At 62.7% G+C, this 57,433-nt stretch carries 51 protein-coding genes, 4 tRNA genes and 2 pseudogenes (1 of these 57 cut by a window edge); 24 read left to right on the top strand and 33 right to left on the bottom strand.

Annotated elements, in window-relative coordinates; all coding sequences use genetic code 11:
* On the bottom strand, positions 1-31 hold the start of the coding sequence (locus GC088_RS00285; RefSeq protein WP_323959930.1) for a flotillin family protein. 1,457 nt of this gene lie to the left of the window's left edge; 31 of the gene's 1,488 nt are visible here — the first part of the coding sequence; its start codon is at positions 29-31; its stop codon lies off the left edge, out of view.
* A 102-nt stretch (positions 32-133) separates the two neighbouring features.
* A complete protein-coding gene (locus tag GC088_RS00280; protein WP_323959929.1) occupies positions 134-1,831 on the bottom strand; it encodes a BCCT family transporter in 1,698 nt (565 codons plus the stop codon).
* A 53-nt stretch (positions 1,832-1,884) separates the two neighbouring features.
* Here GC088_RS00280 and GC088_RS00275 point away from each other — a divergent pair, with 53 nt between their 5' ends.
* Positions 1,885-2,499, top strand: coding sequence for a cob(I)yrinic acid a,c-diamide adenosyltransferase (locus GC088_RS00275; protein WP_323959928.1), 615 nt, complete (start codon positions 1,885-1,887; stop codon positions 2,497-2,499).
* Between the two features lie 30 nt (positions 2,500-2,529).
* Here GC088_RS00275 and GC088_RS00270 read toward each other — a convergent pair whose 3' ends face one another.
* The 3 genes from GC088_RS00270 to GC088_RS00260 all read right to left on the bottom strand — a co-directional run bounded on the left by GC088_RS00270 (position 2,530) and on the right by GC088_RS00260 (position 7,992).
* Positions 2,530-4,923, bottom strand: a complete 2,394-nt coding sequence (locus GC088_RS00270) for a phosphoketolase family protein (protein ID WP_416377478.1) — start codon at positions 4,921-4,923, stop codon at positions 2,530-2,532.
* Positions 4,924-4,993: 70 nt separating this feature from the next.
* Complete coding sequence (locus GC088_RS00265) at positions 4,994-7,471, bottom strand: ATP-dependent DNA ligase (protein WP_323959926.1); 2,478 nt, start codon at positions 7,469-7,471, stop codon at positions 4,994-4,996.
* A 41-nt stretch (positions 7,472-7,512) separates the two neighbouring features.
* The gene (locus tag GC088_RS00260; protein WP_323959925.1) at positions 7,513-7,992 is read right to left on the bottom strand and encodes an SRPBCC domain-containing protein; all 480 of its coding nucleotides are present in this window, start codon (positions 7,990-7,992) and stop codon (positions 7,513-7,515) included.
* Between the two features lie 46 nt (positions 7,993-8,038).
* On the opposite strand from GC088_RS00260, the gene GC088_RS00255 reads away from it, so the two are divergent.
* Entirely contained in the window at positions 8,039-8,881 is an 843-nt protein-coding gene (locus GC088_RS00255) for a non-homologous end joining protein Ku (protein WP_323959924.1), read from the top strand.
* Between the two features lie 39 nt (positions 8,882-8,920).
* Here the strand turns inward: GC088_RS00255 and GC088_RS00250 are convergent, their stop codons facing one another.
* Both GC088_RS00250 and GC088_RS00245 read right to left on the bottom strand, forming a co-directional pair.
* Positions 8,921-9,529 carry a flavodoxin family protein gene (locus GC088_RS00250; RefSeq protein WP_323959923.1) on the bottom strand — a complete coding sequence of 203 codons (609 nt, stop codon included), beginning with the start codon at positions 9,527-9,529 and terminating at the stop codon, positions 8,921-8,923.
* 39 nt (positions 9,530-9,568) lie between these two features.
* The gene (locus tag GC088_RS00245; RefSeq protein WP_323959922.1) at positions 9,569-9,820 is read right to left on the bottom strand and encodes a DUF2630 family protein; all 252 of its coding nucleotides are present in this window, start codon (positions 9,818-9,820) and stop codon (positions 9,569-9,571) included.
* Between the two features lie 141 nt (positions 9,821-9,961).
* On the opposite strand from GC088_RS00245, the gene GC088_RS00240 reads away from it, so the two are divergent.
* Both GC088_RS00240 and GC088_RS00235 read left to right on the top strand, forming a co-directional pair.
* A tRNA-Val gene (locus GC088_RS00240) sits at positions 9,962-10,035 on the top strand.
* Positions 10,036-10,209: 174 nt separating this feature from the next.
* Positions 10,210-10,650 carry an Hsp20/alpha crystallin family protein gene (locus GC088_RS00235; protein WP_323959921.1) on the top strand — a complete coding sequence of 147 codons (441 nt, stop codon included), beginning with the start codon at positions 10,210-10,212 and terminating at the stop codon, positions 10,648-10,650.
* Between the two features lie 101 nt (positions 10,651-10,751).
* Here the strand turns inward: GC088_RS00235 and GC088_RS00230 are convergent, their stop codons facing one another.
* Positions 10,752-11,204 carry a DUF4383 domain-containing protein gene (locus GC088_RS00230; protein ID WP_323959920.1) on the bottom strand — a complete coding sequence of 151 codons (453 nt, stop codon included), beginning with the start codon at positions 11,202-11,204 and terminating at the stop codon, positions 10,752-10,754.
* Positions 11,205-11,461: 257 nt separating this feature from the next.
* Here GC088_RS00230 and GC088_RS00225 point away from each other — a divergent pair, with 257 nt between their 5' ends.
* A complete protein-coding gene (locus GC088_RS00225) occupies positions 11,462-11,665 on the top strand; it encodes a hypothetical protein (protein WP_323959919.1) in 204 nt (67 codons plus the stop codon).
* On the opposite strand, the gene GC088_RS00220 is transcribed toward GC088_RS00225, so the two are convergent.
* Positions 11,666-12,235 carry a cysteine hydrolase family protein gene (locus tag GC088_RS00220; protein ID WP_323959918.1) on the bottom strand — a complete coding sequence of 190 codons (570 nt, stop codon included), beginning with the start codon at positions 12,233-12,235 and terminating at the stop codon, positions 11,666-11,668. It lies immediately after the preceding gene.
* A gap of 204 nt (positions 12,236-12,439) precedes the next feature.
* On the opposite strand from GC088_RS00220, the gene GC088_RS00215 reads away from it, so the two are divergent.
* Both GC088_RS00215 and pstS read left to right on the top strand, forming a co-directional pair.
* Positions 12,440-13,924 carry an FAD-dependent oxidoreductase gene (locus GC088_RS00215; protein ID WP_323959917.1) on the top strand — a complete coding sequence of 495 codons (1,485 nt, stop codon included), beginning with the start codon at positions 12,440-12,442 and terminating at the stop codon, positions 13,922-13,924.
* A gap of 57 nt (positions 13,925-13,981) precedes the next feature.
* Positions 13,982-15,091 (top strand): phosphate ABC transporter substrate-binding protein PstS, encoded by a 1,110-nt coding sequence (gene pstS / locus GC088_RS00210; protein ID WP_323959916.1) that lies wholly within the window; start codon positions 13,982-13,984, stop codon positions 15,089-15,091.
* 199 nt (positions 15,092-15,290) lie between these two features.
* On the opposite strand, the pseudogene GC088_RS00205 reads toward pstS, so the two are convergent.
* The 4 genes and pseudogenes from GC088_RS00205 to GC088_RS00190 form a co-directional block, all read right to left on the bottom strand.
* Positions 15,291-15,740, bottom strand: a pseudogene (locus GC088_RS00205) (SRPBCC family protein); the annotation flags it as partial.
* 173 nt (positions 15,741-15,913) lie between these two features.
* Complete coding sequence (locus GC088_RS00200) at positions 15,914-16,930, bottom strand: cation diffusion facilitator family transporter (protein WP_323959915.1); 1,017 nt, start codon at positions 16,928-16,930, stop codon at positions 15,914-15,916.
* Entirely contained in the window at positions 16,927-17,406 is a 480-nt protein-coding gene (locus GC088_RS00195) for a transporter substrate-binding domain-containing protein (protein WP_323959914.1), read from the bottom strand. The genes GC088_RS00200 and GC088_RS00195 overlap by 4 nt, the downstream gene beginning before the upstream one ends.
* Positions 17,407-17,450: 44 nt before the next feature.
* Positions 17,451-18,263: an enoyl-CoA hydratase/isomerase family protein gene (locus GC088_RS00190; protein ID WP_323959913.1), complete on the bottom strand. Its 813-nt coding sequence runs from the start codon at positions 18,261-18,263 to the stop codon at positions 17,451-17,453.
* A 78-nt stretch (positions 18,264-18,341) separates the two neighbouring features.
* Here GC088_RS00190 and GC088_RS00185 point away from each other — a divergent pair, with 78 nt between their 5' ends.
* Entirely contained in the window at positions 18,342-18,860 is a 519-nt protein-coding gene (locus tag GC088_RS00185) for a DUF4262 domain-containing protein (RefSeq protein WP_323959912.1), read from the top strand.
* Here GC088_RS00185 and GC088_RS00180 read toward each other — a convergent pair.
* Entirely contained in the window at positions 18,857-19,723 is an 867-nt protein-coding gene (locus GC088_RS00180) for a CPBP family intramembrane glutamic endopeptidase (protein ID WP_323959911.1), read from the bottom strand. The genes GC088_RS00185 and GC088_RS00180 overlap by 4 nt on opposite strands.
* 103 nt (positions 19,724-19,826) lie before the next feature.
* Here GC088_RS00180 and GC088_RS00175 point away from each other — a divergent pair, with 103 nt between their 5' ends.
* Positions 19,827-21,203 (top strand): GH1 family beta-glucosidase, encoded by a 1,377-nt coding sequence (locus GC088_RS00175; RefSeq protein WP_323959910.1) that lies wholly within the window; start codon positions 19,827-19,829, stop codon positions 21,201-21,203.
* Between the two features lie 2 nt (positions 21,204-21,205).
* Here GC088_RS00175 and GC088_RS00170 read toward each other — a convergent pair whose 3' ends face one another.
* Positions 21,206-21,937 (bottom strand): LysR family transcriptional regulator substrate-binding protein, encoded by a 732-nt coding sequence (locus tag GC088_RS00170; RefSeq protein ID WP_323959909.1) that lies wholly within the window; start codon positions 21,935-21,937, stop codon positions 21,206-21,208.
* A gap of 52 nt (positions 21,938-21,989) precedes the next feature.
* On the opposite strand from GC088_RS00170, the gene GC088_RS00165 reads away from it, so the two are divergent.
* Positions 21,990-22,370, top strand: a complete 381-nt coding sequence (locus tag GC088_RS00165; RefSeq protein ID WP_323959908.1) for a DUF5997 family protein — start codon at positions 21,990-21,992, stop codon at positions 22,368-22,370.
* Positions 22,371-22,374: 4 nt separating this feature from the next.
* Here GC088_RS00165 and GC088_RS00160 read toward each other — a convergent pair whose 3' ends face one another.
* Entirely contained in the window at positions 22,375-23,076 is a 702-nt protein-coding gene (locus tag GC088_RS00160) for an SOS response-associated peptidase (RefSeq protein ID WP_323959907.1), read from the bottom strand.
* A gap of 81 nt (positions 23,077-23,157) precedes the next feature.
* On the opposite strand from GC088_RS00160, the gene GC088_RS00155 reads away from it, so the two are divergent.
* Genes GC088_RS00155 through GC088_RS00145 form a run of 3 tightly spaced genes read left to right on the top strand, consistent with a single transcriptional unit; the run spans position 23,158 to position 28,963 of the window.
* Entirely contained in the window at positions 23,158-23,916 is a 759-nt protein-coding gene (locus tag GC088_RS00155; RefSeq protein WP_323959906.1) for a DnaE2-dependent mutagenesis accessory factor ImuA', read from the top strand.
* Positions 23,913-25,523, top strand: coding sequence for a DNA polymerase Y family protein (locus GC088_RS00150; RefSeq protein WP_323959905.1), 1,611 nt, complete (start codon positions 23,913-23,915; stop codon positions 25,521-25,523). The genes GC088_RS00155 and GC088_RS00150 overlap by 4 nt, the downstream gene beginning before the upstream one ends.
* Before the next feature lie 32 nt (positions 25,524-25,555).
* Complete coding sequence (locus tag GC088_RS00145) at positions 25,556-28,963, top strand: error-prone DNA polymerase (protein ID WP_323959904.1); 3,408 nt, start codon at positions 25,556-25,558, stop codon at positions 28,961-28,963.
* A 116-nt stretch (positions 28,964-29,079) separates the two neighbouring features.
* Here GC088_RS00145 and GC088_RS00140 read toward each other — a convergent pair.
* Positions 29,080-29,162, bottom strand: a tRNA-Leu gene (locus tag GC088_RS00140).
* A gap of 256 nt (positions 29,163-29,418) precedes the next feature.
* On the opposite strand from GC088_RS00140, the gene GC088_RS00135 reads away from it, so the two are divergent.
* From GC088_RS00135 to pknB, 7 genes are all read left to right on the top strand, one after another.
* Positions 29,419-30,144 carry an FHA domain-containing protein gene (locus GC088_RS00135; RefSeq protein WP_323959903.1) on the top strand — a complete coding sequence of 242 codons (726 nt, stop codon included), beginning with the start codon at positions 29,419-29,421 and terminating at the stop codon, positions 30,142-30,144.
* Between the two features lie 2 nt (positions 30,145-30,146).
* Positions 30,147-30,623 (top strand): FHA domain-containing protein FhaB/FipA, encoded by a 477-nt coding sequence (locus tag GC088_RS00130; protein WP_323959902.1) that lies wholly within the window; start codon positions 30,147-30,149, stop codon positions 30,621-30,623.
* A 3-nt stretch (positions 30,624-30,626) separates the two neighbouring features.
* Positions 30,627-32,168, top strand: coding sequence for a protein phosphatase 2C domain-containing protein (locus GC088_RS00125; RefSeq protein WP_323959901.1), 1,542 nt, complete (start codon positions 30,627-30,629; stop codon positions 32,166-32,168).
* On the top strand, positions 32,165-33,577 hold the full coding sequence (locus GC088_RS00120) for an FtsW/RodA/SpoVE family cell cycle protein (protein WP_323959900.1): 1,413 nt from the start codon (positions 32,165-32,167) through the stop codon (positions 33,575-33,577). Before GC088_RS00125 ends, GC088_RS00120 begins: the two co-directional genes overlap by 4 nt.
* Positions 33,574-35,016 carry a peptidoglycan D,D-transpeptidase FtsI family protein gene (locus GC088_RS00115; protein WP_323959899.1) on the top strand — a complete coding sequence of 481 codons (1,443 nt, stop codon included), beginning with the start codon at positions 33,574-33,576 and terminating at the stop codon, positions 35,014-35,016. Before GC088_RS00120 ends, GC088_RS00115 begins: the two co-directional genes overlap by 4 nt.
* Positions 35,013-36,794, top strand: coding sequence for a protein kinase domain-containing protein (locus GC088_RS00110; RefSeq protein WP_323959898.1), 1,782 nt, complete (start codon positions 35,013-35,015; stop codon positions 36,792-36,794). The genes GC088_RS00115 and GC088_RS00110 overlap by 4 nt, the downstream gene beginning before the upstream one ends.
* A gap of 81 nt (positions 36,795-36,875) precedes the next feature.
* Entirely contained in the window at positions 36,876-38,783 is a 1,908-nt protein-coding gene (pknB, locus tag GC088_RS00105; RefSeq protein WP_416377547.1) for a Stk1 family PASTA domain-containing Ser/Thr kinase, read from the top strand.
* On the opposite strand, the gene GC088_RS00100 is transcribed toward pknB, so the two are convergent.
* The 3 genes from GC088_RS00100 to GC088_RS00090 are packed head-to-tail and all read right to left on the bottom strand — an operon-like array spanning position 38,772 to position 40,301.
* Positions 38,772-39,425 carry an anthranilate synthase component II gene (locus GC088_RS00100; protein ID WP_323959896.1) on the bottom strand — a complete coding sequence of 218 codons (654 nt, stop codon included), beginning with the start codon at positions 39,423-39,425 and terminating at the stop codon, positions 38,772-38,774. The genes pknB and GC088_RS00100 overlap by 12 nt on opposite strands.
* Before the next feature lies 1 nt (position 39,426).
* Positions 39,427-39,588: a hypothetical protein gene (locus GC088_RS00095; protein WP_323959895.1), complete on the bottom strand. Its 162-nt coding sequence runs from the start codon at positions 39,586-39,588 to the stop codon at positions 39,427-39,429.
* Positions 39,588-40,301 carry a class E sortase gene (locus tag GC088_RS00090; protein ID WP_323962116.1) on the bottom strand — a complete coding sequence of 238 codons (714 nt, stop codon included), beginning with the start codon at positions 40,299-40,301 and terminating at the stop codon, positions 39,588-39,590. The genes GC088_RS00095 and GC088_RS00090 overlap by 1 nt, the downstream gene beginning before the upstream one ends.
* A 267-nt stretch (positions 40,302-40,568) precedes the next feature.
* Between GC088_RS00090 and GC088_RS00085 the strand changes: the two genes are divergently transcribed.
* Both GC088_RS00085 and GC088_RS00080 read left to right on the top strand, forming a co-directional pair.
* Positions 40,569-40,814, top strand: a complete 246-nt coding sequence (locus GC088_RS00085) for a cell division protein CrgA (protein WP_323959894.1) — start codon at positions 40,569-40,571, stop codon at positions 40,812-40,814.
* A gap of 126 nt (positions 40,815-40,940) precedes the next feature.
* Positions 40,941-42,197, top strand: a complete 1,257-nt coding sequence (locus GC088_RS00080) for an MFS transporter (protein WP_323959893.1) — start codon at positions 40,941-40,943, stop codon at positions 42,195-42,197.
* A 173-nt stretch (positions 42,198-42,370) separates the two neighbouring features.
* Here GC088_RS00080 and GC088_RS00075 read toward each other — a convergent pair whose 3' ends face one another.
* Together GC088_RS00075 and GC088_RS00070 are read right to left on the bottom strand one after the other, a co-directional pair.
* Positions 42,371-42,976, bottom strand: coding sequence for a rhomboid family intramembrane serine protease (locus GC088_RS00075; RefSeq protein ID WP_323959892.1), 606 nt, complete (start codon positions 42,974-42,976; stop codon positions 42,371-42,373).
* A gap of 267 nt (positions 42,977-43,243) precedes the next feature.
* Positions 43,244-43,786, bottom strand: a complete 543-nt coding sequence (locus GC088_RS00070; protein ID WP_323959891.1) for a peptidylprolyl isomerase — start codon at positions 43,784-43,786, stop codon at positions 43,244-43,246.
* A 151-nt stretch (positions 43,787-43,937) separates the two neighbouring features.
* On the opposite strand from GC088_RS00070, the gene GC088_RS00065 reads away from it, so the two are divergent.
* Positions 43,938-44,720, top strand: a complete 783-nt coding sequence (locus GC088_RS00065; RefSeq protein WP_323959890.1) for a hypothetical protein — start codon at positions 43,938-43,940, stop codon at positions 44,718-44,720.
* Between the two features lie 110 nt (positions 44,721-44,830).
* Entirely contained in the window at positions 44,831-45,667 is an 837-nt protein-coding gene (locus GC088_RS00060) for a glycosyltransferase family 2 protein (protein ID WP_323959889.1), read from the top strand.
* A gap of 97 nt (positions 45,668-45,764) precedes the next feature.
* Here GC088_RS00060 and GC088_RS00055 read toward each other — a convergent pair.
* The 11 genes and pseudogenes from GC088_RS00055 to dnaA form a co-directional block, all read right to left on the bottom strand.
* Positions 45,765-45,837: transfer RNA gene (locus GC088_RS00055), tRNA-Ala, on the bottom strand.
* 41 nt (positions 45,838-45,878) lie between these two features.
* Complete coding sequence (locus GC088_RS00050) at positions 45,879-45,995, bottom strand: DLW-39 family protein (RefSeq protein WP_323959888.1); 117 nt, start codon at positions 45,993-45,995, stop codon at positions 45,879-45,881.
* Positions 45,996-46,037: 42 nt separating this feature from the next.
* Positions 46,038-46,111: transfer RNA gene (locus tag GC088_RS00045), tRNA-Ile, on the bottom strand.
* A 74-nt stretch (positions 46,112-46,185) separates the two neighbouring features.
* A complete protein-coding gene (locus GC088_RS00040) occupies positions 46,186-46,716 on the bottom strand; it encodes a DUF3566 domain-containing protein (protein WP_323959887.1) in 531 nt (176 codons plus the stop codon).
* Complete coding sequence (gyrA, locus tag GC088_RS00035; protein ID WP_323959886.1) at positions 46,713-49,352, bottom strand: DNA gyrase subunit A; 2,640 nt, start codon at positions 49,350-49,352, stop codon at positions 46,713-46,715. Before gyrA ends, GC088_RS00040 begins: the two co-directional genes overlap by 4 nt.
* Positions 49,353-49,434: 82 nt before the next feature.
* Positions 49,435-51,489, bottom strand: a complete 2,055-nt coding sequence (gene gyrB, locus GC088_RS00030) for a DNA topoisomerase (ATP-hydrolyzing) subunit B (protein ID WP_416377477.1) — start codon at positions 51,487-51,489, stop codon at positions 49,435-49,437.
* Positions 51,490-51,737: 248 nt separating this feature from the next.
* Entirely contained in the window at positions 51,738-52,325 is a 588-nt protein-coding gene (locus GC088_RS00025) for a DciA family protein (RefSeq protein ID WP_416377476.1), read from the bottom strand.
* Positions 52,309-53,487: a DNA replication/repair protein RecF gene (recF, locus tag GC088_RS00020; RefSeq protein ID WP_323959885.1), complete on the bottom strand. Its 1,179-nt coding sequence runs from the start codon at positions 53,485-53,487 to the stop codon at positions 52,309-52,311. Before recF ends, GC088_RS00025 begins: the two co-directional genes overlap by 17 nt.
* A gap of 10 nt (positions 53,488-53,497) precedes the next feature.
* Positions 53,498-54,391, bottom strand: coding sequence for a phosphogluconate dehydrogenase (NAD(+)-dependent, decarboxylating) (gnd, locus tag GC088_RS00015; RefSeq protein ID WP_323959884.1), 894 nt, complete (start codon positions 54,389-54,391; stop codon positions 53,498-53,500).
* Between the two features lie 38 nt (positions 54,392-54,429).
* Positions 54,430-55,554: a DNA polymerase III subunit beta gene (dnaN, locus tag GC088_RS00010; RefSeq protein WP_323959883.1), complete on the bottom strand. Its 1,125-nt coding sequence runs from the start codon at positions 55,552-55,554 to the stop codon at positions 54,430-54,432.
* A gap of 463 nt (positions 55,555-56,017) precedes the next feature.
* Positions 56,018-57,411, bottom strand: a pseudogene (gene dnaA / locus GC088_RS00005) (chromosomal replication initiator protein DnaA); the annotation flags it as partial.
* Positions 57,412-57,433 lie beyond the last annotated feature (22 nt).

Below are 57,433 nucleotides of genomic sequence, written 5' to 3'. Positions count from 1 at the left end.
CCCCGAGCGTGATCAGCAGACCGATATCCACATTTCCCCCATAGCTAAGACTCAAATGAGACTGGTGATTGGCGGCAATTGGCCGCCAATCACCGACGCTACACGAGATCAGAAGAGTTGCACCCGATGGGAGCTATTTGCCGGCGTCGTCTCCGGTGGTTCCCTCCGGGCTGATGCGTTCAATGGAGCCGGTGTCGGTCTCCTTGAAGGGCACCGTGGCGGGAACGGTCGCAGCTCCGCGCACGGGGCCCAGGCTGCGCAGCCGCAGCGGATCCCTTCGGAGGTCCGCATACAGTGCGACGCATAGGCCGATGATGATCAGCACGAACGGGCTGGACGCGAGGATGGTGAAGGTCTGCAGCGCCTCTAGGCCGCCCACGAACAGCAGGACCGCGGCCACCGCTCCCGTCAGCACTGCCCACAACAGGACCAGAGGCTTCCAGGGTTCCTTGCGCCCGTAGCTGGACAGCGTGCCAAGGACCAGCGCACCCGCGTCCGCGCCGCTGATGAAGAACACCGCGGTGAGCACCATGACCACCAGCGCAGCCCCGATGAAGAACGGGTACTCCTGCAGGGTGGCGAAGAACCCGGCCGCTTCGTTGCCGGTTCCGGCGATGTCCACACCGCCAAGCTGCAGGTTGAGGCCGGCTCCGCCGAAGACAGAGAACCACAGCACGCTGACGCCGGTAGGAACCAGCAGCACGCCGAGCACGAACTCGCGCACGGTCCGGCCGCGGGAGATCTTGGCAATGAACGTCCCGACGAAGGGCGTCCAGGAGATCCACCAGGCCCAGTAGAAAATCGTCCAGCTGGCCAGCCACTCTGTACCGCCGAACACGGCGGAGTGGAAGCTCATCGGAACCAGGTTCGACAGGTAGGAGCCGATTCCCGACGGGATGAGATCGAGCATGAAGACGGTGGGGCCGACGATGAAGACAAACAGCAGCAGTACGGCGGCAAGAACCATGTTCGTGTTGCTCAGCCATTTGATGCCCTTGGAGACACCGCTCGCGGCTGAGAACAGCACGCCCACCGTGAGGACGCAGATGATGATGATCGGCAGCGCGGCGCCCGGATCGTCGTCGAACTCGCCGGTAGTCAGCAGAGCGTATCCGGCCGCGATCTGCAATGCGCCTAGGCCGAGGGAGGTCGCCGAGCCAAACTTGGTGCAGATGATGGCGAGAATGTCGATCGGCTTGCCCCAGCCGCGGTCCCGGATGCGCTCTGCCCCGAAGAGTGACTCGAAGGGCGAGCTCATGAGGTTTCCGCGGCCCATGCGGTAGGTGGAATACGCCAGCGCCAGACCGACGACGGCGTAAATGGCCCACGGGTGCAGGCCCCAGTGGAAGAATGTGTAGGCCATCGCCTGTCGTGCTGCGTCGGGGCTTCCGGGCTCTGCCTCCACATACGGGGGCGGAGAAGCCAGGTGGGTAACCGGCTCGTAGACGCCGAAGAACATGAGGCCGATGCCCATGCCGGCGCTGAACATCATGGCAACCCAGGACAGGGTGGAGAACTCGGTGCCTTCGCCCTCCTGTGACAGCGGGATGTTTCCATACCTGCCGAAAGCCAGGACCAGAGAGAACACCACAAATCCGCTGGCGCCCAGGATGAAGAGCCAGCCGAAGTTTCCTGTGACCCAACCCAGGGCTGCTCCTGCAGCCGCGCTCACCGCCTCGGTGAAGACAACACCGAGGATGCACACCGTAAGGATGATGCCGAACGCGACGAAAAATACAACCTTATCAACCGATGCCCAGCCGGCGGCTGAGCTGTCAGCAGTGTCGCCGATTCTCTCCTCGATCGAATCGCCTTTGGACTCAGCGGACATGTCGACTCCTCACACAGCGGGCTCTGAACACGACGATCAGTATACTGAGGGCCATGACGGAGAGCCCTGAGACCGGAAACCGTACGTCCAGCTATACCGGAGAGGGAGACACCGGCACCACGGTTTTCGGCGGGCACGGCTTGTGCTCCAAGCACGACGTGCGGGTTGTGGCCCATGCCGAATGCGATGAGGCCAATGCCGCTGTCAGCGTCGCTATCGCCACCGGCGGTCTTCCCACCGACGTGACCGCCATGCTCGTAAGCGTGCAGAACGATTTGTTCGACGCAGAAGCGGATCTGCTCACTCCCCTGAATCATCTCGAGCCCGCGTCGGCGCGGGTCGTACCCGCGCACGTCGAGCGTCTCGAACGAGCGTATGAGCACTTCGCCGCGGAAGCCGACGACCTCAGCGGCATGGTCCTCCCGGGAGGAACGCTGTCTGCGGCCCTTCTGTACCAGGCGCGGGGGGTTGTGCGCCGTGCGGAGCGGGCGGTGTGGGCTGCCGTGGAGGAGTACCCGGATACGGTCAACCCACAGGTTGGCATCTACCTCAACAGGCTCTCTTCCCTGCTGTTTGTGCTTGCGCGCAACGCCAACGTGGAGCACGGGGACATCACCTGGGTTCCCGAATTCTCCGTACGGGATCCGGAACCTGACGAGAACGCCTAAGCCGCAGTTCTCCCCTTTCAGTTCGCGTCGTCAGTCCGCGTCGTCGGGTCCCGCTTCCTCGAGCAGCCACCCCGTCACTGTCTCAATGTCTTTGCCTGCGTCCCGCGTGAATTGCCAGGCTTTCTGCCGCTCATCCTGAAAATGCTGTCGCAGCCCGGCCTGAGTGGACTGCAGCGAGGGCACCCGGTCGATCACGTCCATCGCAAGCTGGTACCGGTCGATCTGGTTCAGCATAGCCATGTCGAAAGGCGTAGTCGTGGTGCCCTCTTCCTTGTAGCCGCGCACGTGGATGTTGTCGTGGTTGGTTCGGCGGTACGTCAGGCGGTGAATGAGCCATGGGTAGCCGTGGTAGGCGAAGACAACCGGCCGGTCGCGGGTGAAGAGAGTGTCAAAATCGCGTGCGCTCAGCCCATGCGGGTGCTCCGAGCTGTCCTGGAGCCGCATCAGGTCCACCACATTGACCACCCGGATTTTCAGGGACGGCAGTGCACGCCGCAGCAGTTGCGCGGCCGCAACCACCTCGACGGTGGGCACATCGCCTGCGCAGCCGAGCACGACGTCAGGATCCGCTCCACCGCGTGGGTCCTCGCTTCCAGCGAAAGCCCAGACACCGATTCCCCGTTCGACGTGGAGGCGGGCTTCCTCGGGCGGCAGCCACGTCATTGTCGGCTGCTTCCCGGTAACAATGACGTTCACCCGGTCCCGTGTTTGCAGGCAGCGCCCGGTGACGGCGAGCATGGTGTTGGCATCGGGCGGCAGGTAGACCCGGATGACGTCCGCCTTCTTGTTCACCACGTGGTCGATGAAGCCAGGATCCTGATGCGAAAAGCCGTTGTGGTCCTGCTGCCAGACGTGGCTCGAGAGCATGTAGTTAAGTGAAGCCACCGGCTGCCGCCATGGCAGCTCCTGATGCACCTTGAGCCACTTCGCGTGCTGGTTGAACATCGAATCCACGATGTGCACGAATGCCTCGTAACAGTTGAAAACGCCGTGCCGTCCGGTCAGAAGATAGCCTTCCAGCCAGCCCTGGCAGAGATGTTCGCTCAGCACCTCAAGGACGCGGCCGGACCGCGCGAGGTGTTCGTCGACGTCGTCAATTCGTTGCTGCCAGGCCTTGTCCGTGGCGTCATAAACATCCTGCAGCCGATTGGACGCGGTCTCATCCGGTCCGAACAAGCGGAAGTTTTCGGGGTTGAGGCGGATAACCTCCCGCAGGTAGCCGCCCACGGCGAGCATCGGGCTCGCCTTCTGCCCGCCCGGCCGTTCGACGTCGATGGCGTGGTCCGTGTAGGCGGGTAGCCGGAGGTCCCGCAGCAGCCGGCCACCGTTTGCATAGGGCGTGGCACTCATCCTCAGGTCACCGGCCGGTGCCTGCCCGGTGACGTCGCTGACAGGTGCGCCGTCCTCGGAGAAAAGGTCCTCCGGCCGATAGGAGCGCATCCATTCCTCGAGTTGGCGGAGGTGGTCGTCGTCGTCATGCATCCCCGACAGCGGCACCTGATGCGCCCTCCAGGTTCCCTCAACCGGCTTCCCGTCGACGGCGGCGGGTCCGGTCCAACCCTTCGGCGAGCGCAGCACGATCATGGGCCACGCCATGGGATTGTCAGTGTTTTCCTGCCCTGCGTTTTCCTGCCCCGAGCGGGCTGCCTGCTGGATCGCCGCGATCCCCTCGAGGCAGGCCTCGAGGGCCGCGGCAAAGTCCCGGTGTGCCTGCTCAGTGGCTTTCGGGTCGGTGACGGTGACGAAATGCGGGTGGTAGCCGTAGCCACGCATCAGGTACTCGAGCTGCTGCTCAGGCATCCGCGAGAGCACCGTGGGGTTGGCGATCTTGTAGCCGTTCAGGTGCAGGATGGGCAGCACAGCGCCGTCGTTCACGGGATCCAGGAAGCTGTTGGAGTGCCAGCTGGCGGCCAGCGGACCCGTCTCGGCCTCACCGTCGCCGATGACACAGGCCGCGATGAGGTCCGGATTGTCGAAGACCGCACCGTAAGCGTGGGCCAGGGAGTAGCCCAACTCGCCGCCCTCACTGATGGAGCCCGGCGTCTCCGGTGCAGCGTGCGAGGGGATGCCTCCCGGGTAGCTGAACTGCCGGAACAGCTCCTCCACGCCGGCCTCATCCCGTCCGATGTGGCTATAGATCTCGGAGTACGTTCCTTCGAGCCAGGCATTGGCAACATTGGCGGGGCCTCCATGGCCCGGGCCGGTGATGAAGAGCATCTGCTGCTGCCGTTCGACGATCACCCGATTGAGATGGGCGTAGATGAAGTTCAGGCCCGGCGTGGTACCCCAGTGGCCGAGCAGCCGCTCCTTCACATCCTCCCGCCGAAGCGGCCGACGCAGCAGCGCATTGTCCCTCAGGTAGATCTGGCCCACCGAAAGGTAGTTGGCTGCCCTCCACCAGGCGTCAAGCTGCTCGAACTGCATCTGCTTCCCCTCTGTAGTGCCTGACCTGTTGTGCTTAATCTGTGGTGCTTGGCCCGTCGTGACAACGGCCTCAGATTTCGACCACGACGTCCGACGGTCTCTTGTCCGGTCGCCATCCGCGCCACACCGGGTGGCGGAGTTTGCCTCCACTGGTTCGTTCAGTGAATTGCACTTCGCCCACCAGGGCCGGCCGTACCCACCGGGCATCGGACGCATCCGCCGTCGGTACATCAGCCAGCGGGGCAGTCTTGCGACCCATCTTCTTCAGACGGGAGCCGATTTCCGCAAGCTCGCGTTCGGTCAAACCGGAACCCACCCTGCCGATGTACTTGAGGTCGACGCCGTCCGGTACCGCGACCAGCAACGAGCCCACCTTGTGGGCCCGGTTGCCCTTGCCCGGCCGCCAGCCCACCACCACCACTTCCTGGGTGAGTGAATGCTTGAGTTTCACCCAGGACTCGGACCGGCGCCCCGGGTAGTACGCGCTGTTCACCCGTTTGGCCATCACTCCCTCCAGGCCAAGCTCCCGGCTTGCTTCCATCGCCTCATCGAGGGTGGCTTCTAGTGCCGGCGGAACCTGGATGTGGCCGTCATCCGGAGCGTCCACCGCCTGCTCAAGCACCTCACGGCGCTGGCTGTAGCCCAGTTCCAGCAGGGAGTTGCCGTCCAGGTGCAGGAGATCGAAGAGCAGGAAATGAACGGGCGTGCGTTTGCGCGCTGCCTCTATGTCGGAGGCACGGGTCAGGTTCATCCGGCGCTGCAGCAAACCGAAGTCAGGACGGCCGGCCATGTTGATGGCGACAATTTCCCCGTCAAGCACTGCCTGCTCCCCGTTGACGTAGGCGCCGAGGTCCGCGAGTTCCGGATACGCCTTCGTCAGGTCGTTTCCGTTCCTGCTCATCAGCCGGGTGCCTTCTGGAGTAACGGTGGCAAGAGCACGGATGCCGTCCCACTTCATCTCGAACGCCCAGTTCCCATCGGAGCGAATGATCCCCGGCGTTCCCTGGGTGGCTAGCATGGGCTTCAGGTTGGAGGGCAGTTCCTGGTGAGCCCGCGACGCCGTCGCCCGGGTTCCCTCAGCAGACGGCATCGCCTGTCCCGGCTGTTCCTTCATGAGGTGAATGAGCCAGTTCTTCTCTGCGGAATCCGACGATCCGCCCGTGTGGATCAGGGCGAACCTGCGTACAGCGCTGCCTCCCTTGGCAAGCCCGCCGTCCGGGCGGCCCTGGAGGGTGCAGATAACCTCTTTCCCCGGTCGCCACTTCTCGGCCTCGTAGGTGCCTGAGTCCCAGATGTAAACTTCACCCGCGCCGTACTCACCCTTAGGAATGGTGCCTTCGAAAGATCCGTAGTCCAGCGGGTGGTCCTCAGTCTGAACCGCGAGATGGTTCTCACCGGTCGAGGTTGGCGGGCCCTTGGGGATCGCCCAGGAAACCAGCACGCCGTCGCGTTCCAGCCTGAAGTCGTAGTGCAGGCGGCGTGCATGGTGCTCCTGGATGACGAAGCTGTTTCCGCCCGGCTCACCCACCCGGTCCGGCACCGGCTCCGGGGTTTTCGAGGCGTCACGCATCGATCGGTAAGTGGAGAGGCGGTCCCGAGGGCCGGCGTCGTTGTTGCTGCCTGTGTGCGGCACACCGGCCGCGCTGCCCGCGTTCCCCTGGTCCATGTCCCCAAGAAGATCGCCATGCTCCTGGACCCGCTCGATCACCTGCTCGTAGTCCAGATGGTCTAGATCCGGGCTGTCCAGTTCCTCCCAGGTGCGGGGCGCCGCCACCATCGGGTGTGCCCGGCCGCGGAGTGAGTACGGGGTGATGGTCGTCTTGTTACGGTGGTTCTGGCTCCAGTCGAGGAGGACCTTCCCGCCGCGCAGGGACTTCTTCATGTCGCTGACCACCAGATCCGGGTGGTCGGCTTCGAGCGCCCGCGCCAGTTCCTTGGCGACGGCGGACACCTCGTCCGAAGTCTGCCTGCCATCCAGGGCGGCATAGAGGTGGATCCCCTTCGACCCGCTGGTGACCGGGCGCGGATCCAGTCCCATGTCGTTCAGGATTTCCCGCGCCAGGCGCGCCACTTCTGCGCACTCCAGCAGGGTCGCTCCCGGGCCGGGGTCCAGGTCCAGGACCATCCGGTCAGGATTGCCCACCTCCCCGTTCGGCCCGAACTGCCACTGCGGGACGTGAATCTCCAGAGCCGATATCTGCCCCAGCCAGGTCAGCGTCGCCAGATCGTTGAGGAGCGGGTACACGTTGGTATGGTCGCTGTGCTCGATGCCGTGGCGCTCGATCCACGACGGCGCTGACTTGTCGAGGTTCTTCTGGAAGAACACCTCGCCCGGCTTCTCCTCGGTTCCGACGCCGTTTACCCACCGCTTGCGGGTGACCGGCCGGTTCCGGGCATGCGGAATAAGGACGTCGGCTACGGCCGCGTAGTAGGCCAGCACATCAGCCTTGGTTGTACCCGTTTCCGGGTACATGACGCGGTCCAGGCTCGTGAGCTTCAGGCGCTTGCCGTCGACGGTAACCGTCTGCTGCGCACTGCTGGGGGCCATTGCCCCAGTCTTGTAGGGATGGGCGTTTTATGCCAGTGGACTCATTCGCCGAACTGCTCCTCATACCGGCGGACGTACTCGTCCCACAGCGCCGGGTCCTGCCCCAGGGGCCGCTTGTTCAGGTAGTCGTCCAGGCCCATCAGGGTCAGGTGCCAGCCTGCAGCCGAGCGGGCGATCTCCTGCCCCTCCTGGATGGTGTTGGTCAGCGTGAGGAGGCTGCCGTCGTCGTCGTCCTCGATTTCCCACCGCAGGACCTCCTCCTCCCACGTGTAGGCGAGGAGCCGGGGCTTCTCGGCCTCGAGGACAGTACCCTCCGTGGCTTTCTCGCCTGGGAACTTGAAGGTGACCACCGCTCCCTTTCGCGGCAGGATATCCAGCTCGCAGGGGAACCAGTACTTGAGCTTCTCGGGATCGGTAAGGTGCTTCCAGAGCACCCTTGCCGGCACATTGAACCGCATCTCGAACCAGAGGGCGGGCTCTCCGTCGGCAAGCGTCTTGGTAACCATCGGTTCTGAGTTCACCCAAGCAATCGTAGACCGGCACCGGCAACACTGGTTCACTAGGAACATGAGAGCGATCTGGAAGGGCGCAGTGGCGTTCGGGCTGGTCAACGTGCCGGTGAAGGTCTACAGCGCCACCGAGGACCACGACATCAGCCTCCACCAGGTGCACGACAAGGACGGCGGGCGCATCCGCTATCAGCGCCGGTGCGAGATCTGCGGCGAGGTGGTCGAGTACAAGAACATTGACAAGGCCTACGACGACGGCGAGCGCACCGTGGTGCTGACAAGCGAGGACCTTGCGTCGCTTCCGGTGGAAAAGAGCCGGGAGATCGAGGTTGTCGAGTTCGTACCCAGCGAGCAGATCGATCCCATCATGTTTGACCGCGCCTACTACCTGGAGCCGGATTCGAAATCCACCAAGGCGTACGTGCTGCTGCGCCGCACCCTCGAGGAGACCGACCGAACGGCCATCGTGAAGTTCTCGCTGCGACAGAAGTCCCGGCTGGCCGCGCTGCGGGTGCGCGGCGACGTGCTCATGGTCCAGACCCTGCTGTGGCAGGACGAGGTGCGGGAAGCCAACTTCCCGGCCCTTGACGAGAAGGTTCGTATCTCCGCGAAGGAGAAGGAAATGTCCGCCGCTCTGGTGGAGTCATTCTCCTCGGACTTCGATCCGGAGAACTTCAAGGACGATTACCAGGAGCAATTGCGCACCCTGATTGAGGCGAAGCTCGAGAAGGGCGAGGCCCTGGATACCGATGAGACATTCGGCGAGACCGAGGAAGGTGAAGGCGGCAACGTCCTCGACCTCATGGAGGCCCTGCGCCGGAGTGTGGAGAAGAACCGGGAGAAGAAGACAGGCGAGGGCGCCGGAAAGAAGACCTCGAAGGCCTCCAAGAAGGGCGCCTGACGCCATACCGGGCGTTAGGGCCTCGCCGGCCGCGTTCCCCTACGGAGCCGGGTAGGGCGCCACCTTCAGCGCCTTCGCTAGGTGCACGGCGTTTGCCGTCATGGAGGAAATGGTCGAAGCCACCGGATCGGGTACCTCGTCCAGATCCTTGAAGTCGACCGTCTGCATTGCTTCGCCCACCCAGTACACGCCGCCCTGCGCGGGCAGGGTGAAGCCGATGTCGTTCAGCCCCTGGTGCATTTCAGCAGTGACGTGGTGGGCCCCATCCTCATTGCCGACAACCGCGGTCAGCGCAACCCTGTTGTACATGATCGGCCTGCCCTCGTCATCGGTGGAGGAGAGGTCAGCGTCGAGCCGCTCAAACACGCGCTGAGCCAGACTGCTCATATGCCCCACCCAGATGGGGGCACTGAGCAGGAAGATGTCCGCATCGAGAATCTTTTGTCGCAGTTCCGGCCACTGGTCCCCATTTCCCATGTCCTTTTGAACGCCGGGGGCGACGTTGTGGTCAACCACGCGGGCGGACGACGTCGACACCCCCTGCTCGCGCAGCTTGCCGAGGATGTGGTCGGCAATAAGGTCGCTGCTGGACTCCTCCGGGGAGGGAGTCAGCGTGCAGATCAGTGCGAACGCCTTCAGGTTCTCCATGCAGTGTCCTTTCACCGGCTCCTTGCCGGGGACTCGGCGCTATTGGCGGTAACCCTCAACCTGGTCAATGGGGCGGGGTTCAGCGTCCTGCGGGCTTTCGCCTGCGTCGTGCTTGGCTCGGCGCTGCCGGAGCAGATCCCAGCACTGGTCAAGTTCCTCCTCCACCCTGCGCAACCGGTTCTGCCGGTCTTCATTGGAGGAACCTGCAGGATCGTCCGACGAGGAACCTCTGAGCTCGTGCTCTTCCTCCACCAGGGACTGGATCCGCGCGAGGATGTCCTGATCGTTCATGGCCGAAGCTCCTTCACTGTTCTTCGAGAAGTGCTGCCTGACTCAATGATCAGGCTACTTAGCATTCGGGTAATTATCTACCCACATGCCCCGATTGCACCCCGGAGCCGGCCATGGCCTAAACTGGCGAGGAACAAATTCGCCTGTGTAGCTCAGTCTGGTAGAGCATCCGCTTCACACGCGGAAGGCCCGGGGATCGAGGCCCCGCGCAGGCACCGTTCGACAGCCCGTCCCGCCTTCGCGGGGCGGGCTTTTTCGTGCAGGTTTTGTTCACTATGGGCGAACGGAGACTATTAGCACTCCCCTTGGACGAGTGCTAATCTTTTCTCGGGGTTGAGTGAACCCCACTCAACTTCTGAAGAGCTACTAACCGCAGGGAGTGAACCATCATGGCAATGAAATTCGATCCATTTCGTGAACTCGACCGCGTGGCAGGCGCCCTTCTGGACAACCGCCAGGGCCTGCGGCTGATGCCCATGGACCTGTACCGCGAGGGTGACCACTACATCCTGAGCGCCGACCTGCCGGGCATCGATCCAGGCTCCGTAGACATCGATGTTGACGGACAGCTGCTCACCATCCGCGCCGAGCGGACGCTGCGCAATGTCGAAGGCGTCAAGTGGCTCACCCGTGAGCGTGAGAGCGGATCATTCCTCCGCCAGCTCAACCTGGGCCAGGGCATCGACATTGAGGCAATCTCCGCCCGCTACGAGAACGGCGTGCTGAGCGTGACCATCCCGGTCAGCGAGCGCGCAAAGCCGCGGAAGATCGAGGTGGTCTCCGGCCAGGATGCACAGCCGGTACGCGGTGACAAGGCTGTAGAGGCCTGATCCTCTCGGCAAAACCGAACTACACAAAGGACGACGGCGGGCCGCAACCCGCCGTCGTCGTTCTTTGTCCGTGTTGAATTAAGGGATTGAGCGGTGGGTTCTCACCTATCTCGTACACTCCGGTGCCGGTCCCGCAATGCAAGGGCCAAGGCGATCATCCCGATGGCCAGCACGAGGTGCAGCACGTTGTCCGCCGCATTCACGGGGACAAAGTTGGCAGCCGACTCGGCGGGAATCACCAACCCGTAGATGAACAGGACGGCGTATATAACGCCACCCCACAGCAGGTAGTTGTAGGCGCCGGACGCGGTTTTAGCCATGGCGATCCCGGCCGCCCCGAACAGCAGATGCACGATGTTGTGCAGAATCGATACCTGGAAAATACCCAGAAGCATGGCTTCCGACTCGTGGCCGGCGAACTGCAGCTGATCGAAGCCGGAAGTTATGCCGGGAATGAAACCCAGCACACCGACGAGCAGAAAAACTACCCCGACGGCGAGGGCTGCTTTTTGGATATTGGTTCGGGTGCCGACACCCGGTGAATGCGTTGTCATTGCGCTGTGCCCCATCCTCGAAAAGAGACGAATCGCCGGTGTGGCGGATCCGCCGGCGTTGTGGTCTGCGAACTAGTCAGTTGCAACTTTCCACCCTGACAATGCTTAGACTGCCACAATCTTCGGCGAATAGACAGCTTGCTTAGTTATCTGTTTGATAAATCTTGGTCTTTGCTCAAGCCACGGTTGAGCAGCATTCACCGGTCATTCAGAAAGGGTGTCTAGTGTGTTTGCAGTCACATACCGAAAGGCCTGCCATGACGACCTCTTCTTCCTCCGCGACCGATTTTTCGGCCTTTGAACGCGGGCAGGAAATCACCCTTCGTCACTACTCCGGCGCTGAATTCTCGGGCGTGCTGGAGGACCGCTCCGACGATGCCTCAGTTGTATGGGTGCGCCTCAACAACGGAGCAGGGCGCCGGCTCTTTCATAGGGAAGACGGCTTCAGCATCGGAGCATAGCTACGCGTTCACGGATTGCGAGGAGAAGAGCTGTCTGACGTCGCTACGCGATAGCGCCTTCTGGCGATACTCGTCCATGAGCACACGAAGCACATCCCTCGCATACTCCTCGTTGGTGGACGCGATCGCGTCCTCCGCGTAAACCACGCGCAGATTGTTGGCATAGGCGTCGGCTGCCGTCTGGGCGACGCAGTTGTGTGTGGCAACACCGGCAAGCACTACGGTATCGACGCCGAGGTTGCGTAGCCGCTGCAGAAGGTCGGTACCGAAGAATGCGCTGTCCCGGGTTTTCACCAACTGGGGGAACCCATCAATCTCCAGACCATCGACCGGCTCGGCCTGCTCGGTGCCGGTGAAAAGGAACCCCTGGTCATCATCGAGCATGCTGACAGTCCAGGTGGACTTGTCGCGCTGATGTTCGGTGCGGATCACGTAGACGGGTGCACCCGCCTCCCTAGCATCCGCTATGGCAGTGTTACATGCCTGAACCACTCGATCCTGCTGCTTCCCGAGAACCTCGTCCTCGAAAAAGGCCTTCTGCATGTCAATGATCAGCAGTGCGACAACCATAGGTGTCTCCTCTCCCTTGCGTATCGGCAAGCTTACTGAGGATTGCGCGCTTCCGAGTCCCGCAGTGCGCCGGCTTCTGCTTGAGGTGCTTGGGAGCGCGGTCTAGCGTTGGTCACACGGAAGCGGTGACCGGAGCGGGAGCGTCAGCTGCGAGTGTCGGTGCCGCCGCCGTCGTCGTTGCTCAACGCAGGAGGAGAATCCGCTGTGAAGTCCCTTTGGCTTGAATCATCACCGAACATCCCCACCGACCCCTTTGACGCCGGCCCCTATGACTCCGTGGTGGTCGGCGCGGGCATCACCGGCCTGACCGCGGCCACACTGCTCGCCCGCTCGGGCCAGCGGGTAGCCATTTTGGAGGCGCGGAGGGCAGGTGCGGTCACCACGGGAAACAGCACCGCGAAGGTCTCGCTGCTGCAGGGCACGCAGCTGTCCTCGATCACGCACCATCACGGCCCCGACCTCGCCCGCCACTACGTGACCGGCAACCGCGAGGGCCAGAGCTGGCTGCTCCGGCTCTGTGATGAACACGGCGTCGCCTACGAGCGACGGGACGCCTTCAACTACGCAGTGACCGACGACGGCGCCCGCCTGCTTCGCGAGGAGCGGGACGCATGTGCCAACTCCGGTTTGAATGCGGTGCTCGAGGATTCTTCCGAGCTGCCGTTTCCGGTAACGGGTGCCCTCAAGGTGAGCGGCCAGGCTCAAATCCATCCCATGGAAGTACTTGCCGTCCTCGCGGCCGACCTGCGGAAGCACGGCGGCAAACTGATCGAGGACGTCCGCGTCACCGGAGTCAAGGCCGGCAGCACCAAGGGGGAACGCTCCACGCTCCAGACGACCCAAGGCAACGTTGCCGCCTCCAACGTGATCCTGGCGACCGGTACGCCCATCCTCGACCGCGGCGGCCATTTCTCCGTCCTCCAGCCACACCGGTCCTATGCCGTCGCCTTCACGGTGCAGGACCAGGTTCCCAGCGGCATGTACCTTTCGGTGGATGCACCCAACCGAACGCTGCGCACAGCGGAGGTGGAGGGGCGCCCTTACCTCATTGTGGGCGGCAACGGCCATATCGTCGGGCGCCAGGCGCACACCCAGTCGCTGGTGGACGACATCATCCGCTGGACGCAGGAGCATTTTCCCACGGCACAGGCAGCGTTCAGCTGGTCGGCGCAGGACTACCGGCCGGCGTCGTCCGTGCCGTATGTAGGGAAAATGCCCATCGCCGGGCACTCAATCTACACCGCGACCGGCTTCAATAAATGGGGCTTCACCAACGGAGTGGCGGCAGCACTGGCACTGTCTGCCGAGATTCTCGGTGGGCATATGCCCTGGGCCAACGAGTTGTACAAGACGCGGTTGGGAAAGCAGGACGCGTTGGCTACCGCGAAGACGAACGCCGGCGTCGGACTGGAAATGGTGAGCGGCTGGCTCAGCGGTCTCGGCCGCCCCTCCCACGCACAGCCGCCCGAGGGGCAGGGTGTGATTGTGCGCGAAGGTGCCCGGCCAGTAGGGATCTGCCAGATCGGTGGCGTCACTCACCGTGTCTCCGCTGTGTGCCCGCACATGGGAGGAGTACTCAGCTGGAACGACGCCGAGCAGTCCTGGGACTGCCCGCTGCATGGGTCACGATTCAGCCATGATGGGGCGCGACTGGAGGGGCCGGCCACGCGGGATCTACAGGCACCCTGACTCGTTCCCCCGCCGTTCACCGCTTGTTCACCGGCTGTTCACCTGTATCGTGGGCGTGTGAATTATCACCGTGTTGCTTCCATCGCAGCCGGGCTTGCTGCAATTCTGGCCGTTACGTCCTGCGGATCTGATTATCCGCTTGGGCCCGAGCAGGAAGCAGCGGCTCGAAACGCCACCTCGACACTCAGTGGAACCATCACCGGTGCCGGATCTTCCGCTCAGGGTCCCGCAATGAACGCCTGGCAGGCGGAGTTTGCCACTATCCACCCCGGCGTACGGGTCCAATACTCACCGGACGGATCCGGTGCCGGGCGCGGCGCACTGCTCGCCGGCGCAGTGGATTTCGCCGGCTCGGATGCCTACCTGAGCGATGAGGAACTCGAGGAGTCACGGGAGGCGTGCGGACCGGACGGGGCCGTCAACATTCCGGCGTATGTCGCTCCCATCAGCATCGCGTTCAATCTTCCCGGCATAGAGGAACTGAACCTGGATGCGGAGACGATCGCCCGGATTTTCCGGGGCGAGATCAGAACCTGGGACGACCCTGCAATCGTTGAGCAGAACCCGGAGCTGGACCTGCCGTCGACCCCTGTTGCGCCTGTGAGCAGGTCCGATGACTCAGGGACCACCGAGAACTTCACTGATTACCTGCACGCCGTCGTGCCCGAGGTCTGGCCTGAAGAGGCTGACGGGACCTTCCCGGCCGACCTGGCAGGAGAAAACGCCAAGGGCAATGCCGGTGTGGTGAGCACGGTGACCGGCACTGAGGGAGCGGTGACCTATGCGGATGATTCCGCAGTCGGCCCGCCGCTGGGGCGTGCGAAACTACGCGTCGGTGAGGAGTACGTCGCAGTAAGCGCCGAAGCTGCTGCCGCCGCCGTCGACGCAGCCCAGCGCGTTGAGGGACGGTCGGAATTCGACATTGCACTTGATCTGGACCGGCGGACAACGGCGACCGGAGCCTATCCGCTTGTTCTCGTCTCTTACCACGTACTGTGCTCCACCTATGAGAACGAGGAGACGCTTGAGCTGGTCAAGGCATTCGAATCGTTCGTGGTGAGCAGCGAGGGCCAGGAGGCTTCGGCCGAAGCTGCCGGAAGCGCACCAATCTCACAGGGTCTGTCGGAGCGAGCTACGGCAGCCATCGAAGCAATTCGCCAGCGTTAGGGTGCGTGCGAAATAAGGGGTGCAAAGGAAAGCGGAGGAAACGCCCCTGGGGCGTTTCCTCCGCTGACAGGACGAGCTAAGCCGGGTTCGTGGCGCGGGGGCCGCCCGACTCCGGGTCATCCAGGGACGGATCAGTCAGTCCGACACCGCCGGCCAGCGGGTCTGCCGGCTGGCCGGCCGTAGCCGAACCCGATCCGGGAGCATCCACGTTGCCGCGCCAGGCGCCGGTCTCGCCGCCCTTGCTCTCGATGAACTCCTTGAAGCGCTTGAGGTCAGACTTCACCTGCCGGTCATCGACACCGACCGCCGCGCCCACCTTCTCGGTGAAGGTTTCCGGATCCCAGTCGAGCTGGACCGTAACCCGGGTGGTCGTGTCGTCCAGGCGGTGGAAGGTTACGACGCCGGCATGGGACTTTCCGTCGGTGCTCTTCCAGGCAACGCGCTCGTCCGGATGCTGTTCGGTGATCTCGGTATCGAACTCGCGCTCAACACCGCCGACCTTGGTGACCCAGTGGTTGTGGGTGTCCGAGATCTGCGTGATGGACTCGACTCCGCCCATGAACTCAGGGAAAGTCTCGAACTGCGTCCACTGGTTATACGCCGTGGACACCGGAACCGATACGTCGATGGATTCCTGAACTGTTGCCATTGTCTGTTCCTCCTTGTGTGCTGGAACTTTCCTGTGGAACAACTTCGCGGTTCTGACCGCTTGTCCGCCACGCTAACCCAGCCGGATTCACGATTTCAACAAATTGGTAAGGTTACTTAGGGTTCTCCCAGCAAAAGATCCCGGTGAGGTTTCCGGGGTTCTTCTCTGCCAACCTATTCGCGCTCCGCGCCGCCCCGGGTAAGCCCCGGAAGGAATTCCTCCGGAAGCTCAGCCACCGGAACAATGACCATGTCCTGGACCTTCCAATCCATTTCGACGCAGGCGTCCCTTGCCTTCTCGATCCGGCTGAGTGTTGCCCGCGACATCGCTCGCGGGACCACAAACGCCTCGACATGGAACACGTGCCCCTCGTCCCTCACCCGCGACCGCGCATCCTTCACCCAGTGCAGTGATCTCAGATAAGCGTCTATGCGACCGCCGATAGGATGTGGTTCGGAGTCGTCATAGGTACGCGCAGTGGTATCAGTGAGTCCGCCGATTGCGCCGCGCACGTTCTTGATCCCGTCATGCACAATACTTGAGGAAATCAGGATTGCGGCGGCGGAATCCGCCCACCACAGGCCAAGGCCAATGCCAAGGACACCCACGGCAGCGGCGAGCGCTGTCATCCAGTCCGCCTTGTTCATGTCCGCGTCGGCGTACAGAACCTTGTCGTGAAGGGTCTTGGCGAGTTTCATCTTCATGATGCCGAGGACAACCGGCGGTCCCGCGGTCAACAGCATCGCCAGAACCATCAGCCAACCCAGCCAGAAGGTGCTGTCAAACAGGGTGATGCCCCCGATAGTGGGATGCTCCGTGGTGATGAGCTTGATCGCCGAGTCGACGAGGAGGTAACCGCCCATCACCAGGAGTGCGACCGCTGCCACCAGATGTGCAACGCCGACTGCCCGGTGGTAGCCATAAGGATGCGACTCTGAAGGCCGACGGCGTATGACTCGTGTTGCCACCAGGAAGGAGATCGGTGGCAGGAAGGAGAGCAGGTCTTCGATCCAGGCCGCTTTCATGGCCTGCGAGTTCCCCAGCACCAGAAAGACCAAGAAGGTGGAGACCGCCAGGAAACCGATCGTCGCCCACTCCAGTCTCACCGCCTTCCGGAGCGCCGCCTTCTGTTCCTCTGGGAGCTCCGTATGGCCGAATCGTGCTGCTTGCTGCTTCTGCGCGGTGCTCATACCTTCACCTCCTGTGCCTGCAGGAACTGGTCCAGCTTCAACAGGAACGCGTTCTCCCCCATTGGGACCAACATGACATGCTTCAGGGTCTTGCCGCGTTCGTCGATCGTCTCCACGTAGGGCCGTGTGATGCCGGCTTCCTTGATCCAGGGGGTATCGGCACTGAAGCCGCCGATGATCAGGTCAAGCTGGCCGTGGAAAATATCGTCCACGAGTTTGTGCTCCGCGCCGGGAACCCATTCAATATCGGCATTCAGGGAATCGGCGAACTCCTCCACCAGTGCTGGTTCGATTCCGCGCGGATCGCCGGTGGGCGGCAGCTCAACCCACTCTTCGTTCTCAACCACTCCGACCCGGAGGATTCCACCGGAAACCCTTTCAAGCGTTCCGTCCGGATCCTGCGGAATCGAAACACCGCAGGACGTCGAACCGAGCAAAAGCAACAGCCCCGTCAACACCACGCGAATATTCAGCATGCTTAGTAACATACCCGTCTGTTGACACAGTCTGCAGCAGGCTCCTAGCGACCGGGAAAGTTGGGCGGCTCCTTCGCGAGGAAGGCCCGGGTTCCTTCAGCCTTGTCTTCAGTAGCGAACGCAGCACGAAAGGCGTCCGCCTCGGTCACCAGCGCTTCGGGCACGCGCCTCCCCTCGGTCTCCGCGAGCGTTCGCTTCACGAGGGCGATCGCCGCTGGCGACTGCCTGGCCGCGAGGTCCAAGGTGCTGCGGGCGCCCTCGAGCAGTTCATCGACGGAATTGAACACGGCGGTCACCAGTCCTGCTTCACGCGCCTCTGCGGCGGTGAGGCGTCGACCGGTGAAGAGAAGTTCGCGGGCAAGGCCGGGCCCAACACGGCGTGGAAGCCGCACTGATCCGCCGAAGCCCGGCACGAGCCCCAATCCAACCTCGGGCTGACCGAAGGACGCATTCGATGCCGCGTAGATGAGGTCGCAGGCCATTGCCAGTTCACAGCCTCCACCTAGCGCGTACCCGTTGACCGCCGCGATCACCGGTACAGGCAGCTCCTCAAGCGCTAGCGTCACCTTATGCATCCGGGAGCTGTGGTCGTGGGCGTCGTCCGGAGACATCGCCGCCATTTCGCGGATATCAGCACCGGCGACGAAGGCCTTACCGGCACCGGTGATGATGAGTCCGCGGACGGGCCACGCGCCGTCGTCGTTGTGCAGTACCTCAGCCACCGCAGTAATGCAGTGCTCCAGGTCCTCGACCGTCCGCGACGACAGCGCATTCAGCGCGTCCGGCCTGTTGACAGTGATGGTGAGAACCCTGTTCCGGATGTCTGTCAGGAGCGTTGCATAGGCGGGAAGCTGCATGCGCCCAAGCCTAGGCGGTGGCCGTGAAAAATGTCGGAGCGGAATGGCACTGTGTGCGGTAATCAAAGGAGCGCACCCATGACCGATCTCGTCTTTCATCCGCCATGCTCAGCTATAGAAATCCGCACCCTGCGCCGGCCCGCGTCCGGCACGCCTGACCAACCTGATGAGCAGGTCGCGCGGGGCGGCTACACGGTGTACTTCAGCGCCGACACCCGGGAATTGCCGTCCGCCTACACGGTAGGTCTCACAGACATGGGCGTGCCTGAGCTGATCCTGTACGGACGGAGCCCGGGGCATGTACGCCACGCGTGGTCGCTGATCGAACCGGTACTGGATCAGATGGGAAGTCCAGGCATGCGCGTCCTGCAGGGACAGTTCGACGGGCAGACCGTCAGCGTCCGCAGGGAGTCCCTGGGGAGGCTGCAGGCGGCATACCGGCTGTACGGGCCATCCGGGTTCAAAGCTCTTCAGGTTTACTGGACGGTCGGCTCCGACAACCACCTGCCCCAGCAGTGGGAGATTCGGTTCCTCGCCGCACAGCCGTTCCTGGGAGACGGAACACTGGGAGACCTTGCCCGCAGCAGGAAGAGTTAGGGCAGCAGTTCCGGCGGGATCAGGAGCACCAGCGCCACGCCGGTGCCGTTGAAGACCACGTGGGTGATGATGGCGGGTCCAAGCCGGCCTGTGAGCACCGTCAGCACACCGCACATCAGGCCCACCGTGAAGGTACCCAGCAACAGGTAGACCGAAGAGCGCAGGTCGGCCACCGCACCGGTGTGCAGCAGCCCGAAGGCAAGGGAGCTCACCAGCAGCGCGAACACCGTCGCCGTCGTAATCGACCTGCGCTGGACCGCGGGCGAGACTTTCTCCTTCCGGGAGCCGGTTCTGCGCAGCCACATGGCGTTCTGTATGCCGCGCAGAACTACGCCGCGGTTGAACAACTCCTCAAGGAAAGGCGCAATGAGTACCCCGCCCATAATTCCGTTGATGATCAGCCAAACGGTATCGCCGGTGAGGAACAGTTCCGCGTTCCCGCTCAGTACCTCCCCTTCTTCCAGGGGCCATAGGAGCGTGAGGATCGCCAGGACAATCGCCAGCACAATGCGCGCTGCTATTCCTACCGCCAGTCCCACTGCCAGGTCTATCCATCGAAAACGCAGGCCGTAGTCCCGCACGAACGAACCGAACCCCTGCCGCCGGGACGCGTACAGCGCGACGCCGAGCATTGCCGTCCAGGTCAACAGCAGTGAGGCGAATACCAACGGCGGGCCAAAGTCAATGACCTCCACCAGCGCCAAAGTTCCAAGCAACGGCAGCAGCACCACCAGAAGAAGCCCCAGGAAAGCCAGCCCCACACCCCAGCGCGGTGCCACCAGACCCGAAGGCGTCAGTTGCGCGGGATTGGCCAGGCGCATGCGGCTGTTGCCAACGGTATTCAGGGACGGGGATTGGGACATGCAAGCACTTTATCCGCCCTGTCAGGGAAGAAACTGGGACCGGCCATTGACTCCCGTGGTCCTGGAGTTCTTTAGTGAAGGGATCACTGAGTCGAGGAGCGCAATGAGCAGGTTCGGATTGCCGGAAGGGTTCGTTTTCGGAACGTCGACGGCGGCGGCGCAGATCGAGGGTGCCGTGAATGACGGCGGGCGCGGACCGAGCATCTGGGACGAATACGCCAGCCAGCACGGCAATATCCTCGACGCTTCGAGCCCCGCCATCGCGTGCGACCACTACAACCGGTTTGAGGAGGATTTCGACCTGCTGCAGCAGCTGGGCGGCAAGGCATACCGCATGTCCATCGCCTGGCCACGTATCCAGCCCACCGGCCGGGGTCCGGCAAATCCTGAGGGAGTCGCGTTCTATCACCGGGTACTGGACGCACTGCTTGAACGGGGCATCGAACCCTGGGTCACGGTGTACCACTGGGACCTTCCGCTGGCGCTGCAGGACGCCGGCGGCTGGCAGAACCGGGACACGATCGATGCGTTCGCGGACTACACCCGCATCCTTCGCGACGAGTTCGGCGGCAAGGTGGCTGCGTGGATGACGGTCAATGAGCCGGTGGTGCACACCGGCATCGGACATGCCATCGGCAGGGCCGCACCGGGACTCATGCTGCTGGGTAGTGCCTTCTCTGTTGGGCATCACCTGCTGCTTGCCCACGGCCGGGCCGTGCGGGTGCTGAGGGAAACCCTGGACACTCCCATCGGCGTGGTCAACAACCACTCGCCGGTGGAACCCGCCAGTGATTCCGATAAGGACAGGAATCTGGCGTTGCTTTACGACCACTACCACAACGGCCAGTTCGCGGCCCCCCTGCTCACCGGCGAATACCCGCCCGATCTGGCGGAAATAGAGGGAATGTCCTTTGAGGTGATCCAGGACGGCGACATGGAAATTATCTCCACACCACTGGATTTCTACGGGATCAACTACTACTTCCCAACGAAGATCGGTGCCGCACCGCCGCTCTTCCCGGTTCCCTTCATGCCGAAGGACTATTCGGACGTGCCGAAAACCGATTTCGACTGGCCGGTCATTCCCAGCGGCCTCACCACGATCCTCACGCAACTCAAGGAGCAGTACCCGAACATCCCCCCGATCTACATCACCGAGAATGGCTGCGCCTACGACGACGGCCCGGGCGGGAACGTGGAGGACACCGCCAGGATTGAATTCCTAGAGAAGCACCTCACTGCCCTGGGCAACGCGATTGCGCAGGGAGTGGATGTGCGCGGTTACTTCCATTGGACGCTCGTTGACAACTGGGAATGGCAGGAGGGCTACACCAAGAAGTTCGGGCTGATCCGCATGGAACCGGCCACCCTCGACCGTGTGCCACGGGCGTCGTTCCATCACTATGCCCGGATCATCGCCGATCACCGGGTCCCAGCCGCCCTGGCCGGTGAGCCACCGCTGGCTGCCGAAGCGTCCTGACGCTAACGACGGCGGCCCCGGTTGCTCCTGCCCGATCCTTTTGAGCGGCTTGGGTTGCGCCCCGCTTCGCGTGCCTTCTTCGCACCATCTTTCTGGCGCGCGTTTTTCTGGCCGGTGCTTTTTTGGCCGACGCCTTTCTGAGCAGTGCCTTTCTGAGCAGTGCTTTGTTGGGCTGACGGCTGCCGGGAACTGCGGGCGGTCCTGCCCCGCACAATCCCGATGAACTCCTCAATATCGTCGGTGGTGTTGTCCGCAACCCAGGCAACGGCAACCGTGGTGACGGGAGCCTCCGGCACAACCCGGGCCACCACGTCCCGCCGGTTGTAGTGCCGGGCAACGGCCATCGGCAGGACAACCACGCCGGCCCCCGACGCGGCCACCTCCAACGCCATCCGCGCTCCCCCGCATTCATCGACGTTGAGCACGTTCTCCGCTGCAAGGTCCGCGAGGGGCACCTCGTCGAGCAGGGAAAGCTCGTGTTCTTTCGAAACCGCCACTACCGCGAGTTCTTCATAGAGCGGGATGACGCTGAGCGCGTCCCGGTCGATCGGCAGCCGGACAAAGGCGATATCCACCGAACCATTTCGCAGCGCTATAGCCAGCGCGTCGTCGTCGTACTCTGCTGCCTCCAGCGGCAGGAGCGGATGCCGCTCGCGCCAGCGCCCCAACCATTTGCCCGGCGTCACGCCCGGCACAAAGCCGATGCGGAGAACGGGAGGCTGGGGCTGGGACACGTGCTCACAGTATCCCAGCCCGGTACGCTTTGCGCCCCAGTACCCTTAAGCCATGACTCCCGCGAAATCCCCGCAAACCATGAAGCCCGCTACGGCGGCAAAGAAGCTTGGCATTTACCTTCCGGCGGCGCCCCGGGATTTCCAGGACAACGACATCACCCGCGAAGACTTCAATGCCCTTCAGGAAAACCCGCCCGAGTGGCTCGCCGAGCTGCGCCGTACCGGCCCCCACCCGCGCCCTGTGGTGGCGCAGAAACTGGGCGTCTCCATCAGCGGCCTCGCCCGCGGCGGGGTAACTGAACCGCTGACGACGGCGGAGATCACCGAGCTGCTGCAGTCGCCCCCAGAGTGGCTGGTTGCGGAGCGGTCCACCATGGCGCAGGTACGTGCGGAGGAAAAGCGCGTCAAGGAAGCGCGGCGCGCCAAGGGCTGACTCCTCAGGCGGGGTTCAGCGGCTCGATCAGCAGGGGGCTGTCGTCGCGGACCGGTCGGACCTCGTGGAACTGCAGCCGCTCTCCCACTGGTGTGGCGGCAGCTACCGCTTCGTCGGCCAGTTCCTGGGTTCCCTTGGTGCGGGGGTTGAGCCACTCGTTCCAGAATTTGCGCGGCAGGGTCACCGGGGTGCGGTCATGGATTTCCGCCACCGGCCCCACTGCTTCCCGGGTCAGGATGGTCGAGGAAAGGACCCACCGCTGGGGATGGTCGTCCGGTAGTTCGGGGTTCCGCCACCACGCATACAGGCCGGCGAAAACCACCGGCTCGCCGGGCAAGTGGATATAGAACGGAGTCTTGGTTTTCCCTTCGGTGCGCCACTCGTAGTAACCGCTGGCGGGGATGAGCGCCCGTCGACTCTCCAGTGACGGCTTGAACGTGGGCTTGCTGCCCACCGTTTCGGCGCGGGCATTGAAGGTGGGCGCCTTTGTCTTCAATTCCTTTGAAAACGACGGCGTCAGCCACCACCGTGCCGCCTCCATGCGGCGGGTGACGTGGTTCTCCTTCAGTGATTCGAGCACCACCCGGATAGGGTCCGTGGGGCTGATGTTCCAGGACGGTTCGGGAAGGTTCTCGCCCACCGTATCCACGTCGAAAAGATCCACCAGATCCTTGTTGGAGCCTGCCACTACAAAGCGTCCGCACATGGTGACAGGCTACTGGAATATCGCTCCTCCCCAAGCTGGCATCCCGATTGACTTAATCGAACACGCGTTCGAATATTAAGTGTGAATTCAGCAGCAGCCGTCTCCCTCGCGGCACCTCCGGAGCACTCTCCGCAGGGCGCACGGAAGCCGCTGTCTGCCCTTGAACGCAAGGCCCAACTCAAAGCCGAGTTGCAGTCCCGGATCAACTCCATGCAAAAGAGCCGGCCTTCGTCGCGGCTGTTGCCCACTGTTCCGGTTCTTGCGGGAATTCTTCCGGGAGGCGGGTTGCAGGCAGGGGCTGCCTACTCGGTCAGCAACTCCACCACGCTCGCCATGGCAATGCTTGCAGGCCCCTCAGGCGCAGGAGCCTGGTGCAGCGTCATAGGCATGCCGACCTTCAGCGTGGAAGCGGCTGCAAGCCTCGGCATAGCGCTGGACAAGCTGGTCCTGGTGCCCCATCCCGGAGATCAGTGGCTTTCGGTCACTGCAGCAATGATTGACGTGGTTTCAGTAGTCCTCACCTGTGCGCCAAAGCATGTAGCCCCGGCCGATGCTTCACGCCTCATGGCCCGCGTGCGCCAGCGGGGCGCCGCCCTGGTAACCATGGGGCACTGGCCGCAGAGCGATGCAAGCCTCAGCGTGACCGGAAGCAACTGGCAAGGCCTTGGCGCTGGCACCGGGCATCTTCGAAGCCGCCGAATGAGGATCACGGCGAGCGCGGGCGGCCGTTCCCGCACTGCTGATCTATGGTTGCCGGATTTCCAGCACGGACCCCGTGCTGAAACTCCTGCCCGGACAGGCCGGCAGGAATACTTCCCTGAAGCATCCCGCGCGTCATGAAGCCCCGGACGCAAAGCCGGAGCGTACCGGCATCCCCCACCGCTACCCGCACCATGGTTCTCTGGTGCCCTGACTGGCCCATCACCGCAGCTCTCCGGGAGCATGGACTGTCACCGGAGCACGCCGTGGCGCTTATCGAAAAAGGCGAGGTTTTCGCCTGCTCACCCTCGGCCCGGGAGCAGGGAGTCAAGCGCGGGCTTCGCCTCCGCGAAGCCCAGGCACGGTGCACCAGCCTCACCGTTCTTCCCTATGATCCTGCGCTGGACGCCAGAACCTTCGAACCCGTTATTGCTGCGGTGGAGAAGATCATGCCCGGGGTTCAGCTGGTTCGGCCCGGGCTCTGTGCCCTCCACGCCCAGGGCCCGGCTCGATACTACGGAAGTGAAGATCGTGCCGCGACGGTCCTGCTGAAAGCCCTGGCAACAATGGGACTTACCGCGGCAAGGGTGGGAATCGCTGACAGTCCTTTTGCGGCGGAACACGCTGCCCGGTCAACTGAACATCTGGATGACCCGGCAACTGATGCTGTCTGGGTCGTTCCGCCCGGAGAGTCCGCTTCATTCCTGGGCAGTTTTCCACTGGAAGTCCTGGAGGAACCGGAACTCGCGGTCATCCTCCGCCGGTTGGGTATCCGCACACTGGGTGATTTTGCAGCGCTTGCCTCCACCGACGTCAGAAACCGTTTCGGCGCGGAGGGCGCCCTGGCCCACCTCAAGGCAAGCGGTCAAGACCACCGCAGTGTGGTGGAGAGAAAACCGCCTGCGGAACTCGACGTCGTCGTGCATTGCGAGCCCCCGCTGGTCCGAATTGATGAACTCACCTTTACCCTGCGGCTGTCCGCGGAGAAGTTTGTGGACCGGCTGCGGGATACGGGCCTGGTGTGCACGGTCCTGGTGATAAGGCTGCAGTCAGAGTCAGGTGAAGAATCGGAACGTCTGTGGAGACATCCCCGCTGGTTTGATGCCGATGACGTGCTGGATAGGGTGCGGTGGCAGCTGCAGGGAAGCGGAAACGTTGAGCACGGGCTCAGTTCAGGAATAAGCCGTGTGCAACTCCTGCCGGAAATCGTGGAAGATCTTAGTGATCACGCGGACGGCCTGTGGGGAACCGGACCAGACGAGAACATCCACCACGGTCTTGCCAGGGTCCAGAGCATGCTCGGACATGGGGCGGTGCTTACGGCCATGGTGGCCGGTGGCCGAATGCTCACAGACAGGCGGGTTTTCATTCCCTGGGGAGATCCACCGTCTGAAGCCGCAGCAAAAAGCCGCGAACTTCCCTGGCCAGGCCAGGTTCCGGGTCCGGTGCCGGCAACCGTCTTTGATGAGCCGCTTCCCGTCCAGGTTTTGGATAGTGCCGGGAACAGCGTGGACGTCGACAATCGTGGTCTCCTCACCTCAACTCCGGCTGTCTTCGCTGCCATGCCGGGTACCGCTTCCACCCGGTCAACCATCGCTTCCTGGGCAGGTCCCTGGCCAATCACCGAGCGCTGGTGGGATTCGAACGGGCGTACGCTCAACCGGTTCCAGGTTGTGGATGAGTCCGGTGCTGCCTGGTTGCTGCTCCTGGAGAATCACCGCTGGTGGGCGGAGGCCAGCTATGACTAGGCATTACCTCCCCGCGGGCGGGGTGGCCTGACATGGGATTCAACAACCCTCCTATCCCCTGGTCAGAATTCGAGCGGACACTCTCTGACAGGCGTAGACCCGGTGCACCTCCCCTGGGCGCAGATGGCGGTGACAGTCCGGCCTGGTCGCTGAAGCGCCATCCGTATCTTGCCCCCGAGGAAACAGAGCCAGCTCCGGACGGTCCCGTGGTGCCGTACGCGGAACTGCACGTACATTCGAACTTCAGTTTCCTCGATGGTGCAGCCAGCCCTGAGCAGCTGGTTGAGGAAGCACACCGGCTCCGGCTCCATGGACTGGCGTTGACCGACCATGACGGCCTCTACGGCGTGGTCCACATGGCCGAAGCAGCCGAAAAGCACCCCGGGTTATCCACCGTGTACGGCACCGAGCTCTCCCTTGAACTGAGCAGACCCCAGAACGGGGAACCGGACCCTGAGGGCCGCCACCTGCTTGTTCTTGCCCGCGGTGCGGAGGGCTACCACCGGCTTGCCGCGGCAATAACCGAGGCGCATCTCAAGCAGGACGCCGAGAAGGGCAAGCCCCGGTACAACCTCACCGAGCTCGCCGGCAGGGCCAACAACAACTGGATGATCCTGACCGGATGCAGGAAGGGATCAGTCCGGCACGCACTCCTCAACGGAGGCATTGGGGAAGCGGAACGGGAAACGCGGCACCTGGTGGAGCTGTTCGGTGCAGGTAATGTCGCCGTCGAGCTCTATGACCACGGCAACCCCTTGGACAGTGCGCACAATGACGCCCTATGGGAGATCGCCACCCGTCTTGGACTTCCCGTCGTGGCCACCAATAATGTGCATTACGCCGTACCCGGGCAGCACCGGGTGGCCACTGCGGTGGCCGCAGTCCGAGCGCGCAGGTCGCTCGATGACATGAACGGGTGGCTGCCGGCGTCGGGCTCGGCGCATCTACGGAGCGGGGCGGAAATGGCTGCGCGCTTCGCAGCGTACCCGGGAGCAGTGGAACGCACGGTGGAACTGGCCGACGACCTGGCCTTCACACTCAGCAGCGTCAAGCCTGGCTTGCCGAAACTCAGCCTGCCCGAGGGCCACACCCAGATGAGCTGGCTGCGGAAACTGGTGTGGGAAGGCGCCGCCAAGTTCTACCCCGGGCGCGAAGATGTGGTTGAGCGGATCGAGAAGGAACTGAAGGTCATTGAGGAGAAGGACTTCCCGGGCTACTTCCTGATCGTCCATGACCTGGTCCAGTTTGCCCGAAGCAGGGGCATCCTCTGCCAGGGCCGTGGATCCGCAGCCAACTCCGCAGTGTGCTACCTGCTGGAGATCACCGCCGTCGACTCCATCCTCTACGACCTCCCCTTCGAACGGTTCCTCTCCAGCCTGCGGGATGAGGAGCCCGATATTGACGTCGACTTCGATTCCGACCGCCGTGAGGAAGTCATCCAGTACGTTTACGAAAAATACGGCCGTTTCAACGCGGCGCAAGTCGCCAACGTCATCACCTACCGTCCCAAGTTCGCTGTGCGTGACATGGCCAAGGCCCTCGGACACAGCCCCGGCCAACAGGATGCGTGGTCCCGGCAGGTGGAGCGCTGGGGGGCCCTGCTTTCCAGCGATGACCACGACATCCCCGACCCGGTGGTGGAACTGGCACAGAGCGTGCTCAAGTTCCCTCGACACATGGGAATCCATTCCGGGGGCATGGTCCTCACCGACCGGCCCGTCGGGGAGGTCTGTCCCATTGAGCACGGGCGCATGGAGGGGCGAACCGTCCTGCAGTGGGACAAGGACGATTGCGCCTGGATGGGCCTGGTGAAGTTCGACCTCCTGGGGCTCGGCATCATGGCTGCCATCCAGTACAACTTCGACCTGGTGGCAAAGCACTTCGGCGAGGAGTGGACCCTGCACACCATGCCGCGCGAGGAGCAGGGCGTCTACGACCAACTGTGTTTTGCCGATTCCATCGGCGTGTTCCAGGTGGAAAGCCGTGCCCAGATGGGCATGTTGCCAAGGCTGCAGCCACGCCGGTTCTACGACCTCGTTATCGAGGTTGCCCTGGTGCGTCCCGGCCCCATCCAGGGCGGCGCAGTGCACCCCTATATCAAGCGGAAACTGGGCGAGGAGGAAGAAAGCTACCTGCATCCCAAACTCGTGCCGGTGCTCAAACGTACCCTCGGCGTCCCGCTCTTCCAGGAACAGCTCATGCAGATGGCCATGGTGGTCGGAAACTGCTCGGGAGCCGACGCCGACCAACTGCGCAGGGCAATGGGCTCAAAGCGCGGCTTGGAAAGGATCGACACCCTGAAGGAAAAGCTGTACCAGGGCATGAAAGAAAACGGGATCACCGGAGAGGTCGCCGATTCCGTCTACCGGAAGATTCAGGCGTTCGCCAACTTCGGCTTTGCCGAAAGCCACTCAATCAGCTTTGCCCTGTTGGTGTATGCCAGCGCATGGCTGCGGCTCCACTACCCGGGAGCATTTCTTGCATCGCTCCTGCGTGCACAGCCCATGGGCTTCTACTCACCGCAGACGCTGGTAGCCGATGCCCGCCGACACGGCGTGCAGGTGCTTCGTCCCGACATCCTTCTCTCCGGAATCCACGCCGACCTTGAACTTATCTCCGGTGCAGGCACCGGCCCCACCGGTTCCAGCGACTGCCTGAATTTCCAGCAGCCCCCAGTGGGTCCGTTCGACCGGAGCGTGCCGTTTGATTCCACCGCCCATCGCAGGGATGGGAACTTCGCAGTCCGCCTGGGCCTGGACAGCGTGCAATCGGTCGGCAAGAAACTCGCAAAGGTCATAGTGGAAGAGCGTGAGGCAAACGGTCCATTCGAGAGCATGGGTGACCTCGCACGCAGAACCGGGCTCAACTCCAACCAGCTCGAGGCGCTGGCTGCTGCCGGGGCATTCGATTCCATAGGACTGTCCCAGCGGGAAGCCCTGTGGCATGCCGGTCCCGCCTCAACCGAGCGGGATGGCCAGATCAAAGGGACCACCGCCTACATCCAGCCGCCCCTGTTTCCGGACCTTTCCGACGTCGACCGCGTGGCTGCCGACCTTTGGTCCACCGGAATCACTACCGATGACCATCCGGTACGGCATGTCCGGGAACGCCTGCGACGCCGGGGCGCACTATCTGCTGCTGACCTCCTCTCTGCCGAATCGGGGCGGAGGGTGGAGGTGGGCGGAGTTGTCACCCACCGGCAGCGCCCGGCCACGGCCAGCGGAATAACCTTCATGAACCTCGAGGACGAAACAGGACTGGTGAACGTCATCTGCTCTGTCGGAGTGTGGCAGCGGTATCGACGCATAGCCCGGGAGGCAAGCAGTGTCCTGGTCCGCGGGGTGCTGGAGCGGTCAAATGAAGGAGTGGTCAATCTGGTGGCCGACAAGTTCGAGCTGCTCCGACTCAAGGCGACCACCAGATCGAGGGACTTCCGCTGACATGTGCTGGAAGCTGACCAGGGTTGGAAGCCGACCCGGGCTGGAAACCGAATCGCCGCAACCGCCGGTTAAAAGCAGAAGTGCTCCGGCGAAAACCGGAGCACTTCCCTTTATTGTGCGCGAGGGGGGATTTGAACCCCCACACCCTTTCGGATACTGGCACCTGAAGCCAGCGCGTCTGCCGTTCCGCCACTCGCGCGTGTTTGGAATAGTTCCTTTAGAACAGCAGAAACAAGCATAACGGAGCCATGCCGAAAACACCTAAACGGGTGATGCGCACCACGTCCTGCAACTTGGAGGAGGCCGTAAGCGTTATGAGTATTCGGCATGAAGATGCCCGGTTATCCGGGACACACAAGTAGTATCGAGAAGAGACAGTAACGACCAGGCGTGCTCTCGCGCGCTTTCGTGCCGGTCGGTGCGGAAGTCCAAAGATGCAGGTGAGGAGGTTGAACATGGGCATTTTGGATAACGTCGAGCGCGGGCTCGAGAAGATGGTCCGTGGCGCCTTTTCCACTGGTTCCCGATCGCAGGTACAGCCCGTGGAGATTGCCAGCGCCCTGCGGCGCGAGCTCGACAACAGGTCGCTGACTGTGTCCCAGGGCCGCACGCTTGCTCCCAACGTTTTCACCACCCGTCTTTCGGACTCCGATTTCACGCTCGCCCAGGAATGGGGCGCACCGCTCGCGGAAGAGCTTTGCGACGTCGTCATCAGACACGTGAACAGCCAGAACTACACCCTCCAGGGTCCCGTGAGGGTTTCTTTCACCCGGGACTCGAACCTCAAGGCCGGCAATTTCGAGATTGATTCGGCTACGGAGAAGCAGCCTGCCGCCGCACGTCGACCTGCGCCCAGCGCGCCCAGCCGCCAGCCCACCCGCTACCAGGCCATCCTGGACCTGAACGGCCAGCGGTACTCGCTCAATCCCGGATCCGTCCTGCTCGGCCGGTCATCCGAGGCCGACATCCTCATTGACGACACCGGAGTGTCCCGCCGTCACCTCGAGATTCGTACCGACGAGGGCTCGGCACGCGCCGTGGACCTGGGGTCCACGAATGGGAGTTACGTGAACGGCCAGCGAGTGCAGGGCGAGGCAGAGCTAACAGATGGTTCGGTGATCACTATGGGCCGTACCCGCATGACCTTCCGACTTGTACCCGTGCAGAACGGTGGCCGCTAAGCATGAGCGATCTGACCGTAACGCTGTTGAGATACGGCTTCCTCCTCCTCATCTGGATCATGGTGCTGAGCGTTGTCAGTGCCCTTCGGCGTGATCTCGTGGTGGGCCGCCGCAACCGTACCGGCGTGCCGTCTCCCCGGCAGGCGCGGAAGAACCCTGAACTCGTGGAGGAGCCGCCGGCGCGCGCTCACGCCCGCCGACTGGTGGTAACCGAGGGGCCGCTCAAGGGCACTACCCTTGACCTCGCTTCCAGCCCGATCCTGCTCGGCAGGGCGCAGGAAGCCACACTCGTCCTGGAGGACGACTACGCTTCGGGACGCCACGCCCGGCTCTTCCCCCAGGGAAGCCGTTGGTTCCTTGAAGATCTCGGCTCCACCAACGGGACCTATCTCGGTGGCAATCAGCTCACGCGCGCTCTTCCCGTGGAGCCCGGAGTACCAATTCGGATCGGTAAGACGGTCATCGAATTGAGGCCGTAGTCCATGACCCTGGTCTTCAGGTTCGCGGCCCGGTCCGATGTGGGCAAGGTCCGATCCAAGAACGATGACTCGGCGTACGCGGGCCGCTATCTTGCTGTGGTTGCCGATGGAATGGGCGGGCACGCCGGCGGCAACATCGCCTCTGCTTCCACCGTGCTCGATCTGGTGCACCTTGACCGCAAGGACTACACGGACGACGCCGGCACCCACCTTGCGGATGAGATACAAACCGCCAATTCGCTCCTGTCGGAGTTGGTGAGTACCAATCCGCAGCTCGCCGGCATGGGCACCACTGTTACTGCCATGCTCCTGCATGACGAGAAGATCTTCTTCGCCCACATCGGCGATTCACGCGCCTACCGGCTGAAGGACGGTGTCTTCGAGCAGATCAGCGTCGACCACACCTTTGTACAGCGGCTGATCGAAGAAGGTCGACTCAGGCCCGAGGAAGCAGACATCCATCCGCACAAGAACGTGCTGATGCGTGTGCTGGGCGACGTCGACGCGAGCCCGGAGCTGGATCTCACAACACTCGACGCTGCGCCTGGTGAACGATGGCTACTCTGCTCCGATGGGCTTAACGCTGTCCTTGGCGATGCTGCCATCGAGGACGTGCTGAGGAACACCAAGGACCGTACAGCCTGCGTGGACACGCTCGTGGAGCTCACGCTCGCAGGCGGGTCTCCGGACAACGTGACCATCGTGGTGGTCGACGTCGATACCGCCACTCCTGAAGACCTGCGCACTGGTGCCCTCACTGCCCTGCCGCCCGCCCGCGAGGCCGCGGGAGAGAAGGACGCCGGCACCGAAGCCGATGAGGTCCTAGGCGCAGCCATTCGGGCAGATGTCATTCGTGAGGACCTGTCCTCCCGCCCGCACGCTCTGGTCGGGTCGGCCGCATTGGCCACGGAGACAGGCCAGATACCGATCGTTACCCAGCGGTCCACGGAGCGCCGTGCCGCGATGATGCTCACACACAAGGCTGCGCCGGCTGCTTCCAGTGAGGGAGACCAGGAAGATGACCAGGAGCCCCGGCGTCGTCGGTGGTTGCTCCCGGCGGCTCTCGGCCTGTTGGCGCTCATACTCGTAGCAGTGCTCGGCCTCGGCTACGCCTGGACGCAAACGCGCTACTACGTTGGGACGTTCGACAATCGCGTTGCCATCTACAACGGAGTCGCGCAGACGCTGGGACCGATCTCGCTCAGCCATATCGACCAGACCACCGACATCCCCGTGTCCAGCCTCCCGCAATTCCAGCGGACCCGCCTGGAGAACACCCTGGCGGCAAGGGATCTTGAGCACGCGCAGGAGATCGTGGAGGATCTCCGGCGCGCGCTGCGTGCCATTCCCTGTCCACCGGCCAGTGACCCGGAACCGTCGGCAAGCCCGTCGCCAACTGCCACGGCGTCGGCAGAAGAATCGTCGGAGCCGTCCCCGAACGCCTCCGCCTCCCCGAGTCCTTCGCCTGAGGCAGATGAGAGCCCATCGGCGGGCGCAGAAGCTGATCCGGGCGACCCGGCCGTCTGTGGAGGGAGAGTCCAATGAGCGACGTACTAACGGTCCCACGGTCTCGACGGAACGTTGAGGCCCTACTGCTCCTTGTTGCCCTCGCGGTGGCCATCGGCGCCAACTGGTTGGTGGGGCTGGACAAGGACAACCCCTTTGACTCTGCGTTCTGGTCGCAGGGCGGCACACTCGCGGCCCTGGCACTCGTGTTCCATATAGTCCTGCGCTTCCGGGCAAAGTATGCCGATCCAGTCATGCTTCCAATCGTTATTGCCCTGAACGGCATAGGCCTTGCGATGATCTATCGTCTGGACCTCGCGCTCCCCGAACAGGGACAGCCCATCGCACCGAGCCAGTTCCTCTGGACCAGCGTGGGAATTGCTGCCTCCATTGCTACCCTCCTGGTGATCCGCGACCACCGCATCCTTCGGCGATTCACCTATATCTCGCTCATCGTCAGCGCGGTCTTGCTCCTGCTGCCCCTGACACCGCTCGGTGTGGAGATCAACGGCGCACGCATCTGGATCAATGTTGGTGTAGGCACTTTCCAGCCGGGCGAGGTCGCCAAGATTACCCTCGCTATATTCTTCGCCGGCTATCTTTCAACTAACCGCGATCTGATCCTGCTCGCCGGCAAGAAGCTGGGCCCTCTTCAGCTCCCGCGCTTCCGGGATTTGGCACCGATGGTCGCCGCCTGGCTGGTGAGCATCGGGGTTCTCATCTTCCAGCGTGATCTTGGTTCTTCGATTCTCTTTTTCGGCCTCTTCATGGCGATGATCTATGTGGCCACCTCCCGCGTCAGCTGGGTGCTGATCGGTCTGGCGATGATCGCCGTCGGCGGTTTTGTGGCGCTGCAGCTCTTCAGCCACGTTGCCCTACGCATAGATAGCTGGATCAACGCCTTCGAACCCGAAGTGTTCAACCGCAACCCGGGCGGTAGTGGGCAGGTTGTGCAGGGGCTGTTTGGCCTTGCCAACGGCGGGCTGGCAGGAACCGGCCTCGGACAGGGCCGGCCGGACCTCGTTACATACGCCAACAGCGACATGATCATCGCAGCCTTGGGGGAGGAACTTGGGCTGATCGGACTCTTTGCCATCATCCTGCTCTACGTCCTCCTGATTTCGCGAGGCTTCAGGGCGGCGCTGGGCACGCGTGACGGTTTCGGCAAGCTGCTTGCCTGCGGACTGTCTTTCACGATCGCCCTGCAGTGCTTCGTGGTGATCGGCGGAGTGACCCGGTTGATTCCCCTTACCGGTCTCACCACGCCCTTCATGTCCGCCGGCGGATCCTCGCTGCTGGCCAACTGGATCATCGTCGCGGTCCTGCTGCTCATTTCGGAAACAGCGCGTAGGCCGGCCGTGCGCGGACCGGTCCACGAGACGTTCCCGGAGGACAAGAAGAGCCGGAATTCGCCGGCAATAGACAACACCAGGGAGGTCAGCGCATGAACCAGGCCATCCGACGCTCTTGGATAGTGGCGATCAGCATGTTCGCGCTGGTGCTTGGTTCTCTGACCTACGTGCAGTTCTTCGAGGCAAGCGCGCTTGAAAATAATGACTGGAACACCCGTCAGATACTGCAGGATTACGGCAGGAACCGCGGTGCAATCCTCGTGGACGGCAACCCCATCGCTGAGTCGGTGGCCTCGGATGACCAGTTCAACTATCAGCGCGTGTACAACCAGCCGGAGGTGTACGCCCACCTGACCGGGTTCTTCTCGCTGGTCAACGGCTCCACCCAGCTGGAGAATGCGATGAATGAGGAGTTGGCCGGGACCAGCGACGATCTCTTCATCGACCAGATGGTGCGGCTTTTCCAGGGCGCCCAGTCCCAGGGCGCGTCAGTGGAATTGACCATTGATCCCCAGATCCAGCAATTGGCCTGGGACATGATCCCTGAAGGCCAGCAGGGCTCGATCGTGGTTATGGAACCGGATACGGGCAATATCCTTGCAATGGTTTCGAAGCCGTCGTACGACCCCAACCTTCTTGCGGCTCATGACACCGGTGCGGTGGTTGGCAACATTGAGCAGCTGTCCCAGGTGCCCGGTCTCTCCATCTACTTCAACCCGGCCACCCAGTCACTGGTGGCACCCGGTTCGGTATTCAAGCTCGTTGTAGCGGCCGCAGCCTTGGAGTCCGGGAATTTCGACGCCCAGTCCACCATCCCGAATCCCCCCGTCCTCGATCTGCCGGGAACCGACGTCGGCCTTCCCAACTTCACCACCGGCGGCTGCGCCGCCAGGAGCGAGGCTGACCTGGAATTTGCGCTTGAGCAGTCCTGCAACACGCCCTTCGCCCAGATCGCCTGGGATCTCGGGGAGGAGACCGTGCTGGAACAGGCCCAGGAATTCGGGTTTGGTGAGACCAGCAGTATCCCCGTCGATGTGGCCGCAAGCCAGTTCCCAACCGGATTGAGTGAAGCGCAGCTCGCCCAGTCAGCGATCGGTCAGTTCAGCGTGGCGGTTACTCCACTGCAGATCGCCATGGTCAGCGCCGCTATCGCCAACGACGGTGTGCTCATGAAGCCGAATCTCGTCAAGGCCGTCCGGGGGGCGGACCTTTCAATCATCGAAGAACCTGAGCCTGAAGTCTTCCGTGAGCCACTCAGCCCTGAGAACGCCAACCAGCTCACAGACTGGATGGTCAATGTGGTGAACAACGGTACCGCGCGAAACGCAGCCGTACCGGGCGTTGAGGTCGCGGGAAAGACGGGCACGGCAGAGGTACCTGAGCAGGGCGACAACGCGTGGTTCACCGGCTTCGCTCCGGCCGACAATCCCGAGGTCGTGGTCTCCATCGTCATGCAGGACGTGGACATCGCAACCGGTGCCCAGCTAACCAGTCCAAACGCTAAGAGACTTATAGAGGCGGTGTTGAATAGGTGAGGCCTACTTCAGGTATCACGTTAGGCGGCAGGTTCCAGCTCACTGATCGCATCGCCATTGGAGGCATGGGCGAGGTCTGGAAGGCCCGCGACCAGGTGCTCGGCAGGATCGTCGCCATCAAGATCCTTAAAGAGGAGTACACCGGCGACCCAGGATTCCTCAACCGGTTCCGGGCGGAAGCACGTCATACCGCCCTGCTGAACCACGAGGGAATCGCCAATGTCTTCGATTATGGCGAGGAAGGCGGATCCGCCTACCTGGTCATGGAACTGGTGCCCGGGCAGCCCCTGTCCAGCATCATCGAGCGCGAGCACATCCTCTCGCCGGACCGCACTCTTTCCATCATCGGACAGACGGCTGTCGCGCTGGGCGCAGCTCACCAACAGGGGTTGGTGCACCGGGATGTGAAGCCCGGCAACCTTCTGATCATGCCGGACGGCCGGGTGAAGATCACCGACTTCGGCATCGCCCGCTTGGCCGACCAGGTTCCGCTGACCGCAACGGGTCAGGTCATGGGTACTGCACAGTACCTTGCTCCGGAGCAGGCAACGGGTCAGCCGGCAACCGGTGCGAGTGACATTTATGCCCTCGGTGTGATCGGCTATGAGCTTCTTGCGGGCCGTCGCCCGTTCTCCGGCGAGTCCCAGATTGCGATCGCCCTGGCACAGGTCAATGACGCTCCGCCGGACCTTCCCCAGAGCATCCCGCATCCGGTGCGTGCCCTCATCGCCTCTATGTTGGCCAAAGATCCCGCAGACCGTCCCGCAAGTGCGGAACAGCTTGCCCAGGCCGTTGCCGCCATTCGACGCAACGACATCCGTGCAGCCGAGGCAGCCGTACCGGGAATGCTTCTCTTCTCCGATCCCACGGGACCCCTGACTGCTCCGGTTCCGGCGCCGACCAGCGCCACGCGCGCTGTTCCTGCCGCTCCCACGACGTCGGCCCTGCCCACCGTGGCGGGTGCAGGCGCCGGTGCTGCGGCCGGCGCAGGTGCAGTCGCAGCTTCAAGGGAGTGGACCGAAGAGGACATTGACGAGCAGCCGCCGCGTGAGGAGGAGGAAGAACGGCGCCGCAGCCCCTGGCTGATTCCGCTGATCATCCTGCTGGTGCTGGCAGCACTGGCAGCGGCCGGCTTCCTGCTTGCCCCGCTGCTCACGGGCGGTGATGACGAGCCAACGGCTCCGGCCACGACCACCCGTTCTGCTTCGCCCTCGCCGTCGGAGAGTGAGAGCCCTAGCGCCGAGCCCACTACCGTTGCGCCCACTACCGAGGAGCCTGAAGCCCCGCAGGGGATCGAGATCGACGCCGCACAGTTCGCCGGCCGTCCGGTCGACCAGGTTGTCGCGGAGCTTTCCAACCTTGGGCTCGCGGTAAACCGGGTACCCGTGCGCTCGAATGAGGCCGGCGTGGGCATCGTGCTCGACGTGAATCCGGTAGGCACCGTCCCGCCCGGCAGCACCATCGACGTCACATTTATCGAAGGACCCGAACTGGTGGAGGTTCCCTCCAACCTGGAAGGCGGCACGGAAGAAGAACTGCAGCGGGCCCTGGCCGATGCCGGACTGCGTGCCGAGCGGACGGGGACGGAGCCCTCGAACGAGGAAGCTGGAACGGTGCTCTCGGTTGAACCGGCCGGGGGTACTGAGGTCGAACCGGGAAGTGCGGTCCGGTACGTCGTTTCGTCCGGTCCTGACGAAACAGAAGCACCGCCGGCAGTCGGTCCCGGCCAGGAAACGCCTCCCGGCCAGGAGACGCCTCCTGGCCAGGACCAGCCGTAGGCAAGGGCGGAGGAACACCAGGTGAGCCAGAAGATCCTTAACGGGCGTTACGAAGTGGGTGAACTGATCGGCCGCGGCGGTATGGCAGACGTACACCTCGGTCGTGACATCCGTCTGGGCCGCACCGTGGCCATCAAGGTGCTGCGTCAGGACCTGGCACGGGATCCGCTGTTCCAGTCCCGCTTCCGCCGCGAAGCCCAGGCCGTGGCCGCGCTTAACCATCCGACGATCGTATCCGTCTACGACACCGGTGAGGAGGAGCTCGAAGGGCAAGCCCACCACGATATACGGGTCCCGTTCATCGTCATGGAGTACGTGGCGGGTCGCACCCTCCGCGAGCTGTTGAAGTCCGGTGAGCTCACCCTCGAGACATCGGTGGACTACATACTGGGTGTCCTGTCTGCCCTGGAATACAGCCACCGCGCCGGGATTGTCCATCGCGACATCAAGCCGGCGAATGTCATGATCACGCCCGAAGGGCAAGTGAAGGTCATGGACTTCGGGATTGCCCGGGCCGTCGCCGACTCTGCCGCCACCATGACGCAGACGCAGGCGGTCATCGGCACCGCCCAGTACCTTTCCCCGGAGCAGGCGCGCGGGGAGTCGGTCGATGCCCGCAGCGACCTCTACTCCGCCGGCTGCCTACTCTATGAGCTTCTCACCGGCCGCCCGCCGTTCGTCGGAGACAGCCCGGTATCGGTTGCGTACCAACACGTCAGGGAAGCGCCGACACCTGCCCGCGAACTGGACGACACCATTCCCCCTGCGATTGAGTCCGTGGTCCACATCGCGCTTGAGAAGGACCGGGCGCAGCGCTTCCAAAGCGCAGCGGACTTCCGGTCTGCACTTATCGATGCCCGTAGAGGAATACGTCCCGTAGCTCCTGCAGCGCCCACCGAAGCACTGACGGCTGTGCACCGTACTGCATCCGATGCTGACACGGACGCTCCCCAGACCCGGGCGATGGCCAAGGTCCTGGCCGGCGGAAGCATTGCCGCAGTGCCGCACACTGACACGGATTACGACGACGACGGCTTTCCTCCCAGCGCGGCAGATGCTCGTGCCGAAGCAGAGATACGGCGCGCCGACGCAGAGGACCGACGCCGGACGCGCAGGCGGGGCTGGATCGCTGCCTTCCTGGTGCTGCTGGGGCTGATCCTTACGGGTGGGGCCGTCGCGCTTTTCGCCATGCTCAACTCACAGCCGCAGGAGCCCGTACTGACGGCGGTGCCGGCTGTGGAATCGATGACGGAAACGGAGGCCACCAACGCACTCACAGCAGTGGGCCTGCGGCCGCAGGTGGAGCGCAGCTTCCACGACGAGGTGGAATCAGGGTTGGCCATCGGAACCGATCCCGGTGCCGGCAGTGAGGTCGAACCTGAATCCCTCGTCACCCTGCGGATTTCAGTGGGCCCGGCGAACCGCGTCATCCCTGAGGAGATCTTCCAGATGACTGAGTCCTCGGCCCGGGATGCGCTCGAATCCGTCGGACTGCGTGGTGGCACGGTGTCCGAAACCAACAGTGCAACGGTGCCGGCCGGGCGCGTTGTGGCAACCGAGCCGGCAATCGGTTCGGAAGTACCGGCCGACTCCGAGGTGAACCTGGTGCTGTCAACAGGCCTGGTGACGGTTCCCCGGGTAATTGCCCTGACACAGGACGAGGCCAGGGCCATCCTCGAGGACCCTGCGCGCGCGCTGGTCGTGCGGGTTGTCGAGGAGGAAAACACTGTCGTCGAACCCGGTCTCATTGTCAGGCAGGAACCGGAGCCGGAGACGGACATTCCGCCGGGCAGCGAAGTAGTAATCTACATCGCTGCAGCGCCGGCGGAAGAGCCGCAGGAGTCACCCAGCCCTGAGGCTTCCCCCGAACCAGAACCCGAAGCTGACGAAGAGCCCGGCAACCGCGGGCGCGGCAGGGGACAGGGCGGGCAGGGCGGGCAGGGCGGCGGAAGCCTTGTAGGAGACCTGGTGGAAGGCCTAGGAGGCTGACTGCTGGCGGATCAGCGGGCTAAGCGTTGCTGAGCGTTCCGCTGCGCCGGACAGGCCCAGCTTCTCCAGCCAGTTGCCCAGCATCCGGTAGCCGCCTTCGGTGAGCACAGACTCCGGATGGAACTGCACGCCGCAGAGCGGTGCCGTGCGGTGCTCCAGACCCATGATCACGCCGCTGGCCGTCCTGGCAGTGACGCGGAGCTCTGCCGGGACGTCCCCGACGGCAGCAAGGGAGTGGTAGCGCGTGGCGGTCAGGGGAGAGTGCAGGCCCTCGAAAACGTTGGTCGAATCATGCTCCACCAGGGAAGTCTTCCCGTGCATCAGTTCGGGAGCGTGGGTGACCGAGCCGCCGTAGGCTTCCGCCAGGGCCTGATGTCCAAGGCATACGCCGAGCATCGGCTTGGCGTTCTCGCCACACCACTTGATGAGGTCGATGCACACGCCTGCTTCGGCGGGGGCACCGGGACCGGGGGAGATGAGAACGCCGTCACGCGCCTCGGCGAGGGCAATCGCGTCGGCCAGCGTGACGTCGTCGTTCCTTACCACTGTGGTCTCGGCGCCCAGCTCCTGAAGGTAGCCGACCAGCGTGTAGACGAAGCTGTCGTAGTTATCGACAACCAGAATGCGTGTGGGATTGCTCATGTTACTCAGTGCCAATCGTTGAATCGGTGAGGGGGCTGAATTGCGCCATCCAGGGAAATACCCACGTGACGAGGGCTACCAGGGCCGCACAAACCAGCAGGATGGCCCAGATGATCCTGAGCCAGAGCGGGCCCGGCAGCAGGCGGAAGATGAGCCCGTACATCAGGCAGTACCTCCAGCTCGCGCAACCTGCTCTGCTATCTCCTCCGGAGGTCCTTCGCTCGAATGCTGGAAGGAATCCATCACCGCGTAGGCGATGATTCGCTCCTGGTCACCGAACATTGGATTGCAGCTAGTCAGGGTCAGTATCCGTTCGGTCGGTTCTACGCCTGGTTGCGTGGGTACGGGTGCTAGCACGTCCACTTGGGTAGGCAGGACGATCTGCGTATTCCGGTAGACGTAGGTGTAGAAACCGTCAGCGGTTTGGACGTAAATGCGGTCTCCGGGAACCAGGGTGTGGATGTTATCCAGCACCGCTCCGTTGGTCTGGCGATGCCCGGCAACGGCGAAATTCCCAACAGCACCGGGCATTGCGGTTTCGGGATAGTGTCCAAGACCCAGATTGTCCAGGACCGCAGTGCTCACGCCGCTGGTGACAGGGCGCGTGTAGTCATCACCGAACCGGGGCACGTAGACGACGGCAAATGTCTCCCCGGCCGCGCGCGACGCCAGGACGGGAACCTCTTCCGAGCCGCGGGGTTCTTCGGCAGCAACCTCGGGGGCGGGCTCGCTGTCCAGACCTGAGAAAAACTGCTCCACAGCCTCTTCCTGCTTTGCGTTGGACTCAACGTTGGTCCACCAAAGCTGCCAGGCAACAAAGAGTAGAACCACTACTCCCGCGGTGAGAAGGAGCTCACCGAAAACCTGGGCAACAATCTGGAGGGGAGTACGACGACGTCGCCTGCTCGAAGCCCGAGTAGGACGTTCACGGCGAGCCACCGCAACACTGCCGCCGAGGTTGCTCAAACGTTCTCCCTGCCTGCCGGTATGCTGCCGGGCTTCGCGTGTCCGTTTCTTGGCTAGAATTGGCACCTGGAACAGTGCCGATAGTCCTGTCTCAGGATAACCTGTGTCATCGCCGCTTTCCGAGCCCGTATGACCGCAAACACAGCGGCTGGGAGCCCAGCCCGTCAAGGAGGATCCGTGCCCGAGTCGAAGTCCCGCAGGAAGCAGGTCGAGTCGAGGACGCGCAACAGTTCGGAGCCGAAACCCAATCCGGTCTGGTACAAGCCGGTGATGTTCGGTCTCATGATCCTGGGACTGCTCTGGATTCTCGTCTACTACATCTCCGAGGGCCGGTTCCCGATCCCCGACCTCGCATCATGGAACATCCTCATCGGATTCGGAATTGCAATTGTCGGATTCCTGATGACTACCCGGTGGAGGTAAGCCGGCCGCCAGGTCCGAACTGAAGATAAGCCAGTGGCGCTCTCTCCGAGGGCGCCCATTGGCGTTCCAGCAGCACTGTTCCGAGTGAGCGGCCTTCCTGTAAGTACAGCTGGCAGGATGGACGCCATGGCCCAGCCCTCGCTCCTCGGAATACGGAACTTCCGCCTGCTCCTGATCGGGCAGACAACCAGCCAGCTCGGTGCGCAGGTGAGCGGAGTGGCGATTCCGCTGCTCGCCGTGCTCACCCTTGAGGCTTCAGCTTTCGAGGTTGGGCTAGTGGCGGCATCGTCCACCCTGGCCTTCGCACTGATTGGACTGCCCGCGGGCGCATGGTTGGACCGCGTGCACCGGCGCCCGGTTCTGATAGCCAGTGATTGGATCCGGGCAATCCTGATGCTCAGCATCCCGGCGGCGGCTGTGCTTGGCGTTCTGTCTATTTTTCAGCTGGTCATTGTGTCCCTGCTATCCGGGTTCGCCCGTGTGTTCTTCGACGTGGGCTACCAGAGCTATATACCGTCGGTGATTGGCAAGAACCGCGTGCTTGCCGGCAACTCCGCGATGGAGACGATTCGCGCGTCCGGGCAGGTTGTGGGCCCAGGCTTGGGCGGGTGGCTGGTTGGACTCATCGGGGCAGCCGCTGTTCTCCTGGTTCAGGCTTTTACTTTCGTGGTATCTGCTGTCTCATTGATGGCCATCAGGTCTCCGGAGCCGGAGATCGAGCGGTCACCGGAGCGGCCGAACCTGTGGCGGCAGATTCGCGATGGCTTGTTCTTCGTTCTCAACAACCGGATTCTCCGCTCAGTAGCGATTGCAAGCGCCGCAGGTAACTTCGCGTTCGCCCTTGCGTCAGCAGTGACGTTCATCTTCATGTCACGGGAGCTGGGACTCACACCCGCTGCGATCGGCATAATGATCGCCCTCGGGTCGTTGGCTGCGCTTGGCGGCGCAGCCCTTACGCCGCTTCTTTCGAGGATCTTCGGCTCTGCCCGCATCATTTGGCTCTCCCTCGTGGCAACCGGGCCCTTTGCACTGCTAACACCCCTTGCCCAGCCCGGATGGTGGGTGCTGCTCCTCCTCGCCGGACTGGCGGTCGGCGAACTCGGACAGATTGTCTACGCAGTCTCGAACGTCAGCCTGAGGCAGCAACTCTGCCCTGACCATCTGCTTGGGCGAGTGAACGCAACAATGCGGTTCCTGATCATGGGGGCATTTCCGCTCGGCGCGCTCCTGGGAGGACTCTTGGGAGACGCGGCAGGCACCCGTGCCGCTCTCTTCGCTGCCGGATTCATCATCGCTGGATCCGGCCTGCCGCTGTTCTTCTCCCTGCGCGGCGTGCGGGAGGTCGCCGAGCTTTCGAGCTGGGATCCCGCTCCGCGGCAGTAGTCCCAGTGGCCCGAGTTTTTAATACACACGTTGTGCACCGGGTTTTCCACAGCTGTGTGTAACTCTTCCACTCGCAAGACAAGATTTCCCGCAAGAATGCGGAACTCCTTTTCCACACCTGTGGAATTACATGTGTGTAAGTTTTCCCCGTTGTGGATAAGGGCTGTTGATAACTAGAAGAGCTGCGTCACGCGAGCGGCTCCAACGAACGTCAGCGCCACGAGGACCAGAGTAAGGACCGACAAGCCGCTCCACTGAATCAGTGAACGGTTCCGGCTCCGCGGGGTGTAGGCAATGATCGCTGCAGCTGCGCCGCCGGCCAGAAGGCCACCGAGGTGCGCCTGCCACGAAATGCCGGGAACCACAAAGCCGAGAACCGTATTGATGGCAATCAGGACGACGAGCTGGCGCACATCTCCACCTCGTCTGCGTTGCACCACCAGCATGGCTCCGAACAGCCCGAAGACCGCACCGGAAGCGCCAACCACCGGCTGCAGGGGGTTGGATAGCAGCAGGACGGCAACTGACCCGGCGAAAGCCGCAATCAGGTAGAGCGCCAGGAAACGGGATCTGCCAAGAAGCGGCTCCAGAGCCTGCCCGATAATCCACAGGGCGTACATGTTAAACCCGATGTGTAAAAGGAAACCCGTGGAATGCAGGAACGCGGCAGTGATCATTCGCCAGGGCTCCGGGGTTGTGACTCCTGAGGTATAGACCCCGGCATAGGCAAGCATTTCGGTGATGCCGGGGATGGTCATTTGGGCCAGGAAAAGCGCCACGCAAGCACCGATGAGCGAGAAAGTGACAACGGGACGCCCCTGACGGACAGCCCCTCCGAATACGGTCTTTTGCACAGGTGCGCTGCGCTGAGCCTCCCGCACGCAATCCACGCATTGAACCCCGACGGCGGCCGGACGCTGGCATTCCGGGCAGGCAGGCCTGCCGCAGCGCTGGCACCGCACGTAACTCACACGATCGGAGTGGCGTGGGCACACGGGAACGTCCTGGTCCGGCCGGCCCGCCGGAATTCCGTAGGTCATGAGACGTTAGACCTGCTCAACGGTGATGCTGCTGATGACGACATCCTCGAGCGGACGGTCGCGGCCGTCGGTGGGGATGGCGTTCAGCTTGTCGACGACTGAACGGGACTCCTCATCCTTCACCTCGCCGAAGATGGTGTGCTTGCCCTGAAGCCAGGTGGTGGGAACGGAGGTGATGAAGAATTGCGACCCGTTAGTGCCCCGCCCGCCCTGCAGACCCGCATTCGCCATGGCCAGCTTGTAGGGGGTGGTGAAGTCGAGATCAGGGTTGATTTCGTCGTCGAACCGGTAACCCGGGCCACCGATGCCCTGTCCCAGGGGGTCGCCGCCCTGGATCATGAAGTCCTGAATGACACGGTGGAAGATGGTGCCGTTATAGAGGGGAGCGTTGGTCTCCTCGCCTGTTTGAGGGTGCGTCCAGGTGATTTCTCCGGTTGCCAGCCCGATGAAGTTCTTCACGGTCTTGGGAGCATGGTTTCCGTAGAGTTCAACCTTGATGTCGCCGAGGCTGGTGTGGATGGTTGCGTGTGCTGTAGCGATTGCAGTCATGGGTCCCATTCTTCCATGACGGCCTTTTCGCATGCCGGGCCCAGGAGCTTCCGCGCACAGTGAAAACCCTGTGAAATTTTCCCGCAGATAGCACGGGATACCGATAGCACGTAGGCTGACTAGGAAACGTCACTATCCCTGGGAGGTAGTTGTGAAGAAATCCGAACGCGTTGTCCGCACCATCGAAAACAACGTTTTGATGGGCGTCGGCACGGCACGGGGTTGGGCCGCTCCGCGAGTGGATGCCGCAAGGGTCTGGGTTGCCCCACGCATCGAGCGGGGCATCGAAGTTACGGCACCCAGGATCCAGCAGGGCGTGGACCGCGCATCGCAGTCCCTCCAGACGGGCATTGCCACGGTGACTCCGCGCATCCAGGAGGGGCTGGACAGGGTTGTCGAAGGGACCCGGCCTCGTATCCAGCAGACGATCGATCGGGCTACGCCCGCCTACAACCAGGCGCGCGACCGGGTGGTTGTCGAGTACATCCCTGCCGTTTCGAACCGATTGAGCGAAGCTGCTGACTCTGCGTCGCGCTCTATAGCCGCAGCCACCATCCCGCCGGGTGTCGTGGGAGTAGTCACCCGCGTGACCGGTGACAAGAAGGCCGTCAAGAAGTACCAGAAGGCTGCGGTTCTCGCGGCTCAGCGCGCGGCAAAGGACCTGAAGCGCACTCCGCCCCGCAAGGGCGGCAAGGGCTGGCTCATCATCGGCATCATCGCAGCGGCCATTACCGGCGGGATCGCCGTCTGGCGTGCTTCGCAGCCGGTTGAGGACCCTTGGAAGACGCCGGCACCCGTCGAACCCCGTCCTGTTTCCGAAGGCGCCCACACGGATGAGGCGAAGCAGGCGGTGACAGACATCAAGGAGGCGGCTGACCGGGCGGCAGAGAAGGCTGATGACGACGCCGGCGCTCCCAAGGGTCCGGCCGTCTAGCCCACCGCTCATTCTCGGAAGAGCGGGAAAGGTCCTTTCGGAGAGGGATCTTTCCCGCTTTTTTCGTGTCCGGAGATGGGCTCAATGCGCCCGGTGGTAGATTTGCGGCCGTGCACCCCGCGAAGCCGTCAGTGTCCATCGTGATTCCGGCCTACAACGAGGAAGGCGTCATTCGCCAGTGCCTCATCGCCGCCATCTACCAGTCCATGCCGGCCCACGAGATCATCGTGGTGAACAATCGCTCTACTGACAGCACAGCCGAGATTGTGCGCCTAGTACAGCTTGAGTACCCCGAAAGCCGGATCCGTCTGCTTGAGCAGAATGAGGAGCAGGGGCTGATCCCCACCAGGAACTATGGTTTCGACCATGCGGAAGGCGACGTCCTGGGCAGAATCGACGCAGATTCCGTTCTTGAGCCGGACTGGGTAGAGACCGTGCAGACGGGGTTTTCCGATCCCGCCGTAGCCGCAGCGACGGGACCTGTGGTGTACTACGACATGCCGATGAGGCGCTGGGGACTCAAGGCCGACGACAAGATGCGTCAGTTCGTCCTCAAGCTGGCGCGAAACCAGTACCACTTCCTCTTCGGATCGAACATGGCACTGCGCAGGACTGCCTGGGAGCAGATCCGTGACAGCACCTGTCGGGACGAGAAGGATGAAATGCACGAGGACATTGACATCTCGCTTCATCTCGCCGAGCAGGACCTGGTAATCCGCTACATACCGTCCATGGTTAGCGGAATGTCTGCCCGGCGACTCGAAAACTCGCCCAAGGACTACCGCTACTACGTGACGCGCTTCGATCGCACTTACCGGGCACATCAGATCGACAAGCGGGTGTTGAAGATCCCGATGCTGATCTTCATGTCCATTTATTACCCGGCGAAGGTCCTGCGCGCTGTGCATTCCGTGAGAACAGCGCGAACCGTAATGCCCCGACATTGAGCCCTCAGGCCCTTGCATGAGGCGGGCAGCGGCCGACCATTACACCACGGGAAAAGCGAAAGAGTCCCAGCCGCTTGGCTGGGACTCTTTCATTCGGTGGAGGCACGGGGACTCGAACCCCGAACCCCCTGCTTGCAAAGCAGGTGCGCTACCAATTGCGCCATGCCCCCGAAAGGAACCTGACCAGTCTACCCTGATCAGCCGCGAAGCCCTAATCGACCGAATCGGTCGCCTCGCTCCACACTTGCTTTTCCTTCTCGGACTCCTGCCACCGCTTGTAAGCGAAAGCGCCTGCAACCGCAGCTGCTACTACCAGCAACTTCTTCACAGTGCTCCTTCCCTTGCAGTTTCCTGCCGGTGCCAGAATCCGTGGGCGTACCAGGACTTGAACCTGGGACCTCTTCGTTATCAGCGAAGCGCTCTAACCGCCTGAGCTATACGCCCCGAACCTCATCGGGCCGAGATACGACTTTACAGTAGGGCCGCCGCAATCAACAAATTGAGCGGCCCAACCGCCGTCAGTCGTCCGTGAGGGTCACCCCGATACCGCCCACCAGAGTGGACGAAATGTTGTAGAGAACCGCCGCAAGCATGGCCAAAGCGGTCAGCAGGACAACGTTCACCACCGCGATGATGGTCGCGAAGGAAACCACCTGCCCCAGCGACGCGAACTGGCGCAGGTCGAAGCCTTCGCCCTCGGAGCCGGCGATCTCGCCGAGCAGCTGATTCACGCGGTCGAAGATGCCCGTAAGGTCGAGAACCGTCCAGATCACAATGGCCGCCACCACAGTGACAATGCCGAGTGCGACGGACAGAAGGAAGGCCATCTTCAGGACCGACCAGGGATCGATCTTGCTGATCAGGAGACGTGCCTTGCGTGCCTTCGCCTTGGGCGCAGGCTTGACCAGCCCCGGCCGGTTGCCCGGGCGAGGTGCCGACGACGCCGGCCGCTGGGTAGGGCGCGCGGGCGCATTGATCCGAGGTCCTCCGCCTGACGACCGCACGGCGCTTCCCGTGGTCGAACGCGGATTTGAGTTGCCAGAACTCACTCAGAACCTCCCATATCGGTTGGCTCAGCCTCAGGCTCAGCCGTTTCTCCTGACGACAACGGTACTTCATCCACACCTTCGGACGCAGTTTCAGCGTCAATGATCACGGCTGTGGGAACGGCCGCCTCTTCAGCGGTCAAGCCGCGTTCGGTGTTGCGGGCGACAGCGATGATACGGTCAGATTTGTCGGGCTTGGCGAAGATGACGCCCATGGTGTCACGGCCCTTTGCGGGAACGCCGGCTACCGCGGAACGCACTACCTTGCCTCCGCCCATGACAACCAGGACCTCGTCTTCCTCCTGCACGATGAGCGCACCAACCAGGTCACCTCGCTCTTCAGCCAGCTTGGCCACCTTGATGCCAAGGCCTCCACGGCCCTGGACACGGTACTCATCCACTTTGGTCCGCTTGGCAAAGCCGCCCTCAGTCACGATGAAGACATACGAATCGTCGCTGACGACGTTCGCAGCCAACAGTTCGTCGTCCTCACGGAACTTCATGCCGGTTACGCCGGAGGTAGCGCGGCCCATGGGTCGAAGTGCCTCGTCGGTGGCGCTGAAGCGCAGCGACTGGCCTTTGCGGGACACCAGCATCATGTCGTCGCTTTCGGAAACCAGCTGGGCGGATACCAGTTCGTCGCCGTCGCGGAGGTTGATGGCGATGACACCCGCCGAGCGGTTGGTGTCGTAATCTGCCAACCGGGTCTTCTTGACCAGGCCCCGTTTGGTCGCAAGGACCAGGTAAGGCGACTGCTCGTAGTCCCGAAGGTCGAGTACCTGGGCGATCGTCTCGTCTGGCTGGAATGCCAGCAGGTTTGCCACATGCTGACCCTTGGCATCCCGTGCGGCTTCGATGAGCTCGTACGCTTTGGCGCGGTAGACCCTGCCGAGGTTCGTGAAGAAAAGCAGCCAATGGTGGGTGGTGGTCACAAAGAAGTGCTCGACGACGTCGTCGCCGCGCAGCTGGGCGCCACGAATGCCCTTTCCGCCACGGGCCTGCTGGCGGTAGTTGTCGCTGCGCGTGCGCTTGACGTATCCACCCCGGGTGATGGTAACCACCATCTCCTCTTCGGGGATGAGGTCTTCCATGCTCATATCGGCGTCGTAGCCCATGAGGATCTCGGTGCGGCGATCATCGCCGTGCTTGTCGACGATTTCCTGCAGTTCGGTCGAGACGATCTCCCGCTGCTGGGATTCCGAGGCCAGGATCTGCTTGTACTCGGCGATTTCCGCTTCCAGCTTCGCGTGCTGATCCTGAATCTTCTGGCGCTCGAGGGCGGCCAGACGGCGCAGCTGCATGTCGAGGATCGCCTGGGCCTGGATCTCATCGATGTCCAGAAGGCCCATGAGCCCGTTGCGGGCATCCTCGACCGTCGGAGAGCGGCGGATCAGGGCGATGACCTCGTCCAGCGCATCCAGTGCCTTCAACAAGCCCCGCAGGATGTGGGCTTGTTCCTCGGCCTTTCGCAGGCGGTACCGGGTCCTGCGGACAATCACTTCGAGCTGATGCGTCACCCAATGGCGGATGAACGCGTCGAGGCTTAGCGTGCGCGGCACGTCGTCAACGATCGCCAACATGTTGGCGCTGAAGTTTTCCTGCAGCGACGTGTGCTTGTACAGGTTGTTGAGGACCACCTTGGCTACCGCGTCGCGCTTCAGCACGATCACCAGGCGCTGACCGGTGCGGCCCGAGGTCTCATCCCTGAGGTCGGCGATGCCTGAAATTTTGCCGTCCTTCACCAGGTCGGCGATCTTGATCGCAAGGTTGTCCGGGTTCGCCTGATACGGGAGCTCGGTCACTACCAGGCAGGTGCGTCCCTGGATCTCTTCCACATTCACCACGGCGCGCATGGTGATGGAACCTCGACCGGTCCGGTACGCGTCCTCAATGCCCTTGTGGCCCAGAATCTGCGCACCGGTCGGGAAGTCCGGGCCCTTGATGCGCTGGATCAGCGCCTCAAGCAGTTCCTCCTTGGACGCCTCAGGATTCTTCAGATACCACTGGACACCGTCGGCCACCTCGCGCAGGTTGTGCGGCGGGATATTGGTGGCCATGCCGACGGCGATACCGGAGGATCCGTTGACGAGCAGGTTGGGAAAACGGGACGGCAGGATGGTGGGTTCCTGGTTCTTGCCGTCATAGTTGTCCTGGAAATCGACGGTTTCCTCGTCGATGTCGCGGACCATCTCCATGGCCAGAGGCGCCATCTTTGTTTCGGTGTATCGCGGAGCTGCCGCGCCGTCGTTACCCGGTGATCCGAAGTTCCCCTGCCCCAGCGCGAGTGGGTACCTCATGGTCCAGTCCTGGATGAGCCGGACCAGTGCATCGTAAATGGCGCTGTCACCGTGCGGGTGGTACTGGCCCATGACTTCGCCGACCACGCGCGCGCACTTGTTGAACGAGCGGTCGGGGCGGTAGCCGCCGTCGAACATTGCGTACAGCACCCGCCGGTGAACGGGCTTCAGCCCGTCGCGCACATCGGGCAGCGCGCGGCCAACGATAACCGCCATCGCGTAGTCAAGGTAGGACCGCTGCATCTCGGTCTGCAGGTCCACCTGCTCAACCCGATCAGTCAGGACCGTCCCCTCGATCGGGGTCTCGGCGCCGGGGCCCGGAGGCGTTACTTCGTCACTCATCTAGTTCATTCCGTTTCGTGAATGCTTTTGGAGGCGGCAGCCGGGAAGCCGTTGTGGTGCTGCCGACGCGTCCGAGGCGGGGTCAGATATCGAGGAACCGAACGTCTTTCGCGTTCTGCTGGATGAAGTTGCGGCGCGACTCCACGTCTTCGCCCATCAGCACCGAGAAAATCTGGTCGGCCGCTGCGGCATCGTCCATGGTGACCTGCAGGAGCGTGCGGTTGTCCGGGTCCATGGTGGTTTCCCACAGCTCGGTGTAGTCCATCTCGCCCAGGCCCTTGTAACGCTGGATGCCGTTTTCCTTGGGCAGCCGCTGGTTGTTGGCAAGCCCGAGCTTGATCGTCTCGTCGCGCTCCCGGTCGCTGTAGACGTAGGAGTGCGGCGCGTTGGACCACTTGATCCGGTAGAGAGGCGGCTGTGCCAGGTATACGTATCCGTTCTCGATGAGCGGCCGCATGTAACGGAACAGCAGGGTCAGCAGCAGGGTGGTGATGTGCTGGCCGTCCACGTCGGCATCGGCCATCAGCACGATCTTGTGATACCGGGCCTTCTCTACATCGAAGTCCTCTCCGATACCGGCGCCGAACGCCGTGATCATCGCCTGTACTTCCGCGTTGCTCAGCGCACGGTCGAGGCGGGCCCGTTCAACGTTCAGGATCTTTCCACGCAGCGGAAGGATCGCCTGGGTCTCGGGGTTACGTCCGCGCACAGCCGAGCCGCCGGCCGAGTCACCCTCCACAATGTAGATCTCAGACTTCGAGGGGTCCTTGGACTGGCAATCCTTGAGCTTGCCGGGCATGCCGCCGGACTCCAGCAAGCCCTTGCGCCGGGTGGACTCACGTGCCTTCCGGGCGGCAAGCCGCGCCTGAGCGGCCTGGATGGACTTTCGAATGACGTCCCGGGCCGGTCCGGGGTTACGCTCGAGCCAGTCGCCCAGCTGGTCGGTCACCACACGCTGGACAAAGCCCTTGGCTTCGGAGTTTCCCAGCTTGGTCTTGGTCTGGCCCTCGAACTGGGGCTCGGACAGCTTGACGGAGATGACGGCAGTGAGCCCTTCGCGGATGTCGTCACCCGTGAGGTTGTCGTCCTTCTCCTTGATGATGTTTTTCTCGCGCGCATAGCGGTTGATGAGTGAGGTCATCGCGGCGCGAAAACCTTCTTCGTGGGTACCACCCTCGTGCGTGTTGATCGTGTTCGCGTACGTGTGGACGCTTTCGGAGTAGGCAGTGGTCCACTGCATCGCCATTTCGACGGCGATCGACTTGTCCTGGTCTTCGGTTTCGAAGGCGATGACGTCCTCGTGGATGACGTCCACGCGCTTCGACGAGTTCAGGTGCTTGACGTAGTCCAGCAGACCATTCTCGTAGAGGTACTCCACATGGCGGTGCTTGTGTTCTTCGGACTGTTCCTGCTCAGCGTGTGCAGCGTCGGTGATCTCCTCGGTTTCCACCTCGGGAACCCGTTCATCCACAAGGCTGATCCGCAGGCCTTTGTTGAGGAAAGCCATCTGCTGGAAGCGCGCGCGGAGGGTCTCGAAATCGAACTCCACGGTCTCGAAGATCGCCGGGTCCGGATAGAACGTCTGGGTGGTGCCGGTCTCGTTGGTTTCCTCGCCCTTTTCGAGCTGGCCGACAGGTTTGCCGCCGTCTGCGAAGGACTGGCGCCATACGTGGCCCTGCCGGCGAATTTCCGTGTCAACACGGTAGGAAAGCGCATTAACGACGGAGATACCGACGCCGTGCAGGCCACCTGATACGGCGTAGCCTCCGCCGCCGAATTTGCCACCGGCGTGGAGGATGGTCATGACTACTTCGACGGTGGGTTTGCCCTCCGTGGGATGCATGTCCACCGGGATGCCGCGGCCGTTATCTATGACCCGGACACCACCGTCGGCAAGGAGCGTCACCTGGATGTGGTCGCAGTAGCCGGCGAGGGCCTCATCCACAGAGTTATCCACAACCTCGTACACGAGGTGGTGGAGGCCGCGCGGACCGGTTGACCCGATATACATACCGGGCCGCTTGCGCACCGCTTCAAGTCCCTCAAGGACAGTGATGTCACTCGCGCCGTAACCCTTGTGTGAACCGGCACCGCTCTCCGGTGTTCCGGTGGATTCCACTTCGTTGTCGTTAGCCACGGGCGCTGTCGACTCCTCGTTGTCCAGGTGTTTATGTCTCAGAATGAAGGCATCCCATTAAGGAATGCCCACAGGTCCTATTCTACCGTGCGGACAGGCGCACGGAGGCGCCAATTGCCCTCTACAGCCGAATAAAGCGCGATTTAAGCTCTCAGCAGGGGGTCGCGTGGGGGCGTATACGTGCGGAGGGGTCCGCTACGCGCTGTACGCCCCTCATCGGGAGACTCCAACTCCGATTCCGGAGGCGGCTATCCATAGGTGTCACGTGGCCCGCGGCCCCGGACCGCACGCCCGCCCTTTCGCCATGACGGAGCCGACGGTCCAACGATCGTCATGGCTGTCACCACTCCTGCTCCGAGCTCCTGTTCGAACCGTCGCAGCAGATCAGGGCTGATCAGCCGCAGCTGCGTTGCCCAGGCAGTGGAATCACAGCGCACCAGCACGGTGGTTTCCCGAAAGCTTTCCGGCACGCAGTGCGCTGCGATCTCCGGTCCCACCAGTTCCTCCCACCGGGCCATCACCGAACCGACGGCGACCGGTGAGTTCCAGCCTCGCTCGCTGAGTAGGCGACCGAAGACTGCGCCCACACCCTGCGGATCCCTTCCTGAATACACTTCCTCAGACGAAGACTTCCGTCCCGCACTGACTGCACGACGGCGCCGCGTGGCCGGTGCCCGCATCTCACCTCGTGCTGCCGACGCCTCGCGCAGGCGGTTCAGCAGCAGTTGCGGTGCATCCTGTGCGGGCGTCTCATTCGGATGAGCGGCACGGACGGCTTTACCGTCGTCGTTGCTCTGGTCCTTCTCCTCTTCGCGTGGCTCAGGCCGGTACTTCACTCAAGCCTCCGGGCACCACGGAAAGGTGCCGGCCATCGAGACCGGCCGGGACGTCATCTCCCACAGCCGCCGTAACCAAAACCTGCTCCGCGCCGGCGACCACCGATGCCAGCCGGTCACGCCGGTAGGCATCAAGTTCAGCGAAGACATCGTCCAGAATAAGGACGGGAGATGACCCGGGCGTGTGGTCGTCGTCGGACAACAGGTAAAACGAGCCGAGGCGCAAGGCCAACGCCATGGACCAGGTTTCGCCGTGCGACGCGTATCCTTTCACGAATGCACGGCCGAGCATCAGCTCTACTTCATCGCGGTGCGGGCCGACCAGGGAGATTCCACGCTCTGTTTCGCGCCGCCGCTGCGAGGCGATTGCGCTTAGGAATTTGTCAGTCAGTTCTTCCACCGACAGCGTGCTCAGGTCTTCCAACGGAGCCGATGCCCCGTCGTCGTCATCCGCGACCGGGCTGACCAGGGAGGAGCGGTAGGCGGCATTGGCCACCTTCGAACCATCCGTCAGCTCGCTGTAGGCCTTCTGCATATGCGGGACCAGGCGAGTCAGAACAGCCATGCGCGCGTGAAGCAACTGCGAACCCACCGCTGCAAGGTGCTGGTCCCAGACCTCGAGGGTTGCCTCGTGTGCCGAGGTGAGTCGTCCTCCCCGCAGTGACTTGAGCAGCGCGTTGCGTTGTTTGAGTACCCGCTCGTAGTCAGCACGAACACCAGCGTGGTGCGGTACAAGCTGAACCATCAGGTCGTCGAGGAAGCGGCGCCGATTGGACGGGTCACCCTTGACCAGCGCAAGATCCTCCGGAGCAAACAGGACCGTGCGCAGAATGCCGGCCGCCTCCCTCGCCCGGACAGGGTTGGCCCTGTTGATGCGGGCGCGGTTTGCCCGTTCGCCGTTGATCTCCAGCTCGACGCTGGTTGCCTGCGTTCCCCTCACGAGCCGGCCGCGAACCAGAGCACGCTCGGCATCGAAGGCGATGAGGGGCTTGTCCGAGCTCACCCGATGCGAGGACAACGACGCCAGGTAACCGACAGCCTCCACGATGTTGGTCTTCCCCACACCGTTGGGACCCACAAAGACGGTAACCCCGGGTTCGAACGAGACGTCGAGCTGCGAGTAGCTGCGGAAATCGGTCAGGGAAAGATGCTGGACGTACACCGGGGCTCTATCAGGCTGGGTTGCGCGGAGGACGCACGGCATGCCCGCCGAACTGGTTCCGCAAGGCGGCGACCATCTTCAAAGAGGGTGCTTCCTCCTGCCGCGAGCTGAAGCGTGCAAAAAGCGCGGCAGTGATGACGGGAGCGGCTACCTCGTTCTCGATCGCCTGCTCCACGGTCCACCTGCCCTCGCCCGAATCTTCAATGTAGGCACCGACCTTGCTCAGCTCGGGGTCTTCCTCGAGCGCCTTGACGAGTAGGTCAAGCAACCAGGAACGAACCACCGTCCCCTTCTGCCATGCCTTGAACGTTCCGTGTACGTCCTTGATGATGTCCTTCGCCTCAAGGAGTTCGTAGCCCTCGGCGTAGGCCTGCATCAGCCCGTACTCGATGCCGTTGTGCACCATCTTCGCGTAGTGTCCCGCACCCGTCTCGCCCACATGGACGAAACTTTCAGAGCGGTCGCCATCCGGACGGAGGGCGTCGAAGACCGGCATGACCCGCTCGACGGCGTCGTCCGGGCCACCGACCATGAGCCCGTAACCGTTCTGCAGGCCCCAGACACCGCCGGATACACCGCAGTCCAGGAAGCCGATTCCTTTCTCGGCCAGGGCTCGGCTGTGTTCCTGGTCAGTGCTGAACTTGGAGTTTCCGCCGTCGATCACCAGGTCGCCTTCAGAGAGTCTTGCACGCAACTCCTCAATCACCTGAGCGGTGATCGGACCGGCGGGAACCATGACCCAGACGACCCGGGGTGTAGGAAGCGCTGCAAGCAGATCATCCAGGGTCGCGACATCCGAAACGTCGGGGTTGCGGTCGAACCCGGTCACCTCGACGCCCCTGGAACGCAACCGTTCCCGCATGTTGTAACCCATCTTGCCGAGTCCGATCAGGCCAATATGCATGTGTCCTCCATGGTTCCGGTAGATGGGTTGTACTGGTGCTACTGGTTGGGCAGCCTCACCGGCATCAGCAGGTAACGGTAGTCTTCCCGGTCCTCACCCGTGGGCTCTTCCTGCGCGGAGATAACTGCCGGCTTGGGCGGAGTGGTGAAGGAAAAACGGACAAACTTGCTGCTGAATGCCCCAAGGCCTTCGCTCAGGTAGTGCGGGTTGAAGGCGACTGTGATGTCGTCGCCCTCAAGCGTTGCCTCGATCGCCTCGGATGCCTGGGCGTCTTCGCCTGTTCCGGCGTCGAGAACAACCTGACCCGCACTGAAGGCAAGCCGAACAGGAGTATTGCGCTCCGCGACGAGGGCCACGCGCCGGACTGCTTCGACCAGCTGGCTGGTCTCCACCGTGGCATGGATCGGGGTGTTTTCCGGGAAGAGGGACCGGATCTTGGGGTAGTCGCCGTCAACAAGCAACGACGTCGTCCTGCGGCCACCACTCTCGAAGCCGATGAGTTCGCTGTTGTCAGCCAACGCGATCTTGAGGTCGCCGGCACCACCGAGGGTCTTGGCAACTTCGCTGAGCGTCTTGGCCTTCACCAAGGCACTGGTAGAGATGCCGGGATTCGCGGGCTTCCATGAGAGCTCGCGCAGTGCGAGGCGGTACCTGTCAGTGGCAAGGAAAGTGATGAGATCTTCTTCGATCTCCATGCGGACGCCGGTCAGGATGGGCAGAGTGTCATCACGGCTGGCGGCGATGATCACCTGTGAAACCGCCTCTGCGAACGCGTCCCCGTCGACGACGCCGCTGACGTCGGGCAGGCTTGGCAGCTCGGGATACTCGGCCTCCGGCATTGTGGCCAGGTTGAACCGGCTGTTGCGGCAGGTGAGGGTGACTTTCGAGCCGTCAGTTTCAACCTCCACCGGTGCGGAGGGCAAACTGCGGCAGATATCCGCCAGGAGCCGACCTGAAACCAGGATCGTTCCTTCTTCAGCAACGTCAGCCGGAATCTCAAGCCGTGCCGAGATCTCATAGTCGAAGCTGGCCAGGCTCAGGCTGCCGGTTCCTGCCTTGATCAGCAGTCCCGAAAGCACCGGGACCGGCGGACGTGGCGACAGGGAACGCGCTGTCCAGGTAACGGCCTCGGCCAAGACATCGCGCTCGACTCGAAATTTCACTGAGGGGTGCCGCCTTTCGCGAAGTACATCAGGGAAGCCACCCATCCTCGACCCTTCTCTGCGAAAGGAGGACGCGTGAGCAAAGGTCAACTCTACGTAAGTGACAGCTTAGCGCGACCGAGCAGGTGGGCTGCCCGGGCTGGACGGAGGGGAAATGTTATTTGGAAAGGATCGATGGATTAAGGATCAGTAGTGTTAATAACTTCTGTGGAAACTGTGGATAACCCATGAGATCCGCGTGATCCCGGCCTTCGCCGTTGTTGAAACCATGTGGGCTCAGGTGCGGTGAGCAGAAGCAGGGATGTGCACGAAATTCTTGTGATTCGGCGCATCCACAGGTGCCCTGTGGGTTGTCCTCATTAACGTCCACTGGCAGGCGGGAGTTATCCACACTTCTTTCCACAGTTGTTAATTTCTTAGCCGCTGACAGCTGTCTCGAACGAAGCGCCCGTCGTTGAGCTGCCTAGCCGTCTTTCTGATGATGCTTGATCCGGTTCGTCAGCTCAGTTACCTGGTTGTAGATGGCCCGACGTTCCGCCATGAGCTCGCGGATCTTGCGATCAGCGTGGATCACGGTGGTGTGGTCGCGGCCGCCCAGTTCCTGACCGATTTTCGGAAGGGACATGTCAGTGAGCTCCCGGCACAGGTACATCGCGATCTGGCGCGCGGTCACCAGGGTCCGGGTACGCGACTTGCTGCAGAGGTCTTCGAGGGTGATGTTGAAGTACTCGGCTGTCTGCGCCATGATCAGCGACGAAGTGATCTCCTGGGCACCGTCGTCGGTAATGAGGTCCTTGAGGACAATCTCGGCAAGGTTCTCGTCGACGGCCTGGCGGTTCAGACTTGCGAACGCCGTCACTCGAATGAGGGCACCTTCGAGCTCCCGAATATTGGTCGAGATCTTCGAGGCGATGTACTCCAGCACCTCATCCGGTGCGCTCAGGCCCTCACTTATTGCCTTCTTGCGAAGAATGGCAATGCGTGTTTCGAGCTCCGGCGGCTGGATGTCAGTCAGCAGGCCCCACTCAAACCGGGAACGCATCCTCTCTTCAAAGCCCGACAGCTGCTTTGGCGGTAGATCCGAGGTGATGACGACCTGCTTGTTGTGGTTGTGCAGGGCATTGAAGGTATGGAAGAACTCCTCCTGCGTGCGGTCCTTGCCGGATAGGAACTGAATGTCATCGATCAGGAGGATGTCGACGTTCCGATAGGTCTGCTTGAAACTGGTGCCTTCATCGTCCCGGATGGAGTTGATGAAGTCGTTGGTGAACTCTTCCGAGTTGACGTACCGAACACGGATCCCGGTGTACAGATGGCGGGCGTAGTGACCTATCGCGTGCAGCAGGTGAGTTTTGCCGAGACCCGAGTCGCCGTAGATGAACAGTGGGTTGTAAGCCTTGGCGGGTGCTTCCGCGACTGCAACGGCAGCTGCATGGGCGAAGCGGTTGGAGGAACCGATGACAAAGGTGTCGAAGATGTACTTCGGATTCAGTCGGCCAAACTCGTGCGAGTTGCTCGGCGGTGTCGGGGACGGCGCTGCATCCCGCTCCCGCTCACGCTGCACGAGGTCCTGCGGAACTTCCTCCGGTTCTTCCTCCATGATCGGCGTCAGCTCGGGGTCAATCACAAACGCGCACTGAATGTCCTCACGGAAGACATCCCGCAGCGCATCATCCAACGGGCTCTTGAGCTGACTTTGGAGAACTTCCCGAGTGAGTTCATTGGGCACCGCAACCAGGAGCGTTGTTCCGATCAGCCCCTGAGCCTGAGCGAGGACCACAAACCCCCGCTGGCGCGGAGAGATGCGCTCGTCCTGCTCAAGGGTACGGATGACCTTGCGCCAGGAACTGCCTACATCGTTGATCTCGTCGGTGCTCAC

The organism is Arthrobacter sp. JZ12 (assembly GCF_035189165.1).
Taxonomy (GTDB): Bacteria; Actinomycetota; Actinomycetes; order Actinomycetales; family Micrococcaceae; genus Arthrobacter_D.
This window is presented reverse-complemented; position numbering and strand designations above follow the sequence as displayed.

Coding starts and splice junctions, on each gene's coding strand:
- GC088_RS00280 (WP_323959929.1), bottom strand. CDS start 1,831: ATGTCCGCTGAGTCCAAAGGCGATTCGATCGAGGAGAGAATCGGCGAC.
- GC088_RS00275 (WP_323959928.1), top strand. CDS start 1,885: ATGACGGAGAGCCCTGAGACCGGAAACCGTACGTCCAGCTATACCGGA.
- GC088_RS00270 (WP_416377478.1), bottom strand. CDS start 4,923: ATGCAGTTCGAGCAGCTTGACGCCTGGTGGAGGGCAGCCAACTACCTT.
- GC088_RS00265 (WP_323959926.1), bottom strand. CDS start 7,471: ATGGCCCCCAGCAGTGCGCAGCAGACGGTTACCGTCGACGGCAAGCGC.
- GC088_RS00255 (WP_323959924.1), top strand. CDS start 8,039: ATGAGAGCGATCTGGAAGGGCGCAGTGGCGTTCGGGCTGGTCAACGTG.
- GC088_RS00250 (WP_323959923.1), bottom strand. CDS start 9,529: ATGGAGAACCTGAAGGCGTTCGCACTGATCTGCACGCTGACTCCCTCC.
- GC088_RS00245 (WP_323959922.1), bottom strand. CDS start 9,820: ATGAACGATCAGGACATCCTCGCGCGGATCCAGTCCCTGGTGGAGGAA.
- GC088_RS00235 (WP_323959921.1), top strand. CDS start 10,210: ATGGCAATGAAATTCGATCCATTTCGTGAACTCGACCGCGTGGCAGGC.
- GC088_RS00230 (WP_323959920.1), bottom strand. CDS start 11,204: ATGACAACGCATTCACCGGGTGTCGGCACCCGAACCAATATCCAAAAA.
- GC088_RS00225 (WP_323959919.1), top strand. CDS start 11,462: ATGACGACCTCTTCTTCCTCCGCGACCGATTTTTCGGCCTTTGAACGC.
- GC088_RS00220 (WP_323959918.1), bottom strand. CDS start 12,235: ATGGTTGTCGCACTGCTGATCATTGACATGCAGAAGGCCTTTTTCGAG.
- GC088_RS00200 (WP_323959915.1), bottom strand. CDS start 16,930: ATGAGCACCGCGCAGAAGCAGCAAGCAGCACGATTCGGCCATACGGAG.
- GC088_RS00195 (WP_323959914.1), bottom strand. CDS start 17,406: ATGCTGAATATTCGCGTGGTGTTGACGGGGCTGTTGCTTTTGCTCGGT.
- GC088_RS00190 (WP_323959913.1), bottom strand. CDS start 18,263: ATGCAGCTTCCCGCCTATGCAACGCTCCTGACAGACATCCGGAACAGG.
- GC088_RS00185 (WP_323959912.1), top strand. CDS start 18,342: ATGACCGATCTCGTCTTTCATCCGCCATGCTCAGCTATAGAAATCCGC.
- GC088_RS00180 (WP_323959911.1), bottom strand. CDS start 19,723: ATGTCCCAATCCCCGTCCCTGAATACCGTTGGCAACAGCCGCATGCGC.
- GC088_RS00175 (WP_323959910.1), top strand. CDS start 19,827: ATGAGCAGGTTCGGATTGCCGGAAGGGTTCGTTTTCGGAACGTCGACG.
- GC088_RS00165 (WP_323959908.1), top strand. CDS start 21,990: ATGACTCCCGCGAAATCCCCGCAAACCATGAAGCCCGCTACGGCGGCA.
- GC088_RS00160 (WP_323959907.1), bottom strand. CDS start 23,076: ATGTGCGGACGCTTTGTAGTGGCAGGCTCCAACAAGGATCTGGTGGAT.
- GC088_RS00150 (WP_323959905.1), top strand. CDS start 23,913: ATGAAGCCCCGGACGCAAAGCCGGAGCGTACCGGCATCCCCCACCGCT.
- GC088_RS00145 (WP_323959904.1), top strand. CDS start 25,556: ATGGGATTCAACAACCCTCCTATCCCCTGGTCAGAATTCGAGCGGACA.
- GC088_RS00135 (WP_323959903.1), top strand. CDS start 29,419: ATGGGCATTTTGGATAACGTCGAGCGCGGGCTCGAGAAGATGGTCCGT.
- GC088_RS00130 (WP_323959902.1), top strand. CDS start 30,147: ATGAGCGATCTGACCGTAACGCTGTTGAGATACGGCTTCCTCCTCCTC.
- GC088_RS00125 (WP_323959901.1), top strand. CDS start 30,627: ATGACCCTGGTCTTCAGGTTCGCGGCCCGGTCCGATGTGGGCAAGGTC.
- GC088_RS00120 (WP_323959900.1), top strand. CDS start 32,165: ATGAGCGACGTACTAACGGTCCCACGGTCTCGACGGAACGTTGAGGCC.
- GC088_RS00115 (WP_323959899.1), top strand. CDS start 33,574: ATGAACCAGGCCATCCGACGCTCTTGGATAGTGGCGATCAGCATGTTC.
- pknB (WP_416377547.1), top strand. CDS start 36,876: ATGGCAGACGTACACCTCGGTCGTGACATCCGTCTGGGCCGCACCGTG.
- GC088_RS00100 (WP_323959896.1), bottom strand. CDS start 39,425: ATGAGCAATCCCACACGCATTCTGGTTGTCGATAACTACGACAGCTTC.
- GC088_RS00095 (WP_323959895.1), bottom strand. CDS start 39,588: ATGTACGGGCTCATCTTCCGCCTGCTGCCGGGCCCGCTCTGGCTCAGG.
- GC088_RS00080 (WP_323959893.1), top strand. CDS start 40,941: ATGGCCCAGCCCTCGCTCCTCGGAATACGGAACTTCCGCCTGCTCCTG.
- GC088_RS00070 (WP_323959891.1), bottom strand. CDS start 43,786: ATGACTGCAATCGCTACAGCACACGCAACCATCCACACCAGCCTCGGC.
- gyrA (WP_323959886.1), bottom strand. CDS start 49,352: ATGAGTGACGAAGTAACGCCTCCGGGCCCCGGCGCCGAGACCCCGATC.
- gnd (WP_323959884.1), bottom strand. CDS start 54,391: ATGCATATTGGCCTGATCGGACTCGGCAAGATGGGTTACAACATGCGG.